The organism is Hominiventricola aquisgranensis (genome assembly GCF_040096225.1).
Taxonomy (GTDB): domain Bacteria; phylum Bacillota; class Clostridia; order Lachnospirales; family Lachnospiraceae; genus Hominiventricola; species Hominiventricola aquisgranensis.
Genome location: NZ_JBBMFC010000015.1, coordinates 1 through 57671 on the forward strand (window position 1 = coordinate 1; position 57671 = coordinate 57671).

Here is a 57671-nt window from a genome sequence, read left to right on the forward strand (position 1 = left end):
AAAGCTGTTCGTTTAAAAATTTTCAAAAGAATTTTCGAAGATTTTCAAAGCACTATTTAATTATCAAGGTTCATGTTCTATCTCGTTGCCTCAGCAGCAACTCTGATATCTTAACACTTCTTTTTCTTTTTGTCAACAACTTTTTTTAACTTTTTCAAAAAGTTTTTTAAGTGGTTGTCCATGAAAAAGAACGGAGAAAGAGGGATTTGAACCCTCGCGCCGGTTGCCCGACCTACACCCTTAGCAGGGGCGCCTCTTCAGCCTCTTGAGTATTTCTCCAATTCGCTATTTCCGTAGCGCATTGACTATTATACTAACACTTTGTGTAATTGTCAATTGTTTTTTCAATTTTTTTACTAACAATTTCTGCGATCTCGTGAGTCTTCAACATCTTGTAGTCATCGTAGTATAAAGGTTCCAGATAATGTACCTGAACCGTTACCTTTTCGATAGACTTTGTATCAAATGCCTTATAAGAATCGATAATTGCAACCGGTACGATCGGACATTTTGCTTTTGTGGCACTCTTAAAGGAACCTCCCTTGAATTCACCGATCTCATTTCCATTTCTGGATCTGGTGCCTTCCGGGAAGATTAAGAAACTTTTTCCATTCTTCACATCTTCACTGACACTCTGGATCACCTTCATGGACTGACGGACATCCTCACGATCAATCGCATATGCTCCCATAATTTTAAATACTGTCCGCAGGAATCCGATCTTCATCAGTTCCTTTTTTACAACCACAGAAAAGAATATGGGAGATGTCTCTATCATTGCCAGCACATCATAAAGTCCCTGATGATTTGGAAAGAACATAAAACTGCCTTCTGATGGAATATTTTCTACTCCATAGGCTTTGATCTCTACATTTCCACCACGGTTGGCATATCCAACGATAGTTTTCAACAATGCCATTTTCTTTTCCACAGGGATACTGTTGGTATGACTTGCATACCAACAGAGTTTCAGATATAACCATGGAACAATGAATATGTTTCTACATACCATCAGAAGGATTCTCTTCATCTGATTCCACCTGCTCTTCCTGATCAGCGCGGACCTGTTCCCGCACTTTTGCAATATTAGCTACTTTAATACCATTCTCAGAATCCACATGCATCAATTTCACACCAGATGTGATTCTCTTCAATACAGAGATGCTTGCACAGTCTGTACGGATGACGATACCTTCATTGGTGATCATCATAATCTCATCATCTTCATTGACTGCCTTGGCACCTATGACTTTACCTGTCTTTTCTGTGATCTTATAGCATTTCAGACCTTTACCATTACGGTTCTGTGGATGGAACTCAGAGATCAGAGTTCTCTTTCCAAGACCATTTTCTGATACGATCAGAAGATATTCTCCCTGAATATCAAGCTGCATGGCAACCACTTCATCGCCTTCATCCAGCTTAATACCAATAACACCCATAGAGACTCTTCCTGTAATACGGATATCTTTTTCATCAAAACAGATACTCATACCATTCTCAGTCACCAGGATGATCTTACGCTCACCATCTGTTACTTTTACTTCGATCAGTTCATCATCGTCACGAAGTACAATTGCCTGCAGACCTGTCTTACGGATATTGTTATAATCAGACATTGGCGTCTTCTTGATCACACCATTCTTCGTAGCCATTACCAGATAAGCGTCATCATTCCACTCTTTGATCGGTATCACCGCACTGATCTTCTCGCCTGGCTGCAGATGTAAAAGGTTAATGATTGCAGTACCCCTTGCGGTTCTTCCTGCTTCCGGGATTTCGTATGCTTTCATACGGTATACCCTTCCAAAGCTGGTGAAGAACATCAGATAATTATGGGTCGTTGACATAAAGATTTCTTCAATGAAATCTTCATCCAATGTCTGCATACCCTTGATTCCTTTTCCACCTCTGTTCTGGCTGCGGAAATTATCCGGAGTCATTCTCTTAATATATCCCAGATGTGTCATGGTAATGACTGTATCGCTGACAGGGATCAGATCCTCCATGTTGATATCAAACTCATCATAGCCAATCTTGGTCCGACGATCATCCCCATATTTATCAGAGATCAGAGTGATCTCTTCTTTGATCACACCCAGCAATTTTTTCTCATCTGCCAGGATCTCTTTCAAATATTCAATACGAGACATCAATTCTGCATATTCTTTCTCGATCTTGTCACGTTCCAGACCTGTCAGTGCACGCAGACGCATGTCTACAATTGCCTGTGCCTGTACATCATCCAATGCAAACTCTTCGATCAGAGAAGCCTTTGCATCCTGCACATTGGCAGATCCGCGGATGATCTCGATGACACGGTCGATATTATCAAGAGCGATCAGCAAACCTTTTAAGATATGGGCACGCTCTTCTGCCTTGTTTAACTCATATTTGGTTCTTCTGGTAACTACATCTTCCTGATGTCTCAGATAATACTTTAACATATCAAGAAGATTCAGTACTCTTGGCTCATTATTTACCAGAGCCAGCATGATCACGCCAAAGGTATCCTGCAGCTGGGTATGTTTATACAGCTGATTCAGGATTACATTTGGATTCACATCTTTTCTGAGCTCAATATTGATACGCATTCCTTCACGGCTGGATTCATCCGCAATATGAGTAATGCCATCAATTCTTTTATCTTTTGCCAGCTCCGCGATCTTCTCGATCAGACGGGCTTTATTTACCATAAACGGAAGCTCTGTAACAACAATACGATTCTTACCGTTTGCCATGGATTCGATATTGGTCACAGAACGCACGCGGATCTTGCCCCGGCCGGTTCTGTATGCTTCATTGATACCGGAAGTACCAAGAATCTCCGCACCTGTCGGGAAATCCGGTCCTTTTACAATATCAAGGATCTCATCGATCGAGGTATCTCTGTCCTCTTCTACCCGGTTATCAATGATCTTCACAACAGCACCAATAACCTCACGAAGATTGTGAGGCGGAATGTTGGTTGCCATACCAACTGCAATACCAGACGTTCCGTTTACCAGAAGGTTTGGAAATCTGGACGGCAATACAGACGGTTCTTTCTCCGTCTCATCAAAGTTCGGTACAAAATCAACGGTATCTTTATTGATATCTGCAAGCATCTCCATGGAAATCTTGCTCAGACGTGCCTCTGTATAACGCATGGCCGCCGCGCCGTCTCCATCCACAGAACCAAAGTTTCCATGACCGTCTACCAGAGGATATCTGGTGGACCAGTCCTGTGCCATATTAACAAGTGCTCCATAGATAGAGCTGTCTCCATGAGGATGATATTTACCCATGGTATCGCCGACGATACGTGCACATTTTCTGTGTGGCTTGTCAGGTCCGTTGTTCAGCTCGATCATAGAATACAGCACTCGACGCTGTACTGGCTTAAGTCCATCTCTTACATCTGGAAGAGCACGGGCCGCAATAACGCTCATGGCATAATCGATATAGGAGGTCTCCATGGTCTCCTTTAAGTCTACTTCATGAATCTTATCAAAAATATTATCTTCCATCATTTACTCCCCATATCCGTTAAATATCCAGATTCTTCACATATTTTGCGTTCGCTTCGATGAACTCCTTACGCGGTTCTACCTTATCGCCCATCAATGTGGTGAATGTCAGGTCGATCTCTGAAGATTCTTCTTCGTTCATGGTTACTTTCAGAAGAATTCGTTTTTCCGGATCCATAGTGGTCTCCCACAACTGCTCCGCATCCATCTCTCCAAGACCTTTATAACGCTGGATCTTATTATTCTGATCACGGCCGATCTCGGTAAGGATGTTATTCAATTCTTCGTCACTGTATGCATACCATACTTTTTTATTTTTCTCTACTTTGTACAGAGGTGGCTGCGCCAGGTATACATATCCCTGTTTGATCAGTTCCGGCATAAAACGATACAGGAACGTCAACAGTAATGTACTGATATGGGCACCATCCACATCGGCATCGGTCATGATAATGATCTTGTGATACCGAAGTTTACTGATATCAAAATCTTCATGAATACCAGTACCAAATGCAGTGATCATAGATTTGATCTCTTCATTTCCGTAAATACGATCCAGTCTTGCTTTTTCTACATTGAGAATCTTACCACGAAGTGGAAGGATTGCCTGCGTTATACGGTTACGCGCCGTCTTTGCAGAACCGCCTGCAGAATCTCCCTCTACGATGTAGATCTCACATTTTGACGGATCTTTGTCTGAACAGTCTGCCAGTTTTCCGGGCAGTGCAAATCCATCCAGAGCAGATTTTCTTCTGGTCAGTTCTCTTGCTTTTCTTGCTGCTTCTCTTGCACGCTGTGCCAGAATGGATTTTTCAAGAATCAGCTTAGCTACCTGTGGATTCTGCTCCAGGTAAACTGTCAGACGTTCACTGACCACTCCATCTACTGCAGCTCTTGCTTCTGTGTTTCCAAGACTGTGTTTTGTCTGACCACCGAACTGTGGCTCACTGATCTTGACACTGATGATAGCAGTCAATCCCTCACGGATATCATCACCGGACAGATTGTTCTCACTGTCTTTGAGCAGTTTATTCTTTCTTGCATAATCATTAAATGTCTTAGTAATTGCATTTTTAAAGCCGGCCAGATGGGTACCGCCTTCATGGGTATTGATGTTATTTACAAAACTATAACAATTCTCAGAATAAGAATCATTATGCTGGAATGCAACCTCCACCTGCACACCATCTCTTATCCCTTCACAATAAATAATATCGTCATACAGTGGAGTGGTGCTCTTATTCAGATACTGAACAAATTCCTGAATACCGCCCTCATAATGATAGATTTTGGAACGCACCGGATCCTCACGCTCATCTGTCAGCGTGATCTTCAATCCCTTTGTCAAAAATGCCATCTCGCGCAGTCTGGTCTGCAGAGTCTTGAAATCATACTCTGTCACTTCAAACATGGTCTTATCAGGCAGGAAGCTTACAGATGTACCAGTCTTGCTTGGCAGACAGGTTCCAACTACTTCCAGCGGATAGCACACTTTTCCTCTCTCATATCTCTGACGATAGATCTTACCTTCACTGTAAATTGTAACTTCCAGCCAGTCAGACAGTGCATTTACAACAGATGCTCCAACGCCATGAAGTCCTCCGGATACTTTGTATCCTCCACCGCCGAATTTTCCTCCCGCATGAAGAACAGTAAATACCACCTCAACTGCAGGTTTTCCAGCTTTATGGTTGATGCCTGTCGGAATTCCACGTCCATCATCTTCCACAGTGATAGAATTATCCTTGTGGATCGTGACCTGGATATGAGTGCAATATCCAGCCAGTGCCTCATCAATGGAATTATCTACGATCTCATACACCAGATGGTGCAGTCCCCGGAAGGAAGTATCATCAATATACATACCAGGTCTTTTTCTGACCGCCTCAAGTCCTTCCAATATCTGAATCTGATCTGCTCCGTATTCTGTACTCATCTATCTGCCTCCTGTTTATTTTCCACAGTTACACTTCCATCAGTTACTTTGTAGATCCGGTTAATGGAGAATCTGTGATTAACAAATTCGTCCAGACCGGTACATGTGATCAATGTCTGTATATTTTCAATGCTGTTCAATAAATAGTTTTGCCGTCCACTGTCAAGTTCAGACAATACATCATCCAGCAAAAGGACCGGAGTATCCCCGATCAGCCTCTTTACCAGCTCTATTTCTGAAAGTTTCAGTGATAATGCAGCTGTTCGCTGCTGCCCCTGGGAACCAAATTTACGGATATCCACGCCATTTACCACAAAAGAAATATCATCTCTGTGAGGTCCCGTGGCCGTGGTTTTGAGACGCATATCCCGCTCTCTGTTTGCAAAAAGCATCTGGGCAAATGCATCTACCGTCACGTTTGGCTCATATTTCAGCTCCATCTCTTCCTGTCCGCCGGACAACTGACTATGGATCCGATGAACGATTTCCCCCAGTTCTTCTGCAAATGTCTGTCTTCTTTGTATCAGCGCAGACCCATACTGAACCAGCTGCATGTCCAACACATCCAGCACTTCCCGATAATCCGGGTGGAGATATAGTTCTTTTAATAGCTTATTTCTCTGCAATACCACTTTGTTATAATTAGACAACTGATAAAGATAGACTTTATCAAGTTGACATAATTCTGAATCTAAAAAATGCCGCCGCTCCGCCGGGCCATTTTTTATAATGCTAAGATCCTCCGGAGAAAAAAACACAAAATGAATCAATCCGAACAGTTCACTCGCTTTTCGGATCGGTACACCATCAATGGCAATGCCTTTTGTTTTATTTTTCCGCAAATGCATATCGATTTTATGAAGAATCCCTTTTTTTTCAAACACAGTACAAATGTGGGCTTCTTCTTCAGAAAAACAGATCAGTTCTCTGTCTTTTGAACTTCTATGTGAACGACTGGTGCCGCTCACATAGACTGCTTCCAGAATATTGGTCTTTCCCTGTGCGTTATCGCCATAAAAAATATTCGTATCCGGATCAAAATCCAGACTCAGTGTTCTGTAATTTCTGTAATTTTGAAGACTTATGGATTTTATGACCATAACTGCATGCAACCATTACTTTACGATTCTGATGGTCTCGCCTTCATAGGTAATCACATCACCATCATAAAGTTTCTTTCCTCTCTGATATTCCGTCTCGCCATTCACTTTGACACGTCCATCCTGGATCACAAACTTTGCATCCACGCCAGAACCTACAGAACCGGCAGCTTTCAGTGCCTGGCCAAGTTTAATATAATCTTCTCTCAATTTAATCTCTGACATATCTGTCTCCTTCTAGTTTACTGCAGTATTAAAGTTTACAGGCAGGATCAGATATACATATTTCTGCTCATCATCTTTAATGTAGCAGGGTGCTTTTGGATTCACCATATAAATAGTCACATTTTCATCATCAATGACACGAAGTGCATCGATCAGGAACTTTGGATTGAATCCGATCATAATGTCTTTTCCTGTTTTTTCAATATCAATATCTTCCTGCATAGAACCTAATTGAGACTGGATATTGATCTCCATGTTGTCATCACTGATTCTTAAAATGATCGGCTTTTTATCTCCTTCTTTTACCAGAAGAGTTGCACGGTCGATACAGCTTAGAAGTTCTTTTTTATTGATAATAAATTTAGTTTCATAATCGCTGGAAAGCATCTGATTAATTTTGAAATACTCCCCTTCGATCAGTCTGGATACAACCGTTGTTGCATCAAACTCGAACACAATATGATTTCCAGTAAAGAAGATGCGTACTTCATCTTCCGTCTCACCGGATAAGATCTTGCTGATTTCCTGCAATGATTTACCTGGAACGATTACTTTGTGATCCGGGTAATCTTCTTTTAACTGTACATTACGGATAGAAATACGGTGTCCATCCAGAGATACCACTTTCAGCTCATTATTATGAACTTCAAAAAGTTCACCGGTCATCAGCTTGTTGTTCTCATTATCTGCAATAGAAAAGATAGTCTGACGGATAAGCTCTTTCAGCGTAAACTGAGAAAGGGTCAGATAATCCGTTTTCTCAATGTAAGGCAGATAGGAGAAGTCCTCTCCTGATTTTCCAGAAATATGAAAATTTGCTTTCTCACAATTAATAGAAATCTGGAAGTTCTTATCGCTTTCGATGGTAACATCATTGTCCGGTAGTTTTCTGACGATCTCAGAAAATACTTTTGCATCAATGGCAACAATTCCTTTTTCTGCAATTGTACCTTCTACTTTTGTCTCAATACCAAGTTCCATATCGTTAGCAGTAAATTTAATCTCATTAGTAGAAGCATCGATCAGAATGCATTCCAGAATCGACATTGTTGTTTTAGAAGGAACTGCCTTGGATACAATATTAACTCCCTTCAGCAGATTTGCTTTTGAACAGGTCAATTTCATGTGTATAACTCCTTTCGTGGTTGTGTCCGTTTATTTTAGGGTGTAAATCAGTCTTATTAGTAATAGGGGCTGTGGATTTGTGCATAAGTCCAAAAAGCCCTATGGATAAAGCAAAAAATAAAAATGAAACCATGTGGAAATATCCCCTGAGGCATGTTTAAAAACGGATTGTTTTCAACATCCTCGAAAATGTTATAAACTTTTCCACATATTATCTACATGATATTCACATTAAAATGTTTATAATGGATATGAGTTTTTTCCTATTATATAGAAAACACGAAATCAACATATCCACACAGGTGTTTATGAGCTCAGTTTTTTGCGTATAATATCAATGTTGTTCTTTAAGCTTCCATCGTTTGCCTGAAGCTGTTTACGAACTTTACCATCTCCGTTGATGATCGTAGAGTGGTCACGGTTACCAAGCAGAATACCGATTGCTTTATATGGAGTATCTGTGATCTCACGGCAAAGGTACATCACGACCTGACGAGGTGTGACGATCTCAGCATTACGTTTACCACCAATGATATCGCTGACAGAGATGCCATAATGTTCAGCAACCACGTCAAGAATGACCTGAGGAGTCACTTCACGTTTCTGGTTCGGAGAGATAATATCTTTTAATACCTCTTCTGCCATGGAAATATTGATTTCCCTTTTTTCCAGATTGGACAGAGCAACCAGCTTGTTAAGGGCGCCTTCCAGCTCACGGATATTGGATTTGATATTTGTTGCAATATAACGGATGACTTCATCATCAATATTGTAGCCGTCCAGCTCCTCTTTTTTACGAAGGATCGCCATTCTGGTCTCGTAATCAGGGGAGGAAATATCAGCAATGAGACCCCATTCAAATCTGGACTGGAGTCTGGCTTCCAGTGTTTCCATATCTTTTGGCGGACGGTCACTGGAGATGATGATCTGTTTATTTGCACTGTGCAGTGCATTAAATGTGTGGAAGAATTCTTCCTGGGTACTTTCTTTTCCGATAATGAACTGAACGTCGTCAATCAGCAGGACATCAATATTCCGGTATTTTTCACGGAAAGCAGTCATACTGTTGTTATTTCCGTTACGAATGGAATCAATCAGTTCATTGGTAAATACTTCAGATGTCACATAGAGGACTTTCTTCGTAGGGTCCTGCTGAAGAATATAGTGGGCAACGGAATGCATCAGATGGGTCTTACCCAGTCCAACACCTCCATATAAGAACAGCGGATTATATTCTTTACCCGGAGATTCCGCAACTGCCAGTGCTGCGGCATGGGCAAACCGGTTGTTGCTGCCGATGACAAAGGTGTCAAAGGTATATCTGGGATTCAGATTGGTCTTCTGTTCTTCAGCAACCTTAGGAGCGGGAGCTGCCGCTGCCTTTTTCGGTGTTTCCGGTTCTAATGGTTTTTCTTTGAGGGCCTCATCTTCTGTGATGATCCTGATCTCGTATTCCTCGCCCATGGCTTCTGCTACAGCTACATAGAGAAAGGTCTTATATTTATTTTCCACATACGTGGCTGCCTGTTCAAATGGTGCTGTGATCTTCAGTATATTGCCTTCTATACGGAACACTTTCAGGGGAAGAAGCCATGTTTTGAAAGCCACGTTCGATAATTCGTTATCGTCGCGGATCGATTCCAGGATCTTATCCCATTTTTCTTTTAAGAGCTCCAATTGCGTATCCATAATACCTTATCTCCTGCATCTATATATATTTAGCTAATCTCTCAAACTAAATAATATAATAATCCGGGGAAAATATCAATAACAAAAAAGGCTGGAAAGAGACATATCCACCATTTATCCACATTTTATCCACATTACTGTGTATAACTTTTTTTGCCTTAAAAAATGCGAAAATAGCTTGACTTACAAGGATTCTATGAGTATACTTGAAATAGTGTTTTTTAACATATGGAAGATTGGGAAAAGTAAGGAGGTGCCCGCATTATGAAAATGACATTTCAGCCCAAGAAACGTTCCAGAGCGAAAGTTCATGGTTTCAGAGCTAGAATGAGTACTCCAGGCGGAAGAAAAGTTTTAGCAGCTAGAAGATTAAAAGGAAGAAAGCAGTTATCAGCGTAGGCCGCATATTTGTGGCCTTTTCTTCTAGGCTTTTATAAGGAGAACGGATGAAATTTTCAGAGTCGCTGAAACGAAATTCTGATTTCCAGAGGGTGTACAGAGAAGGAAAGTCCTATGCAAACCGCTATCTTGTTCTGTATGTGCTTCAAAATCAGACAGAGCGCAATCGACTGGGAATATCAGTCAGCAAAAAGGTAGGCAACAGTGTTGTCCGACACAGAATGGCCCGGCTGATCCGGGAAAGCTACAGACTACAGGAAGACATGTTCAATAGTGGTTTGGACATGGTAGTCGTCACAAGAAAGAATGCAGTGAATTGTTCCTGTCAGGAGATCACCAGTGCGCTGCTTCACTTGGGAAAACTTCAAGGTATATTAAAATGAAAACGATATTAATCTATCTGATTCGATTTTATCAAAAATATTTATCACCGTTAAAAAGCACAAAATGCCCTTATTATCCAACCTGCTCACAGTACGGTCTGGAGGCAGTCCAGAAGTACGGAGCAGTCAGGGGCGGTTTATTGGCACTATGGCGGATCTTAAGATGTAATCCATTTTCCAGGGGAGGTTATGATCCGGTACCATAATTGAAGGAGGACTATTTTGACAGGTATTTTATTAACACAGAACGGTACGCCAATTATTGGGGATGTTGCGAAGCTCATGGGATGGATCATGAACGCATTATTTAATTTTCTGGATGGCGTATTTGGTATACAGAATATTGGTCTGTGTATCATCTTATTTACGATTATTATTTATCTTCTGATGCTGCCGCTTACCATCAAGCAGCAGAAATTCTCTAAATTCTCTGCAAAGATGAATCCGGAGCTGACTGCAATCAGAAAGAAGTATGAAAATAAAAAAGATGAAGCTTCTATGATGGCAATGAATGAGGAGACAAAAGCTGTTTATGCAAAATACGGCGTATCTCCGACGGGAAGCTGTGTACAGCTTTTGATTCAGATGCCGATCCTGCTTGCACTGTATCAGGTAATCATGAGAGTGCCGGCATATGTAAGTGGTGTAAAAGAAGTATTTACAGAGCTTTCCTCTCAGATCCTTGCAGCTGGCGGTTCTGATTTTATGCAGGAACTGGCAAAGAACGGCGCAATGAATGCATATGTTGGGAAAGATTTTGCTCAGCAGAATACGATCATTGATGTATTGTATCGTCTGCAGGAGACAGGAAAAGCAACCTGGCAGATGCTGGCTGATCATTTTCCTGAGATGGATAGTCTGATCGATACTACACATGCATCCATCAATCATATGAATGATTTTATTCTGATCAATATTTCGAACTCACCGATGAATATGATCAAGGCTGGTATTTCCACTGGTGCATTTCTGATGGTACTTGGAGCAATTCTTGTACCGGTGCTTGCTGCTTTGACTCAGTGGCTCAACTTTAAGATGATGCCGCAGCAGTCTGCAGGTGATTCTAATATGGATAATACTATGAAGTCCATGAACATGATGATGCCGCTCATGTCTGCATGGTTCTGTCTCACTCTTCCTGCTGGTATGGGTCTGTACTGGATCATGGGTGCTGTTGTAAGAGGTATTCAGCAGTGGGCTATCAATAAACATCTGGATAAGCTTGATATTGACGCGATCATGAAAGCCAACATGGAAAAGAATATCCGTCTGAGAGAGAAGAATGGTCTTCCGCCTCAGAAAGTAAATGATATTGCTAAGACCAATGTGAAAGCAATTGACAAGACAAAAAAACATATGACAGAAGAAGAACGTAAAGAGGCAATGGAAGCGTCTACCAATTATTATAAGAACGCAGATAAGCCAGGAAGTCTTGCTTCTAAAGCAGCTATGGTTGCTAAATATAACGAAAAGTCAAAAAAATAGGGGGATAAATCGGTATGGAGTACAGAGAGTTTACTGGAAAAACAGTTGAAGATGCCGTTATGGAAGCAGCAATTAAGCTTGAGACTACTTCTGATAAGCTTGATTATGAGATCCTTGAAAAAGGAAGCAGCGGATTCCTTGGAATCGGAAGCAAACCAGCAAAGATCAAAGCTCGCAAGCTGATGGAAACGGTTGATCGTGTGGAAGAGTTTCTGGCAGACGTATTCGCAGCAATGCAGATCGATGCAAAGATCGAGATTACTGAGAATAAAGAAGAAAATACCATGAACGTTGATCTGTCCGGTGAAGACATGGGTGTGCTGATCGGTAAGAGAGGACAGACACTGGATTCTCTTCAGTATCTTGCAAGCCTGGTTGCAAACAAGGGTGAAGAAGAATATGTTCGTGTAAAAGTGGATACTGAGAACTATCGTCAGAGAAGAAAAGATACTCTTGAGAACCTGGCAAAGAATATTGCTTCCAAAGTAAGAAGAACCGGAAGAGCAGTTGTTCTTGAGCCGATGAATCCTTACGAGAGAAGAGTGATCCACTCTGCATTACAGGCAGATCGCTATGTGGAGACTCACAGCGAAGGAGAAGAGCCGTTCCGTAAAGTGGTAGTTACCTTGAAAGACGGAGTAAAGGTTCGTGATAATCATAATAACAACCGTCGTCGATATGGCAACAGCCGTGGCGGTTCAAGAAACAGTCACTTTGAGAAAAGAACCGGAGGACGCGAATAAGCGTCCTCTTTCTTTTTCTGGAAACCAGCGGTAAAACAGAGGAGTTTTTCTATGTTATATAATGATACAATTGCTGCAATCGCTACCGGTATGACAAGTTCCGGCATTGGTATCATCAGAATCAGCGGTTCTGATGCATTTGCTGTAGCGGAGAAAATATTCAGACCTCATAAAAAAGATAAAAGACTTTCTGAACAGGAGACTTATACCATTCACTATGGAACGATTATGGATGGGAAAGAAACATTGGATGAGGTAATTGTGCTTTTGATGAAAGGACCCCATAGTTATACGGCAGAAGATACGGTGGAAATCGACTGTCATGGTGGTGTCTTTGTTATGAAAAAGATCCTGGAACTGGTCCTTAGAAATGGTGCGAGAGTTGCGGAGCCGGGAGAATTTACAAAACGGGCATTTTTAAATGGCAGAATTGATCTGTCCCAGGCAGAAGCAGTCATGGATGTGATCGAATCAAAAAATGCATATGCATTGAAGAGTTCAGTAAGTCAGTTAAGTGGTTCTGTCATGAGAAAGATCAAGGAAATAAGGGAAAAAGTCCTCTATGAGATTGCATTTATTGAATCTGCCCTGGATGATCCGGAGCATATAAGCCTGGATGGTTATCCAGAAGAGCTTGGTAAAAAGGTGGATAACTTATCTGATGAAGTTCGGAAGCTGTTGATAAATGCGGAAGATGGAAGAGTACTGCGGGAAGGAATTAAGACGGTTATCATTGGAAAGCCAAATGCCGGTAAATCTTCTCTTTTGAATGTTCTGGCCGGAGATGAGCGTGCAATCGTAACAGATATTGCTGGAACAACCAGAGATACTTTGGAAGAACAGATTCAGATCCGTGGATTAAGTCTTTGTATGGTGGATACAGCGGGCATTCGTCAGACAGAAGATGTGGTGGAAAAAATCGGTGTGGATCGAGCAAGAAAAGCAGCGGATCAGGCAGATTTAATTCTATATGTAGTTGACAGTTCCACGAATCTGGATGAAAATGATGATGAAATTATTTCCTTCCTGAAAGATCAGAATGTGGTCGTGTTATTGAACAAGACAGATCTGTCTATGGTGACTACGCCGGAAATGGTGAAAGAGAGACTGCATAAGCCGGTAGTCTGCATCTCTGCAAGAATGGAAACAGGAATTGATGAGCTTGCAGATCTGTTGGAATCCATGTTTTTATCAGGAAAAGTATCATTTAATGAGGAAGTATATCTGACCAATGCCCGTCAGAAACGCGCGATGGAAGAGGCGGGCGAAAGTCTGAAAAAAGTACAGGAGAGCATTTCCCTTGGAATGCCGGAAGATTTTTATTCCATTGATCTGATGGATGCATATGAATCATTGGGAAGTATTATCGGAGAATCCGTAGGGGAAGATCTGGTCAATGAGATCTTCAGCAAATTCTGTATGGGTAAATAAGGGAGAATCATATGCCAGTTGTAGAAGAATATGTGGATGCCGTAGTAGTAGGCGCCGGTCATGCAGGCTGCGAAGCAGCACTTGCCTGTGCAAGACTGGGTCTTGAGACGGCTATTTTTACAGTCAGTGTTGACAGTATTGCTTTGATGCCTTGTAATCCGAATATTGGAGGAAGTTCCAAGGGTCATCTGGTCCGGGAACTGGATGCCTTGGGTGGAGAGATGGGAAAAGTCATTGATAAGACCTTTATTCAGTCTAAAATGTTGAATGTTTCCAAAGGTCCTGCAGTTCATTCCCTTCGTGCACAGGCTGATAAGGCACAGTATAGCAGAACCATGCGTCAGGTTCTGGAAAATACAGATCATTTGCAGATTGTACAGGCAGAAGTGTGTGAAATTCTGGTGGAAAATGAGCATGTAACAGGTGTGAAGCTGTATTCAGGTGCTATTTATCATGCAAAAGCAGTGATCTTATGTACAGGAACTTATTTGAAAGCTCGTTGTATCTACGGAGATGTGAGTACTTATACAGGACCGAATGGACTTCAGGCAGCTAATCATCTGACTGATTCTTTGAAAAATCTTGGAATCGAAATGTTCCGTTTTAAGACCGGTACACCGGCCAGAATTGATAAACGTTCCATTGATTTTTCAAAGATGGAAGAGCAGACCGGAGATAAGAGAGTGGTTCCATTTTCCTTTACAACCGATCCTGAGTCTGTACAGATTGATCAGGTCTCCTGCTGGTTGACATATACCAATGAGAAAACGCATGAAATTATCCGTAATAATCTGGAGAGATCACCGTTGTATTCCGGAAATATTAAAGGAACTGGTCCGAGATATTGTCCGTCGATTGAGGATAAGGTAGTTAGATTTGCAGATAAAAATCGTCATCAGGTATTTATTGAGCCAGAAGGACTTTTTACGAATGAGATGTATGTGGGCGGTATGTCCAGTTCTCTTCCAGAAGATGTACAGCATGATATGTATCATTCGGTTCCAGGACTGGAGCATGCTAAAATTGTGAAAAATGCATACGCAATCGAGTATGATTGCATCAATCCAAGACAGTTGTATCCGACACTGGAGTTTAAAGCAATCAAAGGATTGTTCAGTGGTGGACAGTTTAATGGAAGCTCCGGGTATGAAGAAGCAGCAAGTCAGGGTCTTGTGGCAGGAATCAATGCTGCATTGGAAGTACTTGGCCGTGAGCAGATCGTGATCGATCGTTCTCAGGGATATATTGGTGTATTGATCGATGATCTGGTAACAAAAGATAATCATGAACCATATCGTATGATGACTTCAAGATCTGAATATCGGTTACTTCTTCGGCAGGATAATGCAGATCAGCGTCTGACACCTGTTGGATATCAGGTTGGATTGATCTCCAAAGAGCGTTATCAGAAATTACAGACGAAGGTCCGTCTGATTGATGAAGAAAAACAGCGTCTGGAAGAGACCATGGTAGGTGCATCTCCGAAAATCCAGGCATTTCTGGAATCGCATGAGAGTTCTACATTAAAAACAGCTGCTTCTCTGGCTGAAATTCTTCGCAGACCAGAGATGAAATACGAATATCTGAAAGAAATTGATGAGGAATACCCGGATCTTCCATATGAAGTGACCGAGCAGGTTGAAATTGATATTAAATATGACGGATACATCAAACGTCAGTTAAAACAGGTGGAACAGTTTAAGAAACTGGAAGAAAAACGGATTCCGGACGATATTGATTATGATCAGATCAATAGTCTTAGAATTGAAGCTGTACAGAAACTTAAATTATGTAAACCAATATCAATTGGACAGGCTTCCCGCATTTCTGGCGTATCTCCTGCAGATATCTCTGTATTGCTTGTATATCTGGAACAGAGAAGAATGCAGAATCATGGAGAATAAAGTATGGAACAGAAATTACAGTATATTGTTGATAAAATCAGTGAACTGAATATTCAGATCAACGAAAAGCAGGCAGAGCAGTTCTTTCGTTACTATGAATTACTTGTGGAATGGAATGGATTTATGAATCTGACTGGTATCACTGACTTTGAAGAAGTGGTTTGTAAACATTTTGTGGATAGTCTGTCGATTATATCCACAAAAGATATGTCAACTGTGGATAACCTGATCGATATTGGAACTGGAGCTGGATTTCCCGGACTTCCGCTGAAGATTGCGTTCCCGAATGTGAAAGTAACACTTCTGGATTCCCTAAATAAGAGAATTCAGTTTCTGAATCATGTGATTGAGGAGACGGGACTTACAGATATAGAGACCATTCATGGAAGAGCAGAAGATTTTGCAAAGCCGGGACAGAAGAGAGAACAATATGATCTGTGTGTATCCCGTGCGGTAGCTAATCTGGCTTCGCTGTCGGAATATTGTCTTCCCTATGTAAAGATTGGCGGAGAATTTATCTCCTACAAGTCAGGTGAAATCGAAGAAGAATTGTCAGATGCGAAGGGAGCGGTCTTTTTACTGGGTGGAAGGCTGGAAGAATGCAGTACATTCACTCTTCCAGGAACTGATATACACCGTTCACTGGTAAAAATTGTGAAAGTAAATGGTTGTCCGAAAAAATATCCCAGAAAATCTGGGTTACCGACCAAATCTCCGCTTCATTAGTTGAATATGCATTGTCGAAAGAATCTATTGCATGAATATGGTATGATTCTTTGGAAGAATAAGATGCCGGACTTTGAGAAGTCCGGCATCTTTGAATTTATCTTTACATGTAGATTTTCAGATAATCAAGAACCTTTTCAGGAGCTTCCAATTGTGGAAGCTCTTTTACATAGTCCAGATATTCCACTTCAACTGCAGGATTGTGGTACTGGTATTCTTTCATATTTTTTCTTATATTTGGAAGCTCTTCACTTGCCAGAATATGTACATTATTGTTGATCTCTTTCAAAGCACGAACAATATTTACATTGGTATAGCGTCCTTTTAAGCTGGTGTAGAGATTCTTTGCATTCATGCCGCCAATGTGAGCAGCTTCGTAGTAACAATCTACCAGTGCTTCTGGAATATTTTCCTTGTCATAGAATCCATCTTCTTCAAAATAATTGTAGATTTTCTTCTTTCTGCACATCATATGGTAGATAAATGTACCGATGATTTTTAGTTTCAGTATAAAAACAGCTGTTTTTGTTCTCTTAGAAGGTGCTTTTCGAAAATTACGGATGCTGTCGGGGTTGATCAGTATTAAATCTCCATATAAATCTGGCTCATTGCTGCATGCCTCCAGAACAAAAGCAGCAGATTTTCCAGTTACAACGATATTTGTCTTCTTTTTGATCACGTCACGAACAAAATCACTGACTAACTGAGTATACATGAAGCTTGTACAGATCATATCCGGGCGATCAGATAGTCCGCAACCTAATAAATCAATAGTATAGACTGTATGATTCAGGGAAAGCTCTGGAATGATCTGAGACCATTCGATAGAGGAGCTGTCTTCTTTTAAATTGTGGATCAAAAGAACAGGTTTTCCTTCCCCGGTTACGCTATAGCTGATATCTCCAAATCTCCAGTTGAATATTTCTTTATTTCTTGTATTTAACAGATCTTTAGATGTTGCTATTTTTCCAATTACCTTATTGATTGCAAAGAGTGATACGAGAGTTGCGCTTGCAAGACCAGTTGCAGTCAATGCAATGGTTAATTTTTTATTTTTCATGGTAAAACCTCGATTGTTTTAGTTTGATATTTTTATAGATGATACCATACGGATTGTTTCGTACTTCGTACTCCCACAATCCTGCCCAATATTCGCATATCGAGGCGCTTGCGCTCCTCTTTTATGCTCATATTTGGGCGGGGCATAAAGTTTAAGAACCTCTCATGTGCAAGTACATCGTGGTTTTTAACTTTTGCCCCTGGTATCATATATTTTACCCCACTTTTGACTTTGGGGCAACCTTTTTCCATGTTTCACGTGAAACATGTGTGTGGTTCTGAATATTCAGAACCACATTCTCAAAATCGCATATTTATAAAACATGTGCATGGTTCTGAATATTTACAAAAAATATGTTTCACGTGAAACATGTATGTGTTATACTTAGAAAGACATCGTAGAAAATGAACGGCCACAAAGGAGAATAACATGGGAAGAGTCATATCAATCGCCAATCAGAAAGGCGGAGTGGGAAAGACAACCACAGCTATCAATCTTTCCGCTTGTTTATCAGAAATTGGGCAGAAAGTGCTGACCATAGACATAGATCCTCAAGGAAATACCACTAGTGGATTGGGAGTCGATAAACATGCAGTAGAAAATAATGTATATGCCCTTCTGTTAGGTGAAAATACCATCGAAGAGTGTATTATAGAAACTGAAATTGAAAATCAGTCCTTGATTTCATCTGATGTGAACCTGGCAGGGGCGGAGATTGAACTGATCGGTATCGATGAAAAGGAATATATCCTGAAAAAGGCTATCAGCAAAATCAAAGATAACTATGATTTTATAATCATTGATTGTCCGCCTTCTTTAAATATGCTGACGGTCAACGCCTTAACCGCATCGGATACGGTATTGGTGCCAATTCAGTGTGAATATTATGCTTTGGAAGGCCTGAGTCAGTTGATTCATACTATTGAACTGGTACAGGACCGCCTGAATCCGGATCTGAATATAGAAGGTGTAGTATTTACCATGTATGATGCCAGAACTAATCTGTCATTACAGGTGGTAGAAAACGTAAAGGGATATTTGCACCAAAATATCTATAAAACGATCATCCCAAGAAATGTACGCCTTGCTGAGGCTCCAAGCCATGGTCTGCCGATCAATCTCTATGATTCTAAATCTGCAGGTGCAGAAGCTTATCGGGAATTAGCACAGGAAGTACTTCATAAAGGAGAAGAAGAATGGCAGTAAAGAGAGGCGGACTTGGAAAAGGACTTGACAGTCTCATCCCAGATACCGGTAAAGTGGCAGAAAAAGAGAAAAAAGTAAAAGTTGTAGAAAAAGTAGTTGAAAAGGTAGTAGAGAAGCCAACAGAGATCAAATTAAAGATCAATGAGGTGGAACCAAATCGTAATCAGCCACGACAGAAGTTTGACGAGGAAGCATTACAGGAACTGGCAGAGTCCATACGTCAGTTTGGTGTTCTGCAGCCACTGATCGTTCAGAAGAGAAAAGATTATTATGAAATTATTGCAGGAGAGCGTCGTTGGAGAGCTGCAAAGCTGGCTGGTTTAAAAGAAGTACCGGTTGTGATCCGTGATATGAGTGAACAGGAGATTATGGAAATCTCTTTGATCGAAAATATCCAGCGTGAGAATCTGAATCCTATTGAGGAGGCTGCTGCATATAAGAAACTTCTGGAAGAATTTGGTTTGAAGCAGGAAGAAGTGGCAGAACGAGTGGCAAAAAGCCGTACTGCAGTAACGAACTCCATGCGACTCTTGAAACTGGATGAACGAGTACAGCAGATGGTCATTGATGGTATGCTGACTACTGGACATGCCAGAGCATTGCTTGCTATTGAAGATCCAGAAGTACAGTTTCAGACTGCAGTTCGCGTCTACAATGAGAAAATGAGTGTTCGTGATGTTGAGAAACTTGTGAAAAATCAGGACAGAAAAACACCGGAGAAAAAACAGGAAGATCCTCAGCAGCAGGCAGTTTTTCATGATCTGGAGGAACGAATGAAACTGGCTTTAGGAACCAAAGTATCCATTAATCGTAAAGATCAGAAGAAGGGAAAGATTGAAATCGAGTACTATTCCATGGAGGATCTGGAGCGCCTGATGGATATCTTGATGAAATAAAAAGAAAAGAGGAAAAAACAAACGATGAACAGTCCAATTTTATCATATTTATCATCTTACGGTATTGATCCGGCTTACATTATGATTGGTCTTCTGGTATTGATCCTTATTTTATTTATTTTATATATAAGAACCTTATGTAGAATGAAAAAATTTTACCGGGCATATGATCGATTTATGAGAGGCAAAGACATGGAATCCATGGAGGATACCATGCTCAAACAGTTTGACCGACTGGAGGCTTTAGAAGCATCTGATGAGAAAAAGGAGAAACAGATCAGTGAGATTTTTGAAAATCTTCAGATCGTTTATCAGAAAACAGGTCTGGTGAAATACGATGCGTTCCGTGAGATGAGTGGAAAGCTCAGTTATGCACTGGCGCTTCTGGATAAAAATAGCAATGGATTTATGGTAAATTCCATGTACAGCAGAGAAGGATGTTATTCTTATGTAAAAGAAATTATCAAGGGTGAGTCCTATATCACGCTGTCTGAAGAAGAACAGGAAGCTCTGAAGATGGCAATTGAGAGCAACGGAGACATAGTTTCTGATAAATAAGCCTGATTTTTCAACACTTTCCCTTGAAAAATCAAAAACTCTATACTATTATAATAGGAAGTATCAGCAAAACACAGGAGGATGACATGTTAGATCTTAAATTTGTCCGTGAGAACCCGGACGTTGTAAAGCAGAATATCAAGAATAAATTCCAGGATGATAAATTACCGTTGGTAGACGAAGTAATTGAACTGGATGCACAGAGAAGAGCAACTCAACAGGAAGCAGATGCACTTCGCGCTGAGAAAAATAAAATTTCTAAACAGATCGGTGCGCTGATGGCACAGGGTAAAAAAGATGAGGCAGAGAACGTTAAGAAAAAAGTAGCTGAAGACGCTGTCCGTCTGGAAGAGCTTTCTGTAAAAGAAAAAGAGCTGGATGAGAAAGTAACCAAGATCATGATGGTAATTCCGAATATCATTGATCCGAGTGTTCCGATTGGTAAAAATGATACGGAAAATGTAGAAGTGACCAAATACGGTGAGCCGGTTGTTCCAGATTTCGAGATCCCGTATCACACAGAGATCATGGAGCGTTTTAATGGAATCGATCTTGACAGCGCACGTAGAGTGGCTGGAAATGGTTTCTACTATCTGATGGGTGATATTGCAAGACTTCACTCTGCAGTTATCTCTTATGCAAGAGATTTCATGATCAATCGTGGATTTACCTACTGTGTACCGCCATTCATGATCAGAAGTAACGTTGTTACCGGCGTTATGAGTTTTGCTGAGATGGATGCCATGATGTATAAGATCGAGGGCGAGGATCTGTATCTGATCGGAACCAGTGAGCATTCCATGATCGGTAAATTCATTGACCAGATTATTCCGGAAGAGGAGCTTCCGTATACCCTGACCAGCTATTCTCCGTGTTTCCGTAAGGAGAAAGGTGCTCATGGTATTGAAGAGCGTGGTGTATACCGTATCCATCAGTTCGAAAAACAGGAAATGATCGTTGTATGTAAACCGGAAGAAAGCAAGATGTGGTTCGATAAACTGTGGCAGAACACCGTAGATCTGTTCCGTTCCATGGATATCCCGGTTCGTACTCTGGAGTGCTGCTCCGGCGATCTGGCAGACTTGAAGGTAAAATCCTTCGACGTAGAAGCATGGTCTCCGCGTCAGAAGAAATACTTCGAGGTTGGCAGCTGCTCTAATCTGGGAGATGCTCAGGCCAGAAGACTGAAGATTCGTGTAGACGGTAAAGATGGCAAATATTTTGCTCATACATTAAATAATACAGTGGTTGCTCCGCCTCGTATGCTGATCGCATTTTTGGAGAATAACCTTCAGGCAGACGGCAGTATCCGTATTCCGGAAGTACTGCGTCCGTACATGGGTGGAATGACCGAGATCAAATAGGAGGTATCCATTTGCATCGGTATTTAAGAGCAGTTGGTTTCAGCAACATTCAGAAGCGGGAGGAAGTGGAGGCTTTAGCCCGCTTCGCCTGTGAGTGTTATCAGACAGAAGAGACTGCAGTCAATGCAGAGGGAGAAGATTATTCCGAACGCCGCAAGGAATTTGCAGAACACATGGGGCTGCTGGTCCGCGGTACCTATGATGATAATGATAAATACTGGATGGACTACTGCATTCCTTATTTTACAGGGAATGTTGAACGGCTCTATGAAGACCTGGAGATCGAGAGACATGCAGAAAAAGAGTCTTATTCAGGACTTTGTGATGATATCAATCTGGGAGCGTCGCTGATCTTCTATCTGCAGAATGTGACAGAGTATTTTAATAAGAAGCGATACGGCCGTTCTGAAAAGAACGTGGCCAGAGTTGCCTTATCAGGTTTGTCTGTGGAAGGAAAAATATTATTTCCCGTCTACCAGAAAATGCCTGTTATGTCAGAGATCAAGGCAAGCCAGGAACGCAAAAAAATGCTTCAGGCAGCCAGAGATGGTGATGAAGATGCCATTGAAAATCTGACACTGGAAGACATGGATACGTATACCATGATTTCCAAACGAATTGAAAATGAAGACATTTTGTCAATTGTCATGAGTCATTTTATGCCTTGTGGAGTAGAATGTGATCAGTACAATGTCATGGGTGATATCTTGAATGTAGAACTTCGAGAAAATAACCAGACAAAGGAAAAGATCTATGTTATGACCATCGAAGCAAATGGAATTATTCTGGATGTCTGCATCAATCAGCAGGATCTGGTGGGAGAACCGGCTGTGGGTCGGCGCTTCCGCGGAATAATTTGGCTTCAGGGACTTGTGCATTTTGAAGAAAAATGGTAAGATTAAACATGGCTTCCGATGGAAGCCATGTTTTTCCGTATGAAAAAGGCCATCTATAAATGATGGCAGCCGGAGCCAGAAGGGCAAAAAAGCCTGGAAATACGGCATTTGTCTCCTTAGTTAAATGGATATAACGGGGTCCTCCTAAGGTTGCGTTACAACGGTCACCTCAAAAAAACTAAATAAGGGATTGCAGTTCGACTTTGGTCGGGCTGATAATCATATATCAGACACGTCCATATAGCTCAGCTGGATAGAGCACACGCCTCCTAAGCGGCAGATTGTTCGATTCCTTCGAGCCTTGAAAATTGCATAAAACTTATAAATGTCTCAGTAGCTCAGTTGGATAGAGCACACGCCTCCTAAGCGTGGGGTCGGAGGTTCAAATCCTCTCTGGGACGCCAGAAAGCACCGCTGCAAGCCTTTTTTCAGGGTTTGCAGCGTTTTTTTGTTCCTCCTTCTCCCGGTAATTTTGCTTCTGTTACCGAGAGATTTTTATACGCCGCATGATGTATATTTGCTAATTAGACTCGAACGCTTTTCAGAAATTTGCTAAGAAAATTCTACGTTTTGCTAATTCGATTTTCGGATCACTTTGCCGGGGCTTGCGCCGCTATCAGGGCTGCGAGCGCACTTGCAAGCTCCGGCGACTTCTGAAGCTGCTCCACAAGGCTTTCAAGGTCCAGGGTCGCAGGCTCCGATTTTGCCGGTTCCTCCGGCGGACGGACATTGCGGAGATCAGGCTTGGCATAGAAGGCTGTCTCAAATTTTTGAGCATTGACCTTTCTATCCTCGTCCAGAATGTGAGCATAGATACCGGTTATCATGTCAATCTCGGCATGGCCTGTATCGCCCTGGGTGGCTTTCAGATCGCCGTGGTTCAGTTTCAGCTTGTAGGTGGTGCTGGAATGACGGAGAGAATGAAAGACCACCTTCGGCAGTCCTGCGTCCTCACGGAGCTTTGCAAATTCTTTGAGGATGATCCGATCCTCACAGGGCCGTCCATTGGGAAGTGCCACCACCAGATCGAAGTCCTGATACTCGTCTCCAAGGAAGCCTTTCAGCTCGTCCTGGGACTTCTTCCATTCCCGCAGAATGTAAGCCAGTGTTTTTGGCAGCCACACCTTACGGATACTGGAATCGGTTTTCGGCTTTTTCAGAACAATTCTTGTGCTGGTGTTCGGCATGAGCGGAGTGAAGATGTAATAGATATCCTTCTCACCCAGCGTTTCAATCGCCCGTTTGGAAGCCCGTGTCAGCTCCTTGTCGATGTAGACATAGGCATTATCCGCCGCAATATCTTCATCGGAAATATGGACGTTCTCCCAGGTCAACCCCAGGATTTCACCCATACGCAGAGAGCAGGCAAAGGAAAGGTTCATTGCTACATAGAGCTTGCTGTCCGTGCATTTGTCCAGGGCAAGACGGATCATATCCGCTGTCCAGATATCCCGTTTCGCATACTCCGTTTTCGGGAGGATCACATTGTCAAAGGGATTTCTTGCAATGATTTCCCATCGTACCGCCTGCTTAAACGCACACCGCAGGAGCTTGATGATTTTTTCAATGGTCTTGTCGCTGACATAGGTGGTAACGGCCTTTCGGGTCTTGGTAGACACCGACTTGGTTTTCTGTAAGGTTTGGATATAACCGTCAACCGCACGGGGAGTAACCGCCTGTACCTCCATATCACCGATGATCGGATTGATATAGTTCGCAATCAGCGCCGTTTGGCTGTCATACATAGACACGCCCCATTTCTTTTCTCCGTAAAGAGATACGAAGTCATAAAGGAACTCGGTAATCGTCTGATTGCTTGGCGGTAGAAAAGTTCCCGTGTGCTGCTGATTTTCGATTTCCGCCTTGCGCTTTAAGGCCTCTTTGTGGGTATGCCAGGTTTCCCACTTCTGTTTGGTTTCTCCGTTTTCGTCCACATAGTTGTAAACAACGGAATAGTTTTTCTTTCGCTTGATTATAGATGCCATATCGTTCTTCCTTTCTTGGATCACAGGTCGAGAGAGTCAAGCCACTCGTCAAATGACCGCTTGGAAATGCGTATGGCGTTACCAATTCGCACGATTTTGAAGTGCCCTTCTTTTACAAGGATATATGCGGAAGTTCTTCCGATGCCCAGAATTTGAGCAATATCGTCAACCGTATACGTCCTTCTTTCAGGGGTTTCTTTCTTCGTGCCGTTCCATGTTTGAGACATGAGAACCCCCTTTCAGTTATGAAAAGGAACAGCACGAATATGTGTGGGTAATATAACTTCCACCATCATTTTACCGTGCTGCTCCGTGTTTGTCTGCTGCTAATTGAAAAGTTTACGATCTATCCATAAACTTTCAAAAAAGAAAAGTAGGCTTACGGACGGCTGCTGGCACAGCTCCACGGGAGTCTAACCCCGGCCCATGCTGATGGGTGCGGCGCACAATGCTTTGTGGGCGTTCAATGCGCGAGTATCTTTGACCCTGCCCGTGCGTCGTCGCCCGCAAGCAGCCACGCTTGCTTTGCGGTCTGGTGCTGTTCGCTCGCCCGTTACAGTGGTCCCGTCCTGCGGACTTGAAACGAGGTCATGGCGCACCGGCCGTATGGCTCGGCACAAACAGGAATGTATCCATTTGCCTTATACTGCGGCGTTGGCCTCCCAACGGGCTTTCTTTGTCAAGGTGCTATAACGGTACGCCGCGTGGAAAGGGGAACACGCAGCACCCGGCCCTGGATCAGCTCAGGTCAAAATCCAGAATGGAAATAATCAGCTTTGCTTCCAGCCGACCGCGCAGATCTTCGTCCACCTGGGGACGGGGATAGCCGTCAGGGCCATAGCTCGTCCGTGTAGACAGCGCGGCAATGTAGCCGGAGTAATGCCGGACTACCCGGTTCACCGCTTCGGGGTCGCCTCCGACAGCGGCGGCGATCACCGGGTAAGGGATCAGCGATGCCCGCGTGCACGCAGATTTAGTCATCCGCTTCACCTCCCATCAGCTCTGTCAGCAGCCGATAGGCTTTATGCCTGCGGGTATTGACCGTCCGGCGGGGCATGTTTATGTACCTGGCGATCTGTGCGTCGGTCATCCGCAGGAACCAGTGCATCATAAAGATTTCCCGGTCCTCCTGGGACAGCCCCAGAAGCGCCTCGGCCAGCCCGTCGTCCTCGATCAGAATCACGACCCCTCCCACAGGGAAGGTCGTGTATTCCCACGGGTAGCGGTCATATACCGCAAGCTGGGCCATTTCTGCCTCGGACAGTTCTTCCAAAGATGTGAAACGCTTCTGGTGCCGGCTGATCTGGCGATAGCCGTTGCACGCCTCGCATTTCAGCACCTTCTTGCAGTAGCTGTCAAAGGCGTACTGCTTGTGCTCGTAGTGGCGGTCAGGTTTCAAGTTCTCACCTCCCTTCGTGCCGGGAGGCAGTTCTTTTCTTCCCCTTTCGCTCACTACTCGTTCACGAGTGGTCTGGTTTGGCTGGTTTTCGGGATCTATCTGAAAAAATTTTTTGCCGCTCATAATTGGCTCCTTTCGTTTCGTTCGGGTTGACAGGCCGGAACGAAACGGGGCGGGGAGCGGCAGCCCACGCCCAGGCGCTCAAAGAAACGGGTTTTGTGAGATATGAGCCACAGTATATAAAAAGCGAGCCACAACTCACTTTCATGAGCATGGCTCGCTGCTGCGTTATTGGAATATTTTTCGTAGTGGCATGGGCGTCCGCCGTACAAACGGTAAACCCCGCCTTATTTTGACCTCCTTTGTGTTGGCGCTCTCATCCATATCCCCCTTTACTCTGAAATATGAGTTATAACTCACTTTGCGTGAGCTGTATGGTTATTTATATGAGTGGAAGCACACCCTACAATGATGTAGAGATGATGTGTAGTGAACAATCCGCTGGATCTATTTGCATGGAAGGTGCGGTCAGAACGGAAGCGCCAGCATCTGACGCAGAAGCAGTTAGCTGAACGCCTCGGTATGAACCCCCGCACGATCATAGATTTGGAGACCTGCCAGAGTAATCCGAAATTTGAAACGGTGGTCCTTGTCGCCAAAGAACTGAATATCAGCGTGGACGCCGCTATCTTCCCAGAAATGGTAAATCAGACAGTCTCGAAAACAGTCGTGGACTTCTTTGCCGGGAAAAGCGAAGCAGAGATCGAAAAATTTATCGCGCTCTGCAAACAGGCGGAAGCCTTCCAGAAAGACGAGTAACGCGGTCGGGTTCGATGTGCCCGGCCGCGTTACTGTTTCACCCGTTTGCTATGCGGGCAGTTTATTCTTCTTTTGTTTTGTAAGCATTTTTCAGATGCTCGAAGGACTCCTGGCTGATGACATGCTCCATCCGGCAGGCGTCCTTTTCCGCCGCTACAGGGTCTACGCCAGCCTCGATCAGCCGGTCGGTAAAGAAGCGGTGCTTTTCGTAGATTTGCTCCGCCACTTCCCGGCCCACGTCGGTCAGGTGCAGGAAATAGTCGCTGTCCATTGTCAGGAAGCCGCCGTCCCGCAAGGTAGCCACTGCATGGCACACGCTGGGCTTTGACACCTCCATGTGCCGGGCCACATCTACGGAGCGCACCATACCGCGTTTCTTTTGGAGAACAAGGATGGTTTCCAGGTAGTTCTCCCCGGACGCATGAAGTTTCATCTGAACCTCCTTTACTGAGCCAGCTTCCAGCCGATGGCCTCCTGTCTGGCCGATACAAAATCGGCATACAGGCCCTTTTGCTGGATCAGCTCCGCATGAGTGCCGCGCTGGACGATATGAGCGTTGTCCAGTACAAGGATCTGATCGGCGTTGCGGACGGTTTTCAGACGGTGGGCAATCATGATGATGGTCTTGTCATGGGTCAATGCCTCGATAGCCCGCTGCAATTCATCCTCATTCTCCGGGTCAACGCTGCTTGTTGCCTCGTCCAAAATGATGATAGGTGCGTCCTTCAGCATGGCGCGGGCGATGGAAATCCGCTGTTTCTCGCCGCCGGACAAAGTACCGCCTCCCTCGCCAATCACGGTGTCATAGCCATCCGGCAGGGCAGAAATAAAGTTATGGCAGCAAGCCTTTTTCGCCGCTTCAACCACTTGTTCATGGGTGGCGTCCGGGCAGCCAAACTTGATATTGTTCTCAATCGTATCTGCAAAGAGGTATACGCTCTGGAACACCATCGAGATATTCTTCATCAGGCTGTCCAGCTTGAAATCTCGTACATCCGTACCGCCTATGGTAATCTTCCCGGCATTCACATCCCAAAAGCGGGCAATCAGATTGCACATAGTTGTTTTGCCAGCGCCAGAGGGGCCGACTATCGCCGTTGTTGTCTTTTCCGGGATGGTAAAGCTGACTTGATCCAGTATTTTGCGGTCTGCGTAAGAAAAATCCACCTTGTCAAACACGATCTCACTGGACTCCGGCGTAATGTCAACGCCTTTTTCATCCATTACCGGCGTGTCATCAATGGAGTTTGCCGTATCCATCGAGGCCGCCAACATTTGCAGCAAAGAGGCCATATTCCCGGCGTTCTCCAAATCGTTGAACACCATGAAAGAAGCAATTACCAAAATCAGGCCATAGGCCAGCGGCAGGGAGCCGTCCAGCCAGGACCAAACCGAGGCCAAAAGCAGCAGGACGATGAACACCCGGACAACGGCCTGTTTGATGGCGTCATAGGGAACACTGGCCTTTGTCAGTTTCAGGTTGTCCCGGCAGCTCGCCTTAATTGCACTGCCAATAGACTGCGTGCTGTCCCGTTCCAGCCCAAATGCTTTAACAATCCCCATGCCCTGAATGTACTCCAACACGGACTCTACAAGGGACTCCTGTGTGTGCTGGCGTACCCCGCTGAGCGCGGCAGATTTGCGAAGCGCCAGTTCCGCCGCCGCAAGGTAAATCAGGACACCAGCAACGGCCACGAGACCGATCCGCCAGTCAAATACCAACAGGACGATGACAAGGGCAACCGAGTTGAAAAAACCGCCCAGCACTGACACCAGGACACGGGCTGCTGAGTTCTCTACATCGCCCAAAGTTGTTGTGACAATGGCGGTAATGTTCCCGATACTATTCTTGTTGAAGTAGCCCATCGGGATGTAGCGCAGCCGATCTCCGATGTGGATACGCTTTTCCGCCACCATGCAATAGCCGGTTTCCGTTTGCTCCATCGTGGAGAAATAGGTCGTAATAATACGCCCAATGAGGGAAACGGCCATAATCCCCAGCGAAAGCCAGATAAACTTTCCGTCCCGGTTGTCAGATACCAGCGCGCCGATCACTACAAAGAGGGCGGCAAACTGCATGGCTGAAAACAGCCCGGACAGGAATGAGAATAACAGGGATTTTTTTAGAAGCCCCTTTTTGCTGCCTGCAAAAGCAAAGATTTTTTTCAATGTTCCATACATCTGACAACACCCCCTTACATCTGGTCTTTCGCGCCGATGTGCGCCTGCCACATATCCCGGTAGAGGGGGCAGGTTTCCAGCAGCTTCTCATGCGTACCCTGTGCGTGGATGTTTCCATCCTTCACCACAACGATGTTATCTGCGCCAACAATGGTAGACAGCCGGTGTGCGATCACAATCAGGGTCTTGCCGACAGTCAAAGTGGAAATGGCTTTCTGCACCAGCGCCTCATTCTCTGGGTCGATATAGGCAGTTGCCTCGTCCAAAATGACAACCGGCGCATTTTTCAGCATGGCGCGGGCGATGGCAATCCGCTGGCGTTCACCGCCGGAAAGATGGGAACCGGCGCTGCCGACAACCGTATCATAGCCATTATCCAGCTTGCGGATAAAGGCGTCGCAGCCGCTTTGTTTGGCTGCCTGCTCCACCTCTGCGTCCGTGGCACTGGGTCTTCCCATGCGGATATTCTCCCGGATACTGCGGTTAAACAGGTAGTTGTCCTGAGATACATAGGAAATCTGGTCTGCAATTTCAGACAGCGGCATATCCTTCAGCTCATGGCCGCCGAGGGTAATGCTGCCGGATGTAACATCCCAATACCCGGCAATCAGCTTCGCCACCGTAGACTTGCCGGAGCCGGACGGCCCTACAAGAGCGGTCATGGTTCCGGGGTGGATGGCGAGATTCACATCATGCAAAACCTCTGTTGTCCCGTCATAGGAAAACGACACAGACCTAAGAGAAATGCCGGTATTTTCCAGCTTGATCGGTGTTTCTTTATGGTTCAGTTCTTCGGCGTTCAGAAGCTGGCTGATTTCTTCCACATTTGTCCCCAGTACAGCCAAATCGTCCGTAAAGGTAAAGGCCGCAATAATCGGCCCAATCAGCCCCAGCGAGAAAATCACAATGGACAGGAAGGTGGAAAGCTCCAGACTGCCGGAGAGCCAGAATGCAAAACCGCAGGGCAGCACGCAAATCAGCACTGAGGGCAGGATGGCGTTGTAGGCGCTCATGGTTTTCTGGTTTTCCCGCATCCAGTCCACATAGTAGTTGGCGTTATAATTCACCGCGTCAGAATATTTTTTGTAGGAACCGGCGGATTGGCTGAACGCCTTTACCACCTCAATCCCGCCGATGTATTCTACAATGGCGTTTGCCATCTGCTTTCCCGCTTTAACCGCGCCCTCCCATTTGACGGGATAATTCTTCATACCGGCGGACATGACAGCAAGGCCCACCACCAGCGTAACAAGGGACAGGAGCGCCATGCGCCAGTCCATAACGAACAGATATACGACAATCACCAAAGGCACCAGCACATTTGCGGTCATTTCCGGGAGCAGGTGTGCGAAGGTCGATTCCATGCCTTCAACCCGGTCAACAATCGTCGTTTTATACTGGCCGGACGGAGTATCTAAAATCGTCCCCATCGGGACGCGAGCCAGCTTTGCGGTGATATTCTCCCGCAGATCACGCAGCGTGTAATAGGTCGCTGTGTGGGAAATCGTTGTAGAAAGACAGGAAAATAGCACCTTCCCAAAGTAGCCGCACAGTGCAATAATACCAGCGGTCACATAGCGGGAAAAATTCTGTTCCCCAGACAACATCATTGTGACAATATGCGCCACGCAGAAATAGGGCACCATCTGGCAGGCCACGCCTAATACTGCAAGGATAATACTGCCGATGAATTTCCCGTGATAGGGTTTGCCCCATCCCCATAAAGTTCCTATGGGTGAGTCTTTCTTTTCCTCCTTCATTCTGTGGACACCTCCTTCTTCATATCACTCAGAAAAAACTTTAGCAGGCGTTTTCGGCCATCGCTGTCCTCTATGGAATAACTTTCCTGAATTTGCCCGTTTTCTAAGTGAAGGACATAATTGCAGCAGCGTAGAATAAATTCCGGGTCATGCGTTACCACAAGCGCAGTTCTTCCAGTATTCGCCACCTGATTAACAACATTGGCAACCTGCCTCATGTGAAACAGGTCAAGACCGCTGGTCGGTTCATCGAATAAAATCAGAGGGCGCTCCGAAGCAATCGCAGAGGCAACCGCCACGCGCTGCTTTTGGCCGCCGGACAGTCCCATCGGGTGGCAGTCCTCATAAGGCAGCAGGTCCATCTCCTGCAAGATTTCTCTTGCCCTCTGCTTATCCTCAGTTCTCATACTGAGCAGAATTTCATCCAGAACACTTTCGGTAAAGAGCTGGTGGTTTACATCCTGCATGACCATATAACAGAGTTTCAATCGTTCTTTTCTGGAATAGTTCTTGCTCTGATCCTGCACCGTTCCTTTGAAGTGCTTTTCCAACCCACAGAGGCACCGGGCAAAGGTGGATTTTCCCGCACCATTATGTCCGATGATGGCCGTGGCGCTGCCGGATGGGAAAGAGGTTTCCGTTATATGCAAGGTTTCCGGCTCATGCTTATAGGCGAAGGACACATTCTTTATCGTCCAAACCGCCCCATTCATTCTCTGCGGCGTGCCTTCAACTTCTGAAAGCCCCGCAAGATCAAGAGGGCGCAATCCCATATCGTCGCGCTGTTTTGCCGACAGGCCGCAAAATTCCTCTGCTGTATAATCACCGTCAATTTCTCCATCTTTCAGGTACAGGACACGGTCAAAGAGACCGGACAGATAATACAGCCGGTGTTCAGAGATGATGATGGTCTTTCCCTGCGATTTCAAAGTAAAGAGAAGCTGCCGGAAATCAGCGATAGCGTATGCGTCAAGGTTGGATGATGGCTCATCAAGCACATAAATATCCGGGTCAATCGCCGCTGCCGATCCGCAGGCGATTTTTTGCTTTTCGCCGCCGGACAAAGAAAAAATACTTCTATCAAGCAGCGGCTCCAACTTTAGCTGTGCAGCTACACGTTTTACACGGTCACGCACAAGATCTTCCGCTATGCCGTGATTCTCTGGGCCGAAAGCCAGTTCGCTGGTCGTGTCCACATTGAAAAACTGAGAACGCGGATTTTGAAATACAGAACCGACTTTCAGAGAAATATCAAACAGTGACAGGTCACGGGTATCCTTTCCATCCAGATAGACGGAGCCGGTATAAGTCCCCTCATGATAATGGGGGATCAAGCCGTTAAACAACCGGGTCATGGTTGTTTTCCCACAGCCTGAAGTCCCGCAGAGCAGAACAAAAGAACCGTCCTCAATAGTGCAGGAAATATGTTTTAAAGCGCCACCGGCCTGCCTCTCACTGTCGGGAAGGGTGCTGGCAGGATAAGAAAAGGACACATCTTGACATTCAATCATTTTCTTCACCCCCTTGCGGCAAGCACATAGATTTGCGCTGCAAATGCTCCCAGACAGATCAGCAGGAAAATAACATCCTGCACATGAAAACCCAGCTTACAGATATTCGTCCGTTTTACCGGGCCTCCCAATCCCCGCGTAAGGGCTGCCTGGGACAGTTCCTCTCCGATTTTGACGGAGCAGATCATCATGGGGACAATCCGATACTCTAAAATCGCACCGACTTTTCCACCACCAAAGCGGACGCCACGCATCCGCATGGCGTCCCCAATAGCGCTCCATTCTTCCGCAACCGTGGGAAAGAAGCGAAACATCACAGACATAGGAATGGTGATCTGCTGCGGCAGGTGGAGCCGTTCCATCGCCGCAACAAATTCGCTGACCGTGGTTGTCGTTACCACGAAATATCCCATGACCACGCTGGGGGTGAACCGCAGAAGAATACCAACGACGGCCACCGCGATGTAGTTTGCCACGCCGGTCAGTCGGGACAGGCCGAACATTTCCAGACACAGGCTGCCTCCGAAAATCAGGATATAGAGAAAAGCACCTTTCCATTTTCTGGCTGCTGACAAAAGTAACAGCGGGATCGCCGCCAACACGATGATGTAATACTGCATGACACCTTCATACGAACCGCCTAAAATAAAGACAGCTATGGTAATCAGTACCGCCAGTTTTGTCCGGGGGTCTAATAAAATTCCGCTATTGTTTTTTTGACTTGCAAGAAGTTCGCGGCTCATTACACAATTCCCGCCCGCTCAAAGTGCTTTTTGAAAATCTTCCGTCCGATCAGGCCGCCGACAAGACCACTGACGAAAGCAGCAATAAGCAGTATCGGCAAAATCCAGTCTGGCATATAAGTCATGAGCGTGTCGGCATATTCCTGACCGTAGCCGGGGAGCAGGTTCTGGTAGTAAGCATCACGCGTTACAACGATGGGAATAAACGCCCCGATGACCCACATGGAAAAAACGCCGTGGATCAGCACTTCACGCTTGGCGTTCTTGTAGTCACAGGCTTTCATCATAAAATCGGAAATCAGCCCGAAAATCAGCCCGGTAGGGATGCACCACCAGCCCATGCCGGTCAGCAACATAATGATACCGAGCAGCACCCCGCAGATGGTAAGCATACCGAATTTTTTGATTTTGGAGAAGAACAACATCATCGGAATACCGCCCACAAGCGGCACGATCACGCTGATAAGCGGAATGAAAATCGGGATAAAACCGATGGACGCCGCAGCGAAAATGACGATAAAATAAATCGCCGTGAAAATACCGATATTGATGAGATCCTTTCCTTGCAATTTGTTGTTCATTGCGAAACCTCCTAACATGATTACTTTCGTCTTGATTAGTTCTTGCTAACCGACCCTAATGATAGCATAAATTCAGCTGTGCTTCTATGCACATATCGGTATTTTAAGCCCGTATAGCAAGGAGCTTTTTCGCTCTACCAGAATATCCATTGACCAGGAGTTTTCTCGCAGGTATAATACTATCAGCGATTTTGCGTGATGAAAGGGGCGAAGCAGTTGCGTAACATGATATACAACATTTTAGAAAACAGCGATGCTGTTTCTGGTGTGACCTTGAAAAACAGTCCAAATAGCAGCACATTGCTTTTGGATCGGGCAGATGGCAAGGGACGCATGACATTCCATACGCTCTTTCCGGGGCTGACTTTGGCTTTTATTTTTGTAAACGCTCCCGTATGGCCGGAGTCGGATGAAAATTCAGATCTAAAGCCTTTGCTGATTAACTATTGCGTTTCGGGCAGAAGTGAATTGCTTCTGGATGACGGCTCCTACATTTACCTGAAGGAAAATGATTTTTGTGTCAGTGAACAGACCGCACAGAAAGAATATATCTTTCCCACACGGCAATATCAGGGCATAAAAATATACTTTGACCTGCCACTTCTTTTACAGTCCTGCGGTGAACTTTTGAAATCTTTTTCACTTGACCTCCCTACGCTGGAAGAAAATTATTGTGGCAATCATAAGACATATATCAACGAAGCGGATAGTGAACTGGAAAATATATTTCAAAACCTCTGGCGGCTTTCTGAAAGGCCTTCTATCTTCCATTTGCAAATCTATACGCTTGAACTTCTCCACCGGCTTCTCAACATGGAAATCCGGCCTCCGAAAACCTGCGGCTTCTACACGGAAACGCAGGTTGAAATTGCAAAAAGGGCAGCGCAAATCCTTTCCGATGATCTTCGCCAGCACATTCCTGTACGGCAGATTGCAGAACGCTTTTCGGTCAGTGAAACCAGCCTGAAAAACTATTTTCGAGGCGTATATGGACAGAATATATCCACTTGGCTGCGGGAAATCCGTATGAACGAAGCCGCAAGACTTCTTTCGGACACAAAGCGTCCGATTGCCGAAATATCCGAACAGGTCGGCTACTCTAATCAAGGGAAATTTGCCGCCGTGTTCAAAAAGCAGTTTGGTCTTTCTCCTCTGGAATACCGGCGGTCAAAGAATTTGGAAAACATATAAATGTAGAGGCGGTATTATCACCTGTTAAAGGCAACAATACCGTCTTTCTTTAGATTTTTTCAGTAAGTCAGCCAAAATCTCCGTTTCAAATTGTAGTATTAGTAGGGAGAGAATACGAGGGTAGGGTTACGGTAGCAAGCACAGCAAGCGAGTACCCGCTTGCGAATTTTGAGATTTTCAGGCCCCTTACCCGAAAATTCAAAATTGCTTGTTGGGATAGTCCCAAACCCTTATAAAGAACGGAGGCGACGCATGGCAAACCGAAAGCGGAATATCCAAATGAAATTCTATGTCACGGAGGATGAAAAACGGCTCATAGACGAAAAAATGAGCCAGTTACCCACACGCAGATATGGTGCCTACCTCCGCAAGATGGCGATTGATGGATATATCATCTATACGGACACCGCAGATATCAAGGCATTTACCAAAGAGCTTTCCGCCATCGGTCGGAACATCAACCAGATTGCCAAGCGTGCCAACGCCGGAGGCCCTGCGTATCAGGCCGACATGGACGAGATACGGGAAAGGCTGGATGAGATATGGCAGTTACAAAGACGCATCCTATCAAGTCAACGCTGAAAGCGGCCATTGACTATATCTGCAACCCGGAAAAGACGGACGGAAAGCTGCTTGTATCCTCCTATGGCTGCGCCGCTGAAACCGCGGATATTGAATTTGCCTGGACTCGCCGCCACGCCATCGACAAGGGAACGAACCTGGGCCGCCACCTGATCCAAGCCTTTCAGCCTGGGGAGGTCACGCCGGAACAGGCCCATGAGATCGGCATGGAGCTCGCAAAAGAAATCCTGGGCGGCAAGTATGAGTTTGTACTTACCACCCACATAGACAAAGATCATGTTCATAACCACCTGATTTTCAATGCGGTCAGCTTTGCGGATCACAAGCATTATCATTCCAACAAGCGAAGTTATCACTATATCCGCCGCACCTCCGACCGGCTTTGCAAGGAACACGGTCTGTCCGTCATCATCCCCGGACAGGACAAGGGCAAGAGCTATATTGAACATCAGGCCACGCAGAACGGCACCAGCTATAAGGCAAAGCTGAAAGCGGCCATTGACCGGCTCCTGCCAGCCTGTTCCGATTTAGAAGAACTGCTTCGTCGCCTGCAGAGAGAAGGCTATGAGATCAAGCGGGGCAAATATATCTCCGCCAGAGCGCCGGATCAGGAACGATTCACCCGTCTGAAAACCCTTGGTGTGGACTACACCGAAGAAGCCCTTGCCGCCCGGATCGCCGGACGCTCCAGACCTTCCCGCCAGCCGAAACAGCCAAGCGGAAAGATCAGCCTGCTCATTGATATCCAGAACAATATCAAGGCGCAGCAGAGCGCAGGCTTCACCCATTGGGCGAAGCTGAACAATCTGAAACAGGCCGCCAAGACCATGAATTTCCTGACCGAGCACGGGATAAGCAGTTATGGAGAACTGGAAAGCAAACTGACCGCAGTATCCGCACGCAGGGATACCGCTCATGCAGAAATCAAGCGGGTAGAAAGCAGAAGTGCCGAACTTACCCTTGTGATGAAGCACGCCGGCACTTACCGTCAGCTAAGGCCACTTTATGACCGATACCGTAAATCGAATGATAAAGAAAAGTTCCTGCGGGGGCATGAGAGCGAGATCATCCTTTTTGAAGCAGCCGCCAGAGAATTGAAACGGCTGGGGGCTGTGCCGCTGCCGACAACGGAAAGCATGAAAACGGAGCTTACCAATCTTGCTGCAGAAAAGGAACGGCTCCTTGCAGAGTACAAAGCCGCAAGAACCGAAGCACAGGAATACGAAACTGTCAAACAGAATGTGGATGCGCTGCTGACCGTTCCAAAGGAACAGGAACAACAGCGGCGGCATGAACTGGAATAATTTTCTTTGAAAGGCGCTGGGCGCAGCTCCCGGCATTCTGTATAATGGAATTGCGGAAGGAGGTTTTACCGATGACAAGAAGCGAAGCAATCAAAGCATTTTTCTTCAAAAGCGCATTGCCCGTGACCGTGGCACTGATTCTGTACTGTATCTTCAAATCCGCCTGCGTGAAGAACGGAGAGCTTGACTATGTATGGCTCTGGATACTCTGCGGGTTGCCGTTTGGACTCCATCGGATGTGCCTCTGGATCGTGCCGGGCGGCGGTTCCCTGGGTGGAGGGGTTGCCCTGTTTGCATTGAACTTCATTATCGGCGGTGTGATCGGCGGTTTCGTTCTGGCCTGGCGGCTGATTGTGGCGGTGTGGTATGTGCCGCTGACGATGTACCGGCTAATCGCTGGATGATTTTCTTGCGTCATGGAAATATGGAAAACTGCCGCTCGTGCCGATGGAAAAACCATTCACAACCTGATGGAAAAAGACAAGCCTTTTCCCACAGGCCTGCAAACAGCTTTCCCACAGCCTCGCAATTCTGGCAGTTTACGCACATTCCCACAACGCCTACTACGGCGAATTTTGCTTCTTTTATAGAAATAGAACCCCTTTCATGTTAAAATTAAAATACATACTCTAAGGAGGTTGAAGCGCATGGACGAAAATAATTCCATCCAGCTTTTTGAAGATAGAAAAATACGCACCGCATGGGACGAAGAACAGGAAGAATGGTATTTCTCTGTTGTGGATGTTATTGCTGTCTTGACAGATAGCTCTAATCCAACAGACTACCTCAAAAAAATGCGTAAGCGTGATGAACAGCTTGCAAGCTACCTGGGGACAAATTGTCCCCAGGTAGCAATGATGGGTGCAACAGGCAAAAAGCGTAAAGTGTTGGCGGCAACGGCTGAACAGATTTTACGCATTATTCAGTCCATCCCATCACCTAAGGCTGAACCATTCAAACTCTGGCTTGCGCAGGTCGGCCGTGAACGCATCGAAGAAACGATTGACCCGGAACAGGCAATCGACCGTGCATTAGAGACCTATCAGAAAAAGGGATATGATACAGACTGGATTCATCAGCGACTTCTTTCTATCCGTGTCCGTAATGAGCTTACCGCGGAATGGCAGGAGCGCGGCGTACAGCAAGGCAAAGAGTATGCTATTCTCACAGATGAGATCACGAAAGCCTGGTCCGGCATGACTACTCGGCAATATAAGAAGCTGAAAGGTCTGAAAAAAGAAAACCTCCGTGATAATATGAGTACGATGGAAATTGTTCTGAATATGCTTGCAGAGGCAACAACCACAGAACTGTCAAAAGCACATCAGCCGGAAGGATTTTCTGAAAGTCAGAAGATTGCCCGTCGTGGCGGCAGCTATGCCGGTCAGGTTCGACAGGATATTGAAAAGGATACCGGGCGACTAGTCATTACATCGCAGAACGCCGCACAGCTTAATGCCGTAGTCGTTGACATGATAGAAAGTGTAGCGGAAACGGAAAAACCTGATAATGACGAAAACAAATAAAAAGGCGGGAGTACAGCCAATCGGATGAACCGAAAAGCTGTACTCCCGTTTTGTGTATCAGAAAGTGTTTGGAATCGAGCCATTTTCTCTATGTGCCAGCAAGCAGACCGACACATGAGAAATCATAAAGGCTCCCTTTGAAAATACGAATACAGGGAATTATTCTGCGTTTTTCGCCCCCTTATCTTCACATATTTTAGACCGTTTGGAATTGTAATGCGGACAAGCGACCAGACACGCCCGGAAACTCTGCTTGCAGCCGTGAACACATTTTTTACAGATATGGTTATACTGCCGCCTGCCGTTCTCACCCAGGAAGAACGCCCATTCCAGCCTCCATTTCTTGCTTCGGCTCATAGGCAGTCGTGCTCCGGCACATCACGGCCGGGCTTTTTGACCTCCTGGGGCTTATGCTCGGCACATTCCCGTTTGGCGTCCTCCAACCGCTCACGGATGGAAGACTTCTCTGGCGTTGTCCGCTCTGCATACTCCTGGGCTTTTTCCAATTCTTCGCCGCGTCTGCCGTTGTTGATAACGCCGTCGATCATGCCGTAGTCATCCTCCAGCGTCATTTCAGCGGTGCGGAGAGGATTGTCCTTCTCCGGCTGCTCCGCTGCCACGGCAAAGGCCCGTGTACCATTTCCCATGATAAGATACTTTCCATCATCGGAAATATGGTGGACACCGTAACCGGCCGCCTCCATCTGCTCCCGGCTCATAGCCGTCACCTGAAAGCTGCCCCTCGGTGTCTGCACACGTTCGCCAGTTTCAAAACGGTCTGGCAGATAAGCGAGGTCTTGCTTCTCTGCCGGGACAGGGAGAACAACGATATTGCCATTGATCTGCATAAATCGTTCCGGCGTTTTGAACTGTTCCGTGTATTTCTGAATCAGTTCCGGGGACAGGGACGCAAAATCTTCCTCACCAAGTCCAACCACCAGGAAAGTCCCTGCTACGATATCATAAATTTCTCCATTTTCATCCCGCAGCCCACGGTTCAGATCAAGCCCTATGAGCTTTCCTTCATCATTGCAAACCAGCGCCACCGGGTCAGAATAGGGATAAGTTGCGCCAATGTCTCCGCCGACCTCCGCCTGCAGGGAATGAAGATCGGGGTCGATCTCCTTCACATAGGGTTCCTTCATAGGCTCCACTACAAGCACAGTCATCTTTTCCGAGGCAACCTTCTCCGCAGCGGACAGCATTTCATCCGCATGGGACTTCTCCGGGTCATCCAAAGCGGCCTTGACCTCCGCCGGATCAAAATCAAGAAATTCCTCATAGCCCGTGGCATCCTTGAACTTTTCAATCTCCGAAGGAAGATAGTCCTCCTGCGTCTGCCCCAGCGCCGCCAGCTTTTCATCCAGCGCAGAAATGCGTCCCGCCATCAGGTTTTCGTAAAGTTCTTCTTTTGCGGCGTGTGCCTCCGGGTGCTCCGCTGCATACTGCGGATCGTTCTGACGGAAAAATTCATCCATGTCAAAGGCGATATCCATAGCCCATTCAGATTTTTCTTCTTCGGGAAGATCGTCCTGAAAAGTCATCACCCGGTACTCGTCGGGGATACTGCCGCGCTCGCCGTCATAATACTCATGGAAGGCTTCTCTGGTATCCCACACATAGCCCTGATCGGTGAAAGTGCCGTTTTCCTCCAACGCCACATCCCGGCCATAGGCTTCATAGTCGATATAGTTCTGCAGGTGGGCGGGAACTTTTGAAACCTCCAGTTCTTCGAGGTAATAACGCCCCAGATCGTCATAATCCTCGATATTGGGGTAAATCTCATAACAATCCAGATTCTCGGTGAGGTTGATGATTTCCTGCAGGCTGCTGGTATAGTCGCCGATCTCCATAGCGGCCTGGAACTTCGCATAGTCGCTCTGGTCCATTTCATCCAGCTTCGACGCCAGATAATTCAGCTCGTCCAGATTCTCATATTCACCCAGCTTACTGTAAAGACCGTCCACATAGCAGTCATAGTCCGTGATGAACCATTCCTCATAGGGCTGGCCGAAGTCATCCTTCTGGCCGATCCCGATCCGCTTAAACACTTCTTTCAATTCCTCGGCGGTGGTGGGAAACTTCACCCACTCGCCCACAAGCTCGCCCTCATTGTACTTCCCAAGATTGGTGATAAAGGCGGCAAAGGGATAATCCTTGTCGTGATCGTAATATGGCATGTGTGTCCCTCCTTATCTTTTTTTCGGAAATTCCAGCTTAAAATTGATGTACTTGCCGCCCGTGTCATCCAGGATCACCGCAGCGTCATAAGTGGCCTGTTTCTTTTCAGACCACATTCCCTTGACATTGGTGCGACCCTTTTTCAGAAGGTCCGTTGCCATCTTCTTTGTCAGCTCCTTCTTGCGGCTCATCCAGAAGCGGTCATTTTTCCAGAGGACGAAACCGCAGGACCGATCTGAACACGCAAAGTTATTCTTGCCCTCATAGATCGGCTGGCCGCAGCGGGGGCAGGTGCCGATCACTTCCTTCTCTGGGGCAAACAGCTTTTTGCCGTCCTCGGAAATGCAGGAATAGACTGACACGATCTCCTGGACCATCGTGCGGATACCGTCCATGAAGGCATCCGGGTCAGTGCTGCCTTTTGCGATCTCCGTCAATTTCTGTTCCCATTCCGCTGTCAGCATGGGAGAGGTCAGTGGCTCCGGCAGAATCGTGACAAGGTTGATACCGGCTTTTGTGGGGATCAGGCTCTTGCCCTTGCGTTCCACAAATCCGGCTGCCACCAGCTTTTCGATGATAGCTGCCCTGGTCGCAGGCGTGCCAAGACCTTTTCGCTCCGCCTCATCGGGGATATCGTCCTTGCCCGCATTCTCCATAGCGGACAGGAGGGTATCTTCGCTATAAGGCTTCGGCGGCTGTGTGAAATGCTCGGTAACAGCAACCTCCGCACCGTCAAAAGTCTGCCCTTCGGTGAAGTCCGGGAGCGTATCGCCGTCCCCATCCGCAGGCTTTTCCTTCAAGAAGGCATGGAAAATGCGGTCGATTTCCCGCCAGCCTTCGGAGAGAATACGCTTGCCCTTTGCGGTAAAGGAATGACCGCCGCAGTCGAAAACAGCCGTGACCGCCTCATACATATACGGCTCCGCCGATGCGCACAGCAGCTTGCAGCAGACAAGGAGGAACAAATTGCGCTCGCCCAGAGGCAGAGCCTTGATATCCGCTTTTTCAATCTCCATTGTGGGGATAATGGCGTGGTGGTCGGATACATCCTTGTCGGAGATCATGGACTCTACCAGCGGGAAGAAGTTACTGCAGCTATCAAAGGGCGGCAGCTTTGCCGCCAGATGGATCACGCAGGAGGCTGTTTCTGCCATGTCGGAGGTCAGATACCGGCTGTCCGTGCGGGGATAGGTCAGCAGCTTTTTTTCATAGAGGCTCTGGGCGTAGTCAAGGGTCTGCTTTGCCGTGTATCCGAACAGGCGGTTTGCCTCCCGCTGCAAAGTGGTAAGGTCATAAAGCTTCGGAGGCTGTTCCTTCTTCTGCTCTTTCGTGACGGAAGTACAGGTAATGGCTGCGCCCTTGCACGTCGCCGCTGCCTGTTCCGCCTCTGTTGGATCGGTGAACTTCTTCGACACCGCCTCGGCTCCATCCAGCGTCAGGCGCAGCAGATGATATTTTTCCTTGTGGAACAGCGTGATCTTCGCATCACGCTCTGCCAGCATTGCCAGAGTGGGCGTCTGAACACGGCCCACATTCAAGGTGCGGTGATAGAGAACGGAGAAAAGGCGCGTGGCGTTGATCCCCACCAGCCAATCCGCTTTCTGGCGGCAGAGGGCAGACTGATACAGGGCTTCATAATCGGCACCGGGGCGCAGATCAGAAAAACCCTCCCGGATAGCGCTGTCCTCCATCGAAGAAATCCAGAGACGAAGAATTGGCTTGCGGCATCCGGCCATTTCATACACCAGACGGAAGATCAGCTCACCTTCACGCCCAGCGTCACAGGCATTGACGATGGTATCCACATCGGGGCGGTCCATCAGGGCACGGAGATTTTCAAAAGCATCATCCTTGCCTGGTGCCAACACATAGCGGAACGGCTCCGGCAGAATGGGGAGATCATCATAGCGCCATTTCTTGAAACGCTCATCATAGCCACCCGCATCCATCGGGGATACCAGGTGCCCTACACACCAGGACACAAGAAGGCCGCTGCCCTCATAAAAGCCATCGGCCCTGGATGAAACACCCAGGGCCGATGCGATAGATTTTGCCACACTCGGTTTTTCTGCGATAATCAGTTTACTCATTCTTTTCCTCCGTTTCCTCGTCCTCAGTCAGATATTCTTCTTCATCCTCCAGGTCGAAATCATCCAGATCAGCGGGAACTTTCTTGCCCTGCTTCGGTTTCAGCACCAGTAAATAGACCGCTGCGCCGCCTCCGGCTGCAAGGATCAGCAGCGCCGCCAGGATCGCCCCGGTATTGCTTTTCTTTTCAGGCTTCGGATTCTCCGGCTCGGTGGGCTCCGTAGCTTTCTGTTCTGTGCCAACACATTCACTAAGGTTTTTTACGCAGACCGGGCAAGCGGTATTGACCGCTCCGGCCTGACACTTCTCCGTACAGGTGCAGACAATAGGCGTTTCCGCCTTTTCTCCGTCCTCCGTGAGTGCCATGAGATCGGCTTCATCCACCTGGTTCAGAAAATGCACGGTTTCCTCGCCCTCGTCGTCACGGTCGATAATGAGATAGAACACATTGCCGTTTTTCGTTTCTACTGTAATAAACTGCTTGCCGCTGGTGGTTGGGCTGCCAATATCGTCGATCAGCGACAGGTTCCCGTCCGGCGTCAAAGCGGCACCGCCATTCAGACCGCCGCCCAGCATCCCCAGCAGATTTTCCAGCGTTTCCGCGTCCAGAGAGAAAGAACCTTCCCCGGAACCAGCCTCGCCGTCACTTACCGTCATGTAGCCGGAATAGACATAGCCGATTTTCTCTGGCAGGATGACCTTCAGCCAGTCGCCGTCCGTGCCGATCACCTTCACGGTCGTTCCGTTGGGAAGCTGGGTGAAGGCGGTATAATCCATTCCTGCACCCGTGCGGACATTCAGATTGCCGCCGCCCGTGGTGACAGTACCGGTCTGCCCGGAGTCATTTTCACTGGAATTGAACTGGATACCGTCCTCGGTGACGGATACCGTGACCTGGCTGCCTGCCAGAGCGGAAAGCAGATCAGCGACATCCCCAGCCGTTTCCTGTTCAGCCACGGACTCCGTGCTTTCCTCGCCGCCGCTGGCAAAGGCGGTGATAGAAAAAGCGGCAGTGCTGAGCACCACCGCCAAAAGAGCCGATACCATTTTTGTCATAAAGTTATGCTTCATCCTCGTATCCCTCCGTTTCCTCATTCTCGGTGTTGCCCTCCTGCAGCATACCTTCCGGCAGGGAGATCATACCGCTGGCATAGGCTTTCAGGAAAGCGGTCAACTCCTTGTTGTCCATCTTCACGGCTTTTACCATGCGGACGATTTCCAGATTTTCTTCCTCCGCAAGCTGGGCTTCCAGCGCACGAAGGCGTTTCTGCTGCTCCGCGATCTTTTCTTTGGTTTTCGCAATGTCATTGCGGATCTTCTGTGTCGTTGCCATAAATCAAATTACCTCCATATCGTTTTTTAGTTGTAGGGCGGTCGCCCGAAAGCGTAAAAGTGGGATTGCCAGTAGCTTGTGTTGATATCTGCATACTGGATGGGGTCGCCGCAGTGCAGCATTTTTCCGCCGCCCACATAGATACCCACATGGGAAACGCCCGGCGTATCGTAAGTGCCGACGAAAAAGATCAAGTCGCCGGGTCTTGCGTTGGCAGAGGATACCGGGGTGGAAATGTCGTAGAGTCCCTGGGCTCCCAGCCTGCCCGTATTGCAGACGCCGCTTTGCGTCAGCACCCAGGACACGAAGCCAGAGCAATCAAAGGAAGTGTTTGGATTGCTGCCGCCCCAGACATAGGGATAGCCAATGTACTTCTCCGCCTCGGTAATGAGCGCCGCAAAGGTTTCATCTTCCATTGCGGAAGGTGGGATATCATAGGTGGTGGGCGGTTTGGTGTACTTGTCTACATAGCCGGAGCCTGGGAATAAATCTTCCCGGTTCCCCAGCGTTGCCATATAGACCGCATACAGGGAAAGCGTTTCTTCGTCCATGATGTAGACCGGCACATGGGAAAGGTCGAAGTTTTCCAGCTTCACCTTGCAGATATAGTAGTTGTACGGTACTTCCACGTCATAGTCATTTCCCTCGCTGTCTGTCCGTGTCTCCGTCCGATAGCGCACCTCCACTTCCACGGTCTGCGTCAGGATGTACTGCTTTTCAAAGAGCATTTGCAATTCCGCCTGAACCTCGTCGATGGTGAACACCCCTTCATGGAATGCCGTGAGAATGGAAATCAGCACATAAGGGTCATGTTCGATCTCGTCCAGATCAAAACGGTATTCGTCATATCCGGGGTGCAGAGCCTCATAGTGGTCCAGTTCATATTGAAGCTCCTGCTCCAGTTCGCAGTAGGCCGCCTCCGCAGCCAGCATATCCGCATCCTCGGAGAGATAAGAGGAAGTGAACACGCCGCCCACGCCGGAGCCCGCCATCATGGAACAGGAAGATACCCCGCCAAACAGCAGAGCAACACAGGCGCCAATGCCGATCACCAACAGCACCGCCCGACTATGGTGCTTGATGTAGAGGAATGTTTCCTTGAAGGCGTCCTTTGCTTTCTGCGCCGCACTTTTCGCCGTGGCTGCTGTGTTCTTTGCGGTTTTCTCTGCCTGTCGCAGCTCCTTTGCATAGTTCCGCTTGATCCGCTGTTTCTGCAGAAAGCGGGATATCGGGTTAGAAGCTGCCAATGCAGGATCATCATGCAGTGCCTTTTGGTAAAGGTAGTCGGCGTTTGCCTTAAAAGAAGCCTGCTCTGCCTTCGCCGCGTCACGCCAGGGCTTTGTGCGGTGATGGTGGACGGCGGCACGGACTTTGCCCTTTCCATAGGCAAACCCGCGTTCCGTCAACACCTCGCCTTTGTGTCCGGCCTCTACACCCACATTTTCCTGCTCTACCTCATGCACCTTCGCGTGGGCAGCGTGGACAATCTCATGGACAGGCCGAGAAAGCGGATTGTGCCGCAGGCGTCCGTTGGGGCGTTTCTCCACTTCTTCAAAGTGAAGCTGCGTTTTGCCTTTTCCGGCTGTCTCGTCAAAAACACGCTCGGTACGGAGAACTTTCTTTGTGGGGATAGCGGCCGTTGCCGCATCCAGCCGATCCGCCGCACGGTCGGAACGGTCAATGTATTTCCCAAGTGCGGGATCGGCACGTTCTTCCTCGGTGAATTGCAGACGGGAGGACGGGCGCTGCCTTGCAGCAGAACCATCCCGCACCGCCTGGGTATCAGCCTTTTCAGCCTTTCGTGCGCTTTTCTTCTCATGGTGTTCCGCCGCACGCAGGGCAAGATCAGCCGCAGCGCCAGCGGATTCTTCCGAAGAAGCAGACAGTTCCGTTTCCGGCTCCCGGCTGCTGATATGTTCCACCTCTCCCGTGGCAAGGTTTTCCGATACCGCACCGTCACGGGTCATTTTCTGCGTGATCTTATCGGTCGCTTTCAGTTCCCTCATAGGCAGTCACCTTCCTTTCCATAATGGCAAAAGTCGCCGCAGGTGCCATTCTCGATCATGGCAATATAGCGGAAAATGGGATAGGCCTGGGGCGGGCAGACCGCATTTCCCAATGTTTTCAGCCGCAGCGCCCGGTCATCCATGCGCTCGGTCATGCGGGGGATTCCTTCTGGCTCGGCGGCCCAGAGGATACGTCCGTCCATCCTTTCGGGAAGCCCATGAGCCATTCCACCCAATCCGGGTTCAGTGCTGCCGTTTCGGACACCGGCTGTTCCTGGGAGATGATTTGCGCCGACAGGTTCCCGTCCTTCTTCGCTGGATCGAAGGCCGACGGCTTCAAGGTCGAGCGGAAACCGTCCGACGCCACCGGGGTCAGATAGAATACCGCCGCCGACAGGCTGAGGCTCCAGATCGCCCCGTTTCGGTTCCTCTTGCGGAATATCCCATTGTCCGACAGGAACACATCCAGGCTTGCCGCGTCCCTGGCGGTGTTGTTGTCGGAGGCAAGGGGTGTGGGAAACATCAGCCGCGACGATAAAAGTTCGCTGGCGCTCATGCCATGCGCCGACGCCGCAAGCCGGAAATACGAATGGGAGAACAGCGTATCCCGCTTTTGCCAGGTCAAAGATCGTTTTGTCGAGCCCCATATTGATGAAGCCAGCAACATTTTCCCCAAGCACCCAACGGGGCCGCAGCTCGGTAATAACGCGGCACATTTCCGGCCACAGGTAGCGTTCATCCGCAAAGCCCTTCCGTTTTCCGGCGGTGGAGAAGGGCTGACAGGGAAAGCCGCCTGAGATAACGGTAACTGTTTCAAGTCCTGTTTTTTCAAAAAACGCCTCCTTCGTGAAAGTAGTAATATCCCGGAACCTGGGAACATCCGGCCATCGTGCGGTGAGGACGGAGTGCGGAAAATCCGCCCACTCACACTGGCAGACGGTTTCAAACCCGGCAGCCTCCGCCGCCAGGTCCAGACCGCCAATGCCGGAAAACAGGCTCACATGGGTCAGTTTATTCATGGTCTTTCGGCGCACGGAACGGTTCGATCTCACTTTCCAGCTCCGCAAGAACCGCCTCCATATCCGCCGTGACCGCCTTGCTTCTGGCAATCAGCCGGTTCATCACATCAAAGAAGGTTTCGCCCTCCTGTTTTTCTTCCGTATGCAAATAGCGGGGATCATTCATGTTCGTTTTCTCCTTTCCCGGTTTCACCAAGTTTTGTCGTCATAATGCTGTAAAGTTCATTGTCCTTCGGGAAGTCATCCACAAAAGGCAGGATCACATTGCCGAAGAAGATCAGCCCCTCGCCGGGGCCTGCGTTGCTGATATGTGCCGCCTGCTGGTTGGAGATATTCAGGCGCTCGCAGAGGATTTTCCTGTCTCCGCTGGCCTGGTTCAGAAGGTACACAAAATCGCTGTTTTCAAAGATGTTCTCGATTTCCGGGGAGGAAAGCAGGTCCTTAATGTTCTGCGTGATCCCCGTGGGGATACCGCCCCATTTGCGAAAGCGTTTCCAAATCTCCACGCTCCAGGTACCGACCTCGCCGCGCAGCAGAAGGTGGAACTCGTCCACGAAATACCAGGTGGATTTACCCTGATCCCGGTTTTGGGAAACACGGTTCCATACCTGGTCTTGGATCACCAGCATACCCAGGCTTTTGAGCTGCTTTCCCAGCTCCTTGATATCGAAGCAGACAATGCGGTTGTTGATATCCACATTGGTACGGTGGTTAAAAACATTCAGGCTGCCATACACATACAGTTCCAGTGCCGCCGCGATCCGCTGTGCCTCCGGCTCCGGCTGCCGTTTGATCTCGTCATACAAATCTTCCAGCAGCGGCATATTCTTCGGGCGGGGGTCTGCGATATAGGGGCGGTACACGATCCGCACAGCACGGTCAATGACCGTCTTTTCCACCGGCTCCAGACCGTTCCGGCCGCCTGCCGCCAGTTCACAGAACGACAAGATAAAGTCAGATTTCAACGCCAGCGGGTTATCATCCTCGCTGTAATTGAGGTTGATATCCATAGGGTTCACATACTGCGTACTGGTAGGTGAGATTTTGATGACCTGTCCTTCCAGACGGTTCACCAGCGGAAAATATTCCGCCTCCGGGTCGCAGATCAGGATATCGTCCTTTGTGTTCAGGAACACACCCACGATGGAACGCTTTGCGGAAAAACTCTTGCCGCTGCCGGGTGTGCCTAAGATCATGCCGTTGGGTGTTTTCAGCTTTTTGCGGTCAGCAAGGATCATGTTGCCGGAAGTGGCATTGAGCCCGTAGTAGAGGGCTTCGCCGCCGTGGAAAATCTCCTGTGTGGTGAAGGGAACGAACACCGCCACCGCCGAAGTGGTAAGCCCACGCTGTATCTTAATGCGGTTGACACCCAGGGGCAGAGCCGACACGAAGCCGTCCTCCTGCTGAAAGTCCAGCCGCACCAGGGAGCAGTTATATTTCTGCGCCACGCTTGCCGCACGGAGAAGGTCATTCTCCAGCTTTTGCTTGCTGTCCGCAAAGTTCACCACCAGGAAGGTCATTAGGAACATTCGCTCATTTCTGCTTTGCAGATCACGGAGGATATTCTTTGCCTCGCCTGCGTAGGTGGCAAGGTCAGTGGGGATGATATCCATATCGAAACCTTCCCGCACCGCCTTTTTCTGCGCGTCGATCTTCATACTGTCAATGTCGGTGATCTTCCGCTTGACCGTTTTGATCGCCTCGTTCTGGTCCATGCTGCGGATATGGAGGCTGACAAGCAGCCCGCTATCCGTATCCAGCAACTCGGTGAGCATACGATCATCCATTTCCGGTGCGCTGATCTGCAGAAAGGACACGGCGCAGAATTTATCCGCCATCGTGAACTTCCGTGCTTCACCGAAGCGGAAGGAAGATGGTGCGATAAAATCCTGGACCGACAGGCCGGAAGGGGCAAGCCAGCTCCATTCAAAGGCAAACCGTTCCCCGTCCGGGTGCAGGATGCCGTGGAGCATTTCCAGCCACTCCTTGCCGCCAAGCTCCTTTGCCAAAGCACCCATGACCTTGAAATGGTTAAGGGCGTCCATGATGATCCGGGAAAATCGTGCCCGTGCGGTTTTGCTGTCCCGTGCCTCGATGGTGAGGGTCAGGTACTTTGTTTTGATAAGACCGTTGTTGCCCCGTTCAAGCTGCTTGCGGAGCATTTGCGTGTAAAGCTCACGGATATGGTCGAAGTGATCTCCCTGCGCCGCGATCTCGATACGCTTCACAAAATCCTCCCGGTTCATGCGGCGGCTCACAAGGGAGAGCTGCATCCCGATAGAAGCGTCATGGGCGTTATACATATCGCAGAGGGCTTCAAAAATCGCCGTCTGATCGTCAGGTTTCGCAAGCTGATAATTCACATCCTCGAACTCGATACACTTCGACCAGGTGTGATCGTCCAGCTTGCACAGGCCGTCCGGGTACATCTGGCGGAACGGTAAGGTGTCCTGTGCAGAATGTACCTTGCCGTCGCCTCTGGCGGTTTCCAGGATACGGCTGATCTCACGCTTTTCTGCGGCGGTCAGTTTTACCGCGGCTTTTGACGCCTGCCGTGCCTGCGGCTCTGGCTTTCGCTTTCTGAACAATGGCTTTCACCTCCTTTTCCGCCTGGGCCTGCCGCTCCAGGGCTGCGTAGAAATTGTTTGTCTGGTAAGGCCGTTCCTTCGTCCGCAGGAACATACAGCGGATGACCTGTCCGGCTACTACCTCCAGGGGTTGGCCGTGCCGCTCATACATGGCGAGCAGAAAGAACGGGAGCATGACGATAATCATGCAGAACGCGGCGGCGCTGTTGCTGGCCGTGCGTCTGAGCAAAAAGAAAAGCGGTACTCCGATGAGTGCCGCCGCTCCGAAACATATAAGCTGCCGTTTGGTAAGTCCAAACAGCACTTTGGATTTTACTTTCGTCAAATCCTTTGGAATGGTTACATACGCCAATTTATCAAGCCTCCTTAATGCGCTCCGAACAGGCTCTTAGAGAGGCTGCCGGTCTTGAACAGGGCGAAGCACAGCAGGACCGTGTAGCCCATGCAGGCCCATATCGCGCCTGAGATATTTCCGTCCGTGGCGATACTCTGTACCAAAACAGAGTAGATTCCCACGCACACCATGATTAGAAATGCCTGGAACGCCAATGCAAACAGGGATTTCAAGTAGTTCTGTCCTGTATGGCTCCAATCCCGGTTTGTCATAGTGGCAAGCGGGATCGGTCCAACGGAAGTCGTCAAATACACCTCAATCATGCGACCATAGATGACAAGCATGATACAGATGGAAAGGGCATTCATGGTAAGCCCCACGAAAAGGGACTGGAACCACAGCCCGAACAGTTCTCCCGTGCCCAGGGCTTCAAGCTGCGCCTCCATATCCGTGATGACGCTGCTGATATCAATGGAGGTATTCCCAATGATGACGCCTGCGCTGCTGTTCACAACGCTTTGCCCGACATCGAAGATACCCATGACGATATTCCATGTGTTCGTCACAATAAGAACGGCACAGAAAGTCTTGAAAATCCACTTGAAGAACATCCAGGTATCTACATCGTGCAGATTGTTTTTCTCTGTCACAAGCTGGATCAGCTCATAACACATTACGAATGTCAGGATAACCCCGGCGATTGGAACGATCACCGTTTCAGAGAGGTTTCGGATCATAGAAACCACGCCGCTGTTCCATGCCAGCGGCGTCTGTCCCACTTCACCGGCGATCTCGCCTACTTTGGTATTGACCGTATCGAACATGCCCGACAGGTTTCCCGTGATCCCCTCGATGAGCAGCCCTCGGAGCCATTCATCGAGTTTGTCGAGTATGCCGCCCATAAGCGATCACCGCCAGACGATCAACCGAACAGGCCGGAGAGCAGAGGTACAAGGGTGATGCCGATGAGGGCGACACCGCCGCCGGCCATCAACTGTTTCATACCCTGGCTTTTTGCTTATGTGTGATAAAGAAGTAATAGAAGTGTAAAAAATTTTGCCGTTCCTATCCGATACTCAGCTCTGGTATCGGATAGGGCGGGCGGTCATTCGGGCAAGTCCACCTTGCCAACGAAAGAATAGTAAATCTCAATGTCCTGTCTGCGTGTGCCGTTTTCATCGTAGCTGCACTCATGCACAACGATTTTCTCTACAAACTCACGCAAGAGGGTGTGGGTCAGTTCTTCAAAGTTCATGTGCTTGCGGACAATGTTCATAAACTTTTCTGCGTTTACGGTGGCTTCCTGTGCTTTGGAAAGCTCCGCCTGTATTCTGGCAACACGCTCTTTCAATTCCTGCTGTTCGGCTTCATAATCTGCCGAAAGCTCCGTGAAACGCTCATCAGAAATGCGACCGCTTACGCTGTCCTCATACAGCCGCTTGAAAATAGCGGAAAGCTCACCGATACGCTTTTCGGCGGCTTCCAGTTCCTTTTTCTTAGCGGCGTTCCGGCGTTTGCCGCCGTCCTCGTTCTGCTCGATCAGCAGCTTCATAAACCGGGCTTCATGCTTTGCCGCATAGCTCGTCACTTTCCGCAGATTGGAGAGAACGCCCGCAGTCAAAAGGTCGGTGCGGATAAAATGCGCGGTGCAGTCATGGGTGCGCTTCTTGTAGTTCCCGCAGATATAGCAGTCCTGTTTCCGCTTATCGGTCTGGTAACGCTGCTGATACATGACGCTGCCGCAGTCCGCGCAAAAGAGCATACCAGAGAATAAGCCCACTTCATCATAGCGGTTCGGACGCTTGCGTTGTTTGCGTAATTCCTGCACACGCTCCCATGTCTGGGTGTCGATGATAGGCTCATGGTGGTTCTCGAAAATTGCCTGTTTCTCAATGGGATTTTCTACGCTGTGCTTGGTCTTGTAGGACGGTTTCTCCGTCTTGAAGTTCACCAGACAGCCCATGTACTCCCGATTTTCAAGGATATGCACCACGGTATTTGTCGCCCATTTGCACTCATAGCCGGGGTGATAGCGGCGGGTGCTGCCCGTCCTGCGGTATTCCAGCGTTCCCGGCGTTGGAATTTCCTGCTCGGTCAGCATACGGGCTATCTTGGTCGGACCGTTCCCGGCAAGGCACAGACGGTATATCTGCTTGACCACGGGTGCGGCTTCCTCGTCAATGATGAAGTTTTCGTCCTCGTCCATGAGGTAGCCGTACACGGGTTTGCTCGTAACAGGCTTGCCGCTCATGCCTTTTGACCGTTTTACAGCTTTGATTTTCTTGCTCGTATCTCTCACCAGCCATTCGTTGAAAATGTTCCGCAGAGGGGCAAAATCATTATCGCCCTGTGCACTGTCCACTCCATCGTTAATTGCGATAAAGCGGACGCCTTTTTGTGGGAAAATCATCTCGGTATACATTCCCACCTGCAAGTAGTTTCGCCCTAACCGTGACATATCCTTTACGATAACGGTAGCCACTTTCCCGGCTTCAATGTCCGCAAGCATGGATTGAAAACCCGGTCTTTGGAAGTTCGCACCAGAATAGCCATCGTCCGTATACCAGCGCAGATTGGAAAAGCCGTTCTGCTTTGCGTAGGTTTCAAGAATACGCTTCTGAGATGGAATTTGTCAAGGGGCTTTTCTGCAAAACACAATGTTTCTGAAAATAGCGTTCAAAATATATGCAGAGCCGTTAGTCCGCAAAGGATGCGAATTATCGGCTCAATGGTTTTCTTTTATTTGTAATCATTACTTTTCCAATTCCAGATATTCTTGTCCCATGAAGAAGATTTTCAATTCGTTTTGATCTACTTCTATCTCAAATTCTACACTACTATTTCCCTGTGTAACACAGATTATATCCGAGTAAGAAAAACTATAATATGCGTCACCGCAGGATAGACCCGAATCGGGCATATCTTTACTCACAGCAAGTTCCCCGTTTTCTTGAAAGGTAAATATCTCCTCAGCATTTGCATCCTTCCATGTGCCAATAATATCTTTTTCGTTCTGAATGCGATTTACTTTACCAACACATACAATGGCAAGTATAACTGCACCAACAGTCAAAGCAATGCCTGCAACTCTCTTTACCAGTTTCTTTTTACGCAATTTCTATTACCTCTGTTTCAGTTGCTTTGTTAGATTGAATGATTACATATTGCTCAATTTCAGTTCCTCTACAATTTCCACCTTTGATACGCTTCTAACAGCAAACAGCATAGCGATACATACCATAGCGCCGACAGCCATAACTGCAAGAGCATAAATACCGCCGTTCATATAAAAAGCAAATGGTGTCATACCCGACGATATGAAGTAGTAGATAGCACAATGAATCAAAAAGCTCACAGGCAACGCAAGAACCAATGCTTTTACGCCGTACAAAACAGCTTCGAGCAATAGCGTACATTTTAATCCTTTGGCAGTCATACCAACAGAACGCAGAACAGCAAATTCGCTTCTTCTCAAATGAATCGTATTCGAGATAGTGTTACAAACATTCAAGCTGATAATAACCGTCATCAGGATCGAGAACAGGCAGATTACCAGTTTTGCAATCGTATATACCTGTCTGGAATTATTCGTTGCGGCTGCAATGTCCACAGTTTGCGGAAATCCTCTGTCAGCCAGACATTCCATTGCTTCTTTATGCTGTGCTGTCTGTATTCTCATTTCCACATAGGCGTTATCATCTATCAGCAAGTTAAAATAACTTAAAGGCACGATGAGGACAGCTCGATCTCTCACAAACATGGATTGGATATTTGCATTTTCTTCTGAAACGATTTCTTCCACGATAATCGGCAAGGCATCCTCGGATGCCCCCAGCGGAATGATTTCTGTTCCCGGTTCAATAAGAAACGGTGAGCCTGCAATTACCCGATTTTGTGCCGAATTATAGTATCCCATAGTCTGATTGAGCAAAATTCCATGATTGAAATTTGTCACATCCAGACTGAATCCATTTTCATCGCAAAAAGAGACAAAATGTTCTTCGTCCAATCCTACGACATATACCTCTGCTTTCGTACCATTGATAAAATATCCTTGCATATCAGGATTGATTTGTTCCTGCGAAAATTCAGCGGTCATATATCGCTGAAAAGAATAGGAAACATCCGCAGTGATATTTTCATCCGATAATGCCCCGATTGCGACAGGAATATCTTTGTATTGAATCATCGAAATCACATCAGTATAACAGGAACCGTCCTCCTTCATATCCAAGGATGTCTGATAAAGCATAAAATCAGAGAAACTATATAAGGAAAGGGCAATTACCACCGACAAGAAAATAGAGCCGGTAATCGCTCGGAAGCGTTTTGGATTACGCTTAATATTTTTTGCTGCTAACGAACCATAAATGCCAAAAACCAAAGAAACGATTTTTCCGTCACGGAATTTCTTTCTTGATACCGCATTGTTAGACTGGCGGATCGCTTCAATAACTGTAATTTTAGCTGCTTGCTTCACAGGCTTTCTACTTCCGAAGTACAAAGAAGCAATGCCGGATAATCCGCTGACGAGCAGGATCAATCCGTTTACCTTCAAGGACAGTTCTACGATGCCAAAAGTGAATGTTTCTCCAAAAGCTGCCCTGACCACACTTAATAACAGAGCAGATAGCAGGATACCAACAACCAATCCAAAGGGTATGCTCACCACTCCCAAAAGGAAGGCTTCTAAATATACGCTAAGGCGTTTTTGCCCTTTTGTGGCTCCAATACTGGATAGCATTCCCATCTGCTTAATTCGTTCCTGTAAGGAAATGGAGAGGGCGTTGCTGATCATTGAAGCAGATGCAGCCATCAAAAGACAAACGACCATGACCACCAAAGCAATCAGTTTTGCAGCTCCTTTACCCCCGGTAATTCCATGATAGACTAACAATTCCGAATGAAACTTTGCTACATGACTGTCTACTGCCGCAGCCACTTCTTCGGCTTCTGTATAGATCGAATTGGATAAATTCTTTGCCTTGACATACGCAGCAAAATCGGATGCCGTTTTGTCAACACCTGCAAAGGCATTATAGTTTGCTGCGATTTTTGAGTCATTCACATCTGACAGAATACCAACAACTACATACGCTTTCTCTTTTGTTGGAACGAAGCTTTCTTCTTCGCCCCTATAATTTGTCAGCCCGGAAAGCTGGGCATTATATTCATCCCAAATTCTTGAACCAAGAGTTAAAGAAATCGTATCTCCAATCTCTGTATTCATGTTGTTTTTCTTCAAAAAAGATTCTGAAATAACAATCTCATTTTCATCTTGCGGGAAACGCCCTGCAAGCAAATACTGATTTAACGAAAATCTTTGGGTAAAGTTCTCGTCAATCTCGCCAACGGAGAGCATTGTACTGTTGGATTTCTCCCCGTAAAAACTGTTTCCGGCAAAGCGGAGAAGCGAAACTTCGCCTACATTGTTTTGACTATATAGCTCTTGAACCTGCTCCCAAGTCAAATCCTCCATGTAGTAGTCATAATCGCCACCATACACTTTTTCTTTCTCTTTCAAAAAATCAACCAACGACCATCCCCCACAGAGAATAGCGGTTATCATACTGATTGACAAAAGAATGGTTAAAAGTGTGAGTAGGGTACGCTTTTTATTCGACAACAGATTCCTGAGTGTAAGCATGAAAATCATATTCATCAGCGTATCACCTCATCCCTCACAAGTCTGCCATCCTGAATTTCCAGAATACGGTCTGCCTGCATTGCGATTTCACGGTCATGGGTAATCAGGATCATTGTCTGGCGATAGACTTCATTGGATTCACGCAGAAGTTTCATAATATCCCTTGTGTTCTCCGTGTCCAGATTTCCCGTTGGCTCATCCGCAAGGATAATCGCAGGTGCGTTAATCAACGCTCGTCCGATTGCCACTCTTTGTTGTTGACCGCCGGATAACTGACTTGGCAGGTGCTTTCTACGCTTTACCAGTTTGAGTGTGGATAGCAGTTCTTTCAAACGCTCCTGATTGATTTTACGCCCATCCAATCGAATCGGCAGCGTGATATTTTCCTCGACAGTCAAAACCGGGATCAGATTATAAAACTGATAGACAAGCCCAACCTGCCTTCTTCTGAATACAGCCAATTCATCTTCATTTTGCTCATAAACATCCTGTCCATCCACAAATACTTTTCCCGAAGTCGGTCTGTCAACACCACCTAAAATGTGCAACAGGGTAGACTTGCCAGACCCAGATGCTCCAATGATTGCAACAAACTCTCCTTTATCGACGGAAAAAGAAACATCTGACAAAGCATGGACAGGAGCATTGTCCATTTCATAGGTTTTGCAGATATTCTCTACTCTTAATATCTCCATAAAAAGTTCCTCCATATATTTTTGCAATTCAGTATAGCAAAGCCAAGTGACTGCTTCATTACTTTTTCATTACAAAAATGTCACTTAAAAAGGGGCTGCATTAAGCAGTCCCCCGATAAAAGCAGATTTCAAATTTTGCACCGCCTGACTCCCGATTTTTCGCTTGGATGACACCACCCTGATTGACAATGATCGTCTTTGCCAGAGCCAACCCCAAACCGGCATTACCGATTGTAGAGCCACTTCCTTGATAAAATCGGTCAAATAAATGGGGGATGTCTTTTTCCTGAAAACCTGTTCCGCTATCCTCTATAATGATCTGTGTCAAAAGAGGTCTTTCTATTGCCTTGATTTCGATAGTGCTGCCCTCTGGTGAATGTTCGATACAGTTTTTGATTACATTCCCCAAGGCTTCAGCAGTCCAATCAGTATCAAGAGATAGTTTTAATTCTGCCGGAATCACTTGCGTGATTGTCTGCATTTTTAATTCTGCCGCAATCTCCAGAGGACGAATTGCTTTTTCTACCACATCTTTTAAGTATACCGCCTGTGGCTTTAGAGTAATCGTTCCTGCATCCAGCTTGGATATTTTCAGAAGTGTGGCTATCAGCCACTCCATTCTTGATAAGAGCATAGTCTGTTCGCGGATCAGCTCATACCTTTCTTCGTCAGTCAGTTCCTCATTACACAGAGAAGCATTTAAGATATTCAGCGATGTCAAAGGTGTTTTTAATTGATGTGAAATATCGGCTAAAGCATTTGCCAAATTACCTTTCTCCATTTTCAGAGCTTCTGCCTGTTCAATAAGCCGTCTTGTCATCTTGGATATTTCATCATGTAAAACAGATAACTCACCTTCTTGAAACTGCCCAAAAGAAATTTTTTCATCTCCATGTAACAGCCTATCAATATGCAAACTAAAATCAGCAATTTTCTTGTATCTCTGATATGTGAAAAAGAGGGAAACTGCACTGGATGAAATGATAGCCGACAGAACAATCCACACAGCTTTGCTATCAACGATAATGCCAATGCCGCCCCAAAATAGAATAAGAATACTGCTGACAACAATTTGCCTTTTAACTTCTTTATTTCTGATAAAGTCCATATCAACCCACCTTATAGCCAAGCCCACGAACGGTAATTATGATTTCCGGCTCCTGCGGATTGGTTTCAATTTTGTCACGTAGCCTTTTCATATAGACAGTCAATGTATTATCATTGATAAACTCCCCAGTAGTGTCCCATAAAAGCTCCAACAATCTTCTGCGAGAAAGGACAATACCTTTGTTACGCAAAAAGACTAACAGCAACTTATATTCCATAGCAGACAACAAAATCTCTTTCCCATTCTTTGATACGGTTGCTTGATTTGTGTCCACAACTAAGTCGAGGTAACTGATAATGTTTTGTGTGTTCTTAGTTCTCCTTAATACGCTGTTGATCCTTGAAAGCAGTTCTCTTGGTCTGAACGGTTTGCTGATATAATCGTCAGCCCCCATATCTAACCCAGCCACAACACTATATTCATCATCAGAAGCCGTTAAGAAAATAACTGGCATA

53 protein-coding genes, 2 tRNA genes and 2 pseudogenes (1 of these 57 running past the window's edge) are annotated in these 57671 nt (G+C 46.8%); 20 read left to right on the forward strand and 37 right to left on the reverse strand.

What is annotated here, in order from left to right:
* Window positions 1–191: 191 nt before the first annotated feature.
* The 8 genes from WMO62_RS09345 to dnaA form a co-directional block, all read right to left on the reverse strand.
* A tRNA-Ser gene (locus WMO62_RS09345) sits at window positions 192–279 on the reverse strand.
* A 34-nt stretch (window positions 280–313) separates the two neighbouring features.
* Window positions 314–1030 carry a 1-acylglycerol-3-phosphate O-acyltransferase gene (locus WMO62_RS09350; protein WP_147602461.1) on the reverse strand — a complete coding sequence of 239 codons (717 nt, stop codon included), beginning with the start codon at window positions 1028–1030 and terminating at the stop codon, window positions 314–316.
* A complete protein-coding gene (gyrA, locus tag WMO62_RS09355) occupies window positions 1002–3509 on the reverse strand; it encodes a DNA gyrase subunit A (RefSeq protein ID WP_349144540.1) in 2508 nt (835 codons plus the stop codon). Before gyrA ends, WMO62_RS09350 begins: the two co-directional genes overlap by 29 nt.
* Before the next feature lie 19 nt (window positions 3510–3528).
* On the reverse strand, window positions 3529–5445 hold the full coding sequence (gene gyrB, locus WMO62_RS09360) for a DNA topoisomerase (ATP-hydrolyzing) subunit B (protein ID WP_147602462.1): 1917 nt from the start codon (window positions 5443–5445) through the stop codon (window positions 3529–3531).
* Window positions 5442–6545: a DNA replication/repair protein RecF gene (gene recF, locus WMO62_RS09365; RefSeq protein WP_118627571.1), complete on the reverse strand. Its 1104-nt coding sequence runs from the start codon at window positions 6543–6545 to the stop codon at window positions 5442–5444. The genes gyrB and recF overlap by 4 nt, the downstream gene beginning before the upstream one ends.
* A gap of 15 nt (window positions 6546–6560) precedes the next feature.
* On the reverse strand, window positions 6561–6770 hold the full coding sequence (locus WMO62_RS09370; protein ID WP_117500050.1) for an RNA-binding S4 domain-containing protein: 210 nt from the start codon (window positions 6768–6770) through the stop codon (window positions 6561–6563).
* Between the two features lie 12 nt (window positions 6771–6782).
* Window positions 6783–7895, reverse strand: coding sequence for a DNA polymerase III subunit beta (dnaN, locus tag WMO62_RS09375; protein ID WP_118438880.1), 1113 nt, complete (start codon window positions 7893–7895; stop codon window positions 6783–6785).
* A 306-nt stretch (window positions 7896–8201) separates the two neighbouring features.
* Window positions 8202–9572 carry a chromosomal replication initiator protein DnaA gene (dnaA, locus tag WMO62_RS09380; RefSeq protein WP_349144541.1) on the reverse strand — a complete coding sequence of 457 codons (1371 nt, stop codon included), beginning with the start codon at window positions 9570–9572 and terminating at the stop codon, window positions 8202–8204.
* 276 nt (window positions 9573–9848) lie between these two features.
* Here dnaA and rpmH point away from each other — a divergent pair, with 276 nt between their 5' ends.
* From rpmH to rsmG, 8 genes are read left to right on the forward strand one after another with little or no spacing between them, the layout of a single operon-like run.
* The gene (rpmH, locus tag WMO62_RS09385) at window positions 9849–9983 is read left to right on the forward strand and encodes a 50S ribosomal protein L34 (protein WP_117500048.1); all 135 of its coding nucleotides are present in this window, start codon (window positions 9849–9851) and stop codon (window positions 9981–9983) included.
* A gap of 47 nt (window positions 9984–10030) precedes the next feature.
* Complete coding sequence (rnpA, locus tag WMO62_RS09390) at window positions 10031–10366, forward strand: ribonuclease P protein component (protein ID WP_117500047.1); 336 nt, start codon at window positions 10031–10033, stop codon at window positions 10364–10366.
* Window positions 10363–10572, forward strand: a complete 210-nt coding sequence (gene yidD, locus WMO62_RS09395; protein WP_117500046.1) for a membrane protein insertion efficiency factor YidD — start codon at window positions 10363–10365, stop codon at window positions 10570–10572. The genes rnpA and yidD overlap by 4 nt, the downstream gene beginning before the upstream one ends.
* Before the next feature lie 16 nt (window positions 10573–10588).
* Complete coding sequence (locus WMO62_RS09400; RefSeq protein ID WP_349144508.1) at window positions 10589–11851, forward strand: YidC/Oxa1 family membrane protein insertase; 1263 nt, start codon at window positions 10589–10591, stop codon at window positions 11849–11851.
* Between the two features lie 14 nt (window positions 11852–11865).
* Window positions 11866–12594, forward strand: a complete 729-nt coding sequence (gene jag, locus WMO62_RS09405) for an RNA-binding cell elongation regulator Jag/EloR (RefSeq protein ID WP_117500044.1) — start codon at window positions 11866–11868, stop codon at window positions 12592–12594.
* 51 nt (window positions 12595–12645) lie between these two features.
* Window positions 12646–14025, forward strand: coding sequence for a tRNA uridine-5-carboxymethylaminomethyl(34) synthesis GTPase MnmE (gene mnmE, locus WMO62_RS09410; RefSeq protein ID WP_349144509.1), 1380 nt, complete (start codon window positions 12646–12648; stop codon window positions 14023–14025).
* A gap of 11 nt (window positions 14026–14036) precedes the next feature.
* On the forward strand, window positions 14037–15929 hold the full coding sequence (mnmG, locus tag WMO62_RS09415) for a tRNA uridine-5-carboxymethylaminomethyl(34) synthesis enzyme MnmG (protein WP_349144510.1): 1893 nt from the start codon (window positions 14037–14039) through the stop codon (window positions 15927–15929).
* A 3-nt stretch (window positions 15930–15932) separates the two neighbouring features.
* On the forward strand, window positions 15933–16655 hold the full coding sequence (rsmG, locus tag WMO62_RS09420; RefSeq protein ID WP_349144511.1) for a 16S rRNA (guanine(527)-N(7))-methyltransferase RsmG: 723 nt from the start codon (window positions 15933–15935) through the stop codon (window positions 16653–16655).
* Window positions 16656–16758: 103 nt separating this feature from the next.
* Here rsmG and WMO62_RS09425 read toward each other — a convergent pair whose 3' ends face one another.
* Complete coding sequence (locus WMO62_RS09425; protein WP_118438875.1) at window positions 16759–17715, reverse strand: alpha/beta hydrolase; 957 nt, start codon at window positions 17713–17715, stop codon at window positions 16759–16761.
* Between the two features lie 429 nt (window positions 17716–18144).
* Between WMO62_RS09425 and WMO62_RS09430 the strand changes: the two genes are divergently transcribed.
* The 6 genes from WMO62_RS09430 to WMO62_RS09455 all read left to right on the forward strand — a co-directional run bounded on the left by WMO62_RS09430 (window position 18145) and on the right by WMO62_RS09455 (window position 23039).
* Window positions 18145–18921, forward strand: coding sequence for a ParA family protein (locus WMO62_RS09430; protein ID WP_117500039.1), 777 nt, complete (start codon window positions 18145–18147; stop codon window positions 18919–18921).
* A complete protein-coding gene (locus WMO62_RS09435) occupies window positions 18912–19817 on the forward strand; it encodes a ParB/RepB/Spo0J family partition protein (protein WP_349144512.1) in 906 nt (301 codons plus the stop codon). The genes WMO62_RS09430 and WMO62_RS09435 overlap by 10 nt, the downstream gene beginning before the upstream one ends.
* 24 nt (window positions 19818–19841) lie before the next feature.
* Window positions 19842–20375 (forward strand): DUF4446 family protein, encoded by a 534-nt coding sequence (locus WMO62_RS09440; RefSeq protein ID WP_349144513.1) that lies wholly within the window; start codon window positions 19842–19844, stop codon window positions 20373–20375.
* 86 nt (window positions 20376–20461) lie between these two features.
* Window positions 20462–21739 (forward strand): serine--tRNA ligase, encoded by a 1278-nt coding sequence (gene serS / locus WMO62_RS09445; protein ID WP_349144514.1) that lies wholly within the window; start codon window positions 20462–20464, stop codon window positions 21737–21739.
* An 11-nt stretch (window positions 21740–21750) separates the two neighbouring features.
* Window positions 21751–22635, forward strand: coding sequence for a DUF3881 family protein (locus WMO62_RS09450; protein WP_349144515.1), 885 nt, complete (start codon window positions 21751–21753; stop codon window positions 22633–22635).
* A gap of 327 nt (window positions 22636–22962) precedes the next feature.
* Window positions 22963–23039 (forward strand) — tRNA-Arg (locus tag WMO62_RS09455).
* A 186-nt stretch (window positions 23040–23225) separates the two neighbouring features.
* On the opposite strand, the gene WMO62_RS09460 is transcribed toward WMO62_RS09455, so the two are convergent.
* The 4 genes from WMO62_RS09460 to WMO62_RS09475 all read right to left on the reverse strand — a co-directional run bounded on the left by WMO62_RS09460 (window position 23226) and on the right by WMO62_RS09475 (window position 26142).
* Window positions 23226–24620: a site-specific integrase gene (locus WMO62_RS09460; RefSeq protein ID WP_329735483.1), complete on the reverse strand. Its 1395-nt coding sequence runs from the start codon at window positions 24618–24620 to the stop codon at window positions 23226–23228.
* Between the two features lie 20 nt (window positions 24621–24640).
* Entirely contained in the window at window positions 24641–24847 is a 207-nt protein-coding gene (locus tag WMO62_RS09465) for a helix-turn-helix domain-containing protein (RefSeq protein ID WP_005541444.1), read from the reverse strand.
* 511 nt (window positions 24848–25358) lie between these two features.
* A complete protein-coding gene (locus tag WMO62_RS09470) occupies window positions 25359–25601 on the reverse strand; it encodes a helix-turn-helix domain-containing protein (RefSeq protein ID WP_008817058.1) in 243 nt (80 codons plus the stop codon).
* Complete coding sequence (locus WMO62_RS09475) at window positions 25594–26142, reverse strand: sigma-70 family RNA polymerase sigma factor (RefSeq protein WP_217793008.1); 549 nt, start codon at window positions 26140–26142, stop codon at window positions 25594–25596. Before WMO62_RS09475 ends, WMO62_RS09470 begins: the two co-directional genes overlap by 8 nt.
* Before the next feature lie 366 nt (window positions 26143–26508).
* On the opposite strand from WMO62_RS09475, the gene WMO62_RS09480 reads away from it, so the two are divergent.
* Window positions 26509–26838, forward strand: a complete 330-nt coding sequence (locus WMO62_RS09480; protein WP_021661500.1) for a helix-turn-helix domain-containing protein — start codon at window positions 26509–26511, stop codon at window positions 26836–26838.
* A 61-nt stretch (window positions 26839–26899) separates the two neighbouring features.
* On the opposite strand, the gene WMO62_RS09485 is transcribed toward WMO62_RS09480, so the two are convergent.
* From WMO62_RS09485 to WMO62_RS09510, 6 genes are read right to left on the reverse strand one after another with little or no spacing between them, the layout of a single operon-like run.
* Window positions 26900–27271: a metal-dependent transcriptional regulator gene (locus WMO62_RS09485; protein ID WP_349144516.1), complete on the reverse strand. Its 372-nt coding sequence runs from the start codon at window positions 27269–27271 to the stop codon at window positions 26900–26902.
* Between the two features lie 11 nt (window positions 27272–27282).
* Entirely contained in the window at window positions 27283–29019 is a 1737-nt protein-coding gene (locus WMO62_RS09490) for an ABC transporter ATP-binding protein (RefSeq protein WP_349144517.1), read from the reverse strand.
* 14 nt (window positions 29020–29033) lie between these two features.
* Window positions 29034–30779, reverse strand: coding sequence for an ABC transporter ATP-binding protein (locus WMO62_RS09495; protein ID WP_212818649.1), 1746 nt, complete (start codon window positions 30777–30779; stop codon window positions 29034–29036).
* Window positions 30776–32290, reverse strand: coding sequence for an ABC transporter ATP-binding protein (locus WMO62_RS09500; RefSeq protein WP_349144518.1), 1515 nt, complete (start codon window positions 32288–32290; stop codon window positions 30776–30778). The genes WMO62_RS09495 and WMO62_RS09500 overlap by 4 nt, the downstream gene beginning before the upstream one ends.
* A gap of 5 nt (window positions 32291–32295) precedes the next feature.
* On the reverse strand, window positions 32296–33033 hold the full coding sequence (locus tag WMO62_RS09505; protein ID WP_349144519.1) for an energy-coupling factor transporter transmembrane component T: 738 nt from the start codon (window positions 33031–33033) through the stop codon (window positions 32296–32298).
* Window positions 33033–33614: an MptD family putative ECF transporter S component gene (locus tag WMO62_RS09510; RefSeq protein WP_217793020.1), complete on the reverse strand. Its 582-nt coding sequence runs from the start codon at window positions 33612–33614 to the stop codon at window positions 33033–33035. The genes WMO62_RS09505 and WMO62_RS09510 overlap by 1 nt, the downstream gene beginning before the upstream one ends.
* Window positions 33615–33839: 225 nt before the next feature.
* On the opposite strand from WMO62_RS09510, the gene WMO62_RS09515 reads away from it, so the two are divergent.
* The 5 genes from WMO62_RS09515 to WMO62_RS09535 all read left to right on the forward strand — a co-directional run bounded on the left by WMO62_RS09515 (window position 33840) and on the right by WMO62_RS09535 (window position 38217).
* Window positions 33840–34805, forward strand: a complete 966-nt coding sequence (locus WMO62_RS09515; RefSeq protein ID WP_217793164.1) for a helix-turn-helix domain-containing protein — start codon at window positions 33840–33842, stop codon at window positions 34803–34805.
* Between the two features lie 252 nt (window positions 34806–35057).
* Window positions 35058–35387 carry a MobC family plasmid mobilization relaxosome protein gene (locus WMO62_RS09520; RefSeq protein WP_304258694.1) on the forward strand — a complete coding sequence of 110 codons (330 nt, stop codon included), beginning with the start codon at window positions 35058–35060 and terminating at the stop codon, window positions 35385–35387.
* On the forward strand, window positions 35348–36691 hold the full coding sequence (locus WMO62_RS09525) for a relaxase/mobilization nuclease domain-containing protein (RefSeq protein ID WP_349144520.1): 1344 nt from the start codon (window positions 35348–35350) through the stop codon (window positions 36689–36691). The genes WMO62_RS09520 and WMO62_RS09525 overlap by 40 nt, the downstream gene beginning before the upstream one ends.
* Window positions 36692–36762: 71 nt before the next feature.
* Window positions 36763–37095, forward strand: coding sequence for a DUF6050 family protein (locus tag WMO62_RS09530; protein ID WP_349144521.1), 333 nt, complete (start codon window positions 36763–36765; stop codon window positions 37093–37095).
* A 243-nt stretch (window positions 37096–37338) separates the two neighbouring features.
* Window positions 37339–38217 carry a BRO-N domain-containing protein gene (locus WMO62_RS09535; RefSeq protein WP_349144522.1) on the forward strand — a complete coding sequence of 293 codons (879 nt, stop codon included), beginning with the start codon at window positions 37339–37341 and terminating at the stop codon, window positions 38215–38217.
* Between the two features lie 159 nt (window positions 38218–38376).
* Here the strand turns inward: WMO62_RS09535 and WMO62_RS09540 are convergent, their stop codons facing one another.
* The 18 genes and pseudogenes from WMO62_RS09540 to WMO62_RS09625 form a co-directional block, all read right to left on the reverse strand.
* Complete coding sequence (locus tag WMO62_RS09540) at window positions 38377–38574, reverse strand: hypothetical protein (protein WP_117761386.1); 198 nt, start codon at window positions 38572–38574, stop codon at window positions 38377–38379.
* A complete protein-coding gene (locus tag WMO62_RS09545; RefSeq protein ID WP_349144523.1) occupies window positions 38571–40397 on the reverse strand; it encodes an antirestriction protein ArdA in 1827 nt (608 codons plus the stop codon). Before WMO62_RS09545 ends, WMO62_RS09540 begins: the two co-directional genes overlap by 4 nt.
* 12 nt (window positions 40398–40409) lie before the next feature.
* Window positions 40410–42488 (reverse strand): type IA DNA topoisomerase, encoded by a 2079-nt coding sequence (locus WMO62_RS09550; protein WP_349144524.1) that lies wholly within the window; start codon window positions 42486–42488, stop codon window positions 40410–40412.
* Complete coding sequence (locus WMO62_RS09555) at window positions 42481–43557, reverse strand: CD1107 family mobile element protein (RefSeq protein WP_349144525.1); 1077 nt, start codon at window positions 43555–43557, stop codon at window positions 42481–42483. The genes WMO62_RS09550 and WMO62_RS09555 overlap by 8 nt, the downstream gene beginning before the upstream one ends.
* Window positions 43547–43819 carry a DUF4315 family protein gene (locus WMO62_RS09560; RefSeq protein WP_005541834.1) on the reverse strand — a complete coding sequence of 91 codons (273 nt, stop codon included), beginning with the start codon at window positions 43817–43819 and terminating at the stop codon, window positions 43547–43549. Before WMO62_RS09560 ends, WMO62_RS09555 begins: the two co-directional genes overlap by 11 nt.
* A 26-nt stretch (window positions 43820–43845) precedes the next feature.
* Window positions 43846–45825 carry a C40 family peptidase gene (locus WMO62_RS09565; protein WP_349144526.1) on the reverse strand — a complete coding sequence of 660 codons (1980 nt, stop codon included), beginning with the start codon at window positions 45823–45825 and terminating at the stop codon, window positions 43846–43848.
* The gene (locus tag WMO62_RS09570) at window positions 45822–46844 is read right to left on the reverse strand and encodes a DNA cytosine methyltransferase (RefSeq protein ID WP_349144527.1); all 1023 of its coding nucleotides are present in this window, start codon (window positions 46842–46844) and stop codon (window positions 45822–45824) included. Before WMO62_RS09570 ends, WMO62_RS09565 begins: the two co-directional genes overlap by 4 nt.
* On the reverse strand, window positions 46837–47010 hold the full coding sequence (locus tag WMO62_RS09575) for a hypothetical protein (protein WP_021739915.1): 174 nt from the start codon (window positions 47008–47010) through the stop codon (window positions 46837–46839). Before WMO62_RS09575 ends, WMO62_RS09570 begins: the two co-directional genes overlap by 8 nt.
* Window positions 47003–49432 carry a VirB4-like conjugal transfer ATPase, CD1110 family gene (locus tag WMO62_RS09580; protein WP_349144528.1) on the reverse strand — a complete coding sequence of 810 codons (2430 nt, stop codon included), beginning with the start codon at window positions 49430–49432 and terminating at the stop codon, window positions 47003–47005. Before WMO62_RS09580 ends, WMO62_RS09575 begins: the two co-directional genes overlap by 8 nt.
* On the reverse strand, window positions 49350–49784 hold the full coding sequence (locus WMO62_RS09585) for a PrgI family protein (RefSeq protein ID WP_349144529.1): 435 nt from the start codon (window positions 49782–49784) through the stop codon (window positions 49350–49352). The genes WMO62_RS09580 and WMO62_RS09585 overlap by 83 nt, the downstream gene beginning before the upstream one ends.
* A 14-nt stretch (window positions 49785–49798) precedes the next feature.
* On the reverse strand, window positions 49799–50668 hold the full coding sequence (locus tag WMO62_RS09590) for a VirB6/TrbL-like conjugal transfer protein, CD1112 family (RefSeq protein ID WP_349144530.1): 870 nt from the start codon (window positions 50666–50668) through the stop codon (window positions 49799–49801).
* 20 nt (window positions 50669–50688) lie between these two features.
* Window positions 50689–50784 (reverse strand): annotated as a pseudogene (locus WMO62_RS09595) (Maff2 family mobile element protein); the annotation flags it as partial.
* 87 nt (window positions 50785–50871) lie between these two features.
* Window positions 50872–52395: pseudogene (locus tag WMO62_RS09600) on the reverse strand (recombinase family protein); the annotation flags it as partial.
* Between the two features lie 123 nt (window positions 52396–52518).
* Window positions 52519–52881: a hypothetical protein gene (locus WMO62_RS09605; RefSeq protein WP_055145343.1), complete on the reverse strand. Its 363-nt coding sequence runs from the start codon at window positions 52879–52881 to the stop codon at window positions 52519–52521.
* A 42-nt stretch (window positions 52882–52923) separates the two neighbouring features.
* Window positions 52924–55428 carry an ABC transporter permease gene (locus tag WMO62_RS09610; RefSeq protein WP_055145341.1) on the reverse strand — a complete coding sequence of 835 codons (2505 nt, stop codon included), beginning with the start codon at window positions 55426–55428 and terminating at the stop codon, window positions 52924–52926.
* Window positions 55428–56108: an ABC transporter ATP-binding protein gene (locus tag WMO62_RS09615; RefSeq protein ID WP_055145338.1), complete on the reverse strand. Its 681-nt coding sequence runs from the start codon at window positions 56106–56108 to the stop codon at window positions 55428–55430. The genes WMO62_RS09610 and WMO62_RS09615 overlap by 1 nt, the downstream gene beginning before the upstream one ends.
* 100 nt (window positions 56109–56208) lie before the next feature.
* Window positions 56209–57216, reverse strand: a complete 1008-nt coding sequence (locus WMO62_RS09620; protein ID WP_055145335.1) for a sensor histidine kinase — start codon at window positions 57214–57216, stop codon at window positions 56209–56211.
* Window position 57217: 1 nt separating this feature from the next.
* Window positions 57218–57671, reverse strand: partial view of a response regulator transcription factor gene (locus WMO62_RS09625; protein WP_055145332.1) — the 3' portion only. The gene runs 215 nt beyond the window's last position; the window shows 454 of its 669 coding nt (coding positions 216–669); the start codon falls outside the window, past its right edge — the gene reads right to left on this strand; it ends in the stop codon at window positions 57218–57220.

What these genes read in the sequence shown, in the direction of transcription:
- WMO62_RS09575 (WP_021739915.1), bottom strand. Translation starts at nt 47,010, where the DNA reads ATGAATGATCCCCGCTATTTGCATACGGAAGAAAAACAGGAGGGCGAA.
- WMO62_RS09545 (WP_349144523.1), bottom strand. Translation starts at nt 40,397, where the DNA reads ATGCCATATTACGATCACGACAAGGATTATCCCTTTGCCGCCTTTATC.
- WMO62_RS09505 (WP_349144519.1), bottom strand. Translation starts at nt 33,033, where the DNA reads ATGAGCCGCGAACTTCTTGCAAGTCAAAAAAACAATAGCGGAATTTTA.
- recF (WP_118627571.1), bottom strand. Translation starts at nt 6,545, where the DNA reads ATGGTCATAAAATCCATAAGTCTTCAAAATTACAGAAATTACAGAACA.
- WMO62_RS09430 (WP_117500039.1), top strand. Translation starts at nt 18,145, where the DNA reads ATGGGAAGAGTCATATCAATCGCCAATCAGAAAGGCGGAGTGGGAAAG.
- WMO62_RS09350 (WP_147602461.1), bottom strand. Translation starts at nt 1,030, where the DNA reads ATGAAGAGAATCCTTCTGATGGTATGTAGAAACATATTCATTGTTCCA.
- WMO62_RS09555 (WP_349144525.1), bottom strand. Translation starts at nt 43,557, where the DNA reads ATGAAGCATAACTTTATGACAAAAATGGTATCGGCTCTTTTGGCGGTG.
- WMO62_RS09615 (WP_055145338.1), bottom strand. Translation starts at nt 56,108, where the DNA reads ATGGAGATATTAAGAGTAGAGAATATCTGCAAAACCTATGAAATGGAC.
- gyrA (WP_349144540.1), bottom strand. Translation starts at nt 3,509, where the DNA reads ATGGAAGATAATATTTTTGATAAGATTCATGAAGTAGACTTAAAGGAG.
- WMO62_RS09370 (WP_117500050.1), bottom strand. Translation starts at nt 6,770, where the DNA reads ATGTCAGAGATTAAATTGAGAGAAGATTATATTAAACTTGGCCAGGCA.
- WMO62_RS09540 (WP_117761386.1), bottom strand. Translation starts at nt 38,574, where the DNA reads ATGAGCCGAAGCAAGAAATGGAGGCTGGAATGGGCGTTCTTCCTGGGT.
- serS (WP_349144514.1), top strand. Translation starts at nt 20,462, where the DNA reads ATGTTAGATCTTAAATTTGTCCGTGAGAACCCGGACGTTGTAAAGCAG.
- WMO62_RS09590 (WP_349144530.1), bottom strand. Translation starts at nt 50,668, where the DNA reads ATGGGCGGCATACTCGACAAACTCGATGAATGGCTCCGAGGGCTGCTC.
- WMO62_RS09535 (WP_349144522.1), top strand. Translation starts at nt 37,339, where the DNA reads ATGGACGAAAATAATTCCATCCAGCTTTTTGAAGATAGAAAAATACGC.
- WMO62_RS09530 (WP_349144521.1), top strand. Translation starts at nt 36,763, where the DNA reads ATGACAAGAAGCGAAGCAATCAAAGCATTTTTCTTCAAAAGCGCATTG.
- WMO62_RS09515 (WP_217793164.1), top strand. Translation starts at nt 33,840, where the DNA reads ATGATATACAACATTTTAGAAAACAGCGATGCTGTTTCTGGTGTGACC.
- WMO62_RS09460 (WP_329735483.1), bottom strand. Translation starts at nt 24,620, where the DNA reads ATGGCATCTATAATCAAGCGAAAGAAAAACTATTCCGTTGTTTACAAC.
- WMO62_RS09495 (WP_212818649.1), bottom strand. Translation starts at nt 30,779, where the DNA reads ATGAAGGAGGAAAAGAAAGACTCACCCATAGGAACTTTATGGGGATGG.
- WMO62_RS09485 (WP_349144516.1), bottom strand. Translation starts at nt 27,271, where the DNA reads ATGAAACTTCATGCGTCCGGGGAGAACTACCTGGAAACCATCCTTGTT.
- WMO62_RS09525 (WP_349144520.1), top strand. Translation starts at nt 35,348, where the DNA reads ATGGCAGTTACAAAGACGCATCCTATCAAGTCAACGCTGAAAGCGGCC.
- rsmG (WP_349144511.1), top strand. Translation starts at nt 15,933, where the DNA reads ATGGAACAGAAATTACAGTATATTGTTGATAAAATCAGTGAACTGAAT.
- WMO62_RS09465 (WP_005541444.1), bottom strand. Translation starts at nt 24,847, where the DNA reads ATGTCTCAAACATGGAACGGCACGAAGAAAGAAACCCCTGAAAGAAGG.
- gyrB (WP_147602462.1), bottom strand. Translation starts at nt 5,445, where the DNA reads ATGAGTACAGAATACGGAGCAGATCAGATTCAGATATTGGAAGGACTT.
- mnmE (WP_349144509.1), top strand. Translation starts at nt 12,646, where the DNA reads ATGTTATATAATGATACAATTGCTGCAATCGCTACCGGTATGACAAGT.
- jag (WP_117500044.1), top strand. Translation starts at nt 11,866, where the DNA reads ATGGAGTACAGAGAGTTTACTGGAAAAACAGTTGAAGATGCCGTTATG.
- WMO62_RS09470 (WP_008817058.1), bottom strand. Translation starts at nt 25,601, where the DNA reads ATGACTAAATCTGCGTGCACGCGGGCATCGCTGATCCCTTACCCGGTG.
- dnaN (WP_118438880.1), bottom strand. Translation starts at nt 7,895, where the DNA reads ATGAAATTGACCTGTTCAAAAGCAAATCTGCTGAAGGGAGTTAATATT.
- WMO62_RS09425 (WP_118438875.1), bottom strand. Translation starts at nt 17,715, where the DNA reads ATGAAAAATAAAAAATTAACCATTGCATTGACTGCAACTGGTCTTGCA.
- WMO62_RS09510 (WP_217793020.1), bottom strand. Translation starts at nt 33,614, where the DNA reads ATGAACAACAAATTGCAAGGAAAGGATCTCATCAATATCGGTATTTTC.
- WMO62_RS09500 (WP_349144518.1), bottom strand. Translation starts at nt 32,290, where the DNA reads ATGATTGAATGTCAAGATGTGTCCTTTTCTTATCCTGCCAGCACCCTT.
- WMO62_RS09490 (WP_349144517.1), bottom strand. Translation starts at nt 29,019, where the DNA reads ATGTATGGAACATTGAAAAAAATCTTTGCTTTTGCAGGCAGCAAAAAG.
- rnpA (WP_117500047.1), top strand. Translation starts at nt 10,031, where the DNA reads ATGAAATTTTCAGAGTCGCTGAAACGAAATTCTGATTTCCAGAGGGTG.
- WMO62_RS09565 (WP_349144526.1), bottom strand. Translation starts at nt 45,825, where the DNA reads ATGAGGGAACTGAAAGCGACCGATAAGATCACGCAGAAAATGACCCGT.
- WMO62_RS09570 (WP_349144527.1), bottom strand. Translation starts at nt 46,844, where the DNA reads ATGAATAAACTGACCCATGTGAGCCTGTTTTCCGGCATTGGCGGTCTG.
- yidD (WP_117500046.1), top strand. Translation starts at nt 10,363, where the DNA reads ATGAAAACGATATTAATCTATCTGATTCGATTTTATCAAAAATATTTA.
- WMO62_RS09620 (WP_055145335.1), bottom strand. Translation starts at nt 57,216, where the DNA reads ATGGACTTTATCAGAAATAAAGAAGTTAAAAGGCAAATTGTTGTCAGC.
- rpmH (WP_117500048.1), top strand. Translation starts at nt 9,849, where the DNA reads ATGAAAATGACATTTCAGCCCAAGAAACGTTCCAGAGCGAAAGTTCAT.
- WMO62_RS09560 (WP_005541834.1), bottom strand. Translation starts at nt 43,819, where the DNA reads ATGGCAACGACACAGAAGATCCGCAATGACATTGCGAAAACCAAAGAA.
- WMO62_RS09475 (WP_217793008.1), bottom strand. Translation starts at nt 26,142, where the DNA reads ATGAGCGGCAAAAAATTTTTTCAGATAGATCCCGAAAACCAGCCAAAC.
- WMO62_RS09520 (WP_304258694.1), top strand. Translation starts at nt 35,058, where the DNA reads ATGGCAAACCGAAAGCGGAATATCCAAATGAAATTCTATGTCACGGAG.
- WMO62_RS09435 (WP_349144512.1), top strand. Translation starts at nt 18,912, where the DNA reads ATGGCAGTAAAGAGAGGCGGACTTGGAAAAGGACTTGACAGTCTCATC.
- WMO62_RS09610 (WP_055145341.1), bottom strand. Translation starts at nt 55,428, where the DNA reads ATGAATATGATTTTCATGCTTACACTCAGGAATCTGTTGTCGAATAAA.
- WMO62_RS09440 (WP_349144513.1), top strand. Translation starts at nt 19,842, where the DNA reads ATGAACAGTCCAATTTTATCATATTTATCATCTTACGGTATTGATCCG.
- mnmG (WP_349144510.1), top strand. Translation starts at nt 14,037, where the DNA reads ATGCCAGTTGTAGAAGAATATGTGGATGCCGTAGTAGTAGGCGCCGGT.
- WMO62_RS09550 (WP_349144524.1), bottom strand. Translation starts at nt 42,488, where the DNA reads ATGAGTAAACTGATTATCGCAGAAAAACCGAGTGTGGCAAAATCTATC.